Annotated in this window: 60 protein-coding genes and 5 tRNA genes (2 of these 65 only partly in view); 16 read left to right on the top strand and 49 right to left on the bottom strand. The window is 48.8% G+C overall.

Features of this window, described 5'->3' with window-relative positions:
- Window positions 1–320, bottom strand: partial view of an amidohydrolase gene (locus tag M3650_RS00560; protein WP_251571547.1) — the 5' portion only. Its footprint begins 868 nt before the window's first position; the window shows 320 of its 1,188 coding nt (coding positions 1–320); it begins with the start codon at window positions 318–320; its stop codon lies beyond the left edge, outside the window.
- A gap of 244 nt (window positions 321–564) precedes the next feature.
- On the opposite strand from M3650_RS00560, the gene M3650_RS00555 reads away from it, so the two are divergent.
- Window positions 565–906 carry a YugN family protein gene (locus M3650_RS00555; protein WP_019424844.1) on the top strand — a complete coding sequence of 114 codons (342 nt, stop codon included), beginning with the start codon at window positions 565–567 and terminating at the stop codon, window positions 904–906.
- A gap of 31 nt (window positions 907–937) precedes the next feature.
- Window positions 938–2,167 carry a putative lipid II flippase FtsW gene (ftsW, locus tag M3650_RS00550; protein WP_019424843.1) on the top strand — a complete coding sequence of 410 codons (1,230 nt, stop codon included), beginning with the start codon at window positions 938–940 and terminating at the stop codon, window positions 2,165–2,167.
- 29 nt (window positions 2,168–2,196) lie between these two features.
- On the opposite strand, the gene M3650_RS00545 is transcribed toward ftsW, so the two are convergent.
- Complete coding sequence (locus M3650_RS00545; RefSeq protein ID WP_019424842.1) at window positions 2,197–2,583, bottom strand: Asp23/Gls24 family envelope stress response protein; 387 nt, start codon at window positions 2,581–2,583, stop codon at window positions 2,197–2,199.
- Window positions 2,584–2,750: 167 nt separating this feature from the next.
- Here M3650_RS00545 and cax point away from each other — a divergent pair, with 167 nt between their 5' ends.
- Window positions 2,751–3,815, top strand: coding sequence for a calcium/proton exchanger (gene cax / locus M3650_RS00540; protein WP_026011402.1), 1,065 nt, complete (start codon window positions 2,751–2,753; stop codon window positions 3,813–3,815).
- A 128-nt stretch (window positions 3,816–3,943) separates the two neighbouring features.
- Here cax and M3650_RS00535 read toward each other — a convergent pair whose 3' ends face one another.
- The 5 genes from M3650_RS00535 to M3650_RS00515 all read right to left on the bottom strand — a co-directional run bounded on the left by M3650_RS00535 (window position 3,944) and on the right by M3650_RS00515 (window position 8,898).
- Window positions 3,944–4,231 (bottom strand): Fpa/YlaN family protein, encoded by a 288-nt coding sequence (locus M3650_RS00535; RefSeq protein ID WP_019424840.1) that lies wholly within the window; start codon window positions 4,229–4,231, stop codon window positions 3,944–3,946.
- A 157-nt stretch (window positions 4,232–4,388) separates the two neighbouring features.
- The gene (locus M3650_RS00530) at window positions 4,389–4,631 is read right to left on the bottom strand and encodes an HPr family phosphocarrier protein (RefSeq protein WP_019424839.1); all 243 of its coding nucleotides are present in this window, start codon (window positions 4,629–4,631) and stop codon (window positions 4,389–4,391) included.
- A 110-nt stretch (window positions 4,632–4,741) separates the two neighbouring features.
- Window positions 4,742–5,857: an aminopeptidase gene (locus tag M3650_RS00525; RefSeq protein WP_233695377.1), complete on the bottom strand. Its 1,116-nt coding sequence runs from the start codon at window positions 5,855–5,857 to the stop codon at window positions 4,742–4,744.
- 109 nt (window positions 5,858–5,966) lie between these two features.
- Window positions 5,967–6,791, bottom strand: coding sequence for a hypothetical protein (locus M3650_RS00520; protein WP_251571545.1), 825 nt, complete (start codon window positions 6,789–6,791; stop codon window positions 5,967–5,969).
- A 130-nt stretch (window positions 6,792–6,921) separates the two neighbouring features.
- On the bottom strand, window positions 6,922–8,898 hold the full coding sequence (locus tag M3650_RS00515; RefSeq protein WP_251571543.1) for a sensor domain-containing diguanylate cyclase: 1,977 nt from the start codon (window positions 8,896–8,898) through the stop codon (window positions 6,922–6,924).
- 381 nt (window positions 8,899–9,279) lie between these two features.
- Between M3650_RS00515 and rpsD the strand changes: the two genes are divergently transcribed.
- The 3 genes from rpsD (at window position 9,280) to M3650_RS00505 (ending at window position 14,137) form a co-directional block, all read left to right on the top strand.
- Window positions 9,280–9,879, top strand: a complete 600-nt coding sequence (gene rpsD / locus M3650_RS00510) for a 30S ribosomal protein S4 (protein WP_019424835.1) — start codon at window positions 9,280–9,282, stop codon at window positions 9,877–9,879.
- Window positions 9,880–10,641: 762 nt separating this feature from the next.
- Entirely contained in the window at window positions 10,642–10,770 is a 129-nt protein-coding gene (locus M3650_RS31730) for a hypothetical protein (RefSeq protein ID WP_285848209.1), read from the top strand.
- A 199-nt stretch (window positions 10,771–10,969) separates the two neighbouring features.
- Window positions 10,970–14,137 (top strand): transglycosylase domain-containing protein, encoded by a 3,168-nt coding sequence (locus M3650_RS00505; protein WP_251571541.1) that lies wholly within the window; start codon window positions 10,970–10,972, stop codon window positions 14,135–14,137.
- Window positions 14,138–14,241: 104 nt separating this feature from the next.
- On the opposite strand, the gene M3650_RS00500 is transcribed toward M3650_RS00505, so the two are convergent.
- The 6 genes from M3650_RS00500 to acsA all read right to left on the bottom strand — a co-directional run bounded on the left by M3650_RS00500 (window position 14,242) and on the right by acsA (window position 22,140).
- Window positions 14,242–15,081 (bottom strand): PRD domain-containing protein, encoded by an 840-nt coding sequence (locus tag M3650_RS00500; RefSeq protein WP_251571539.1) that lies wholly within the window; start codon window positions 15,079–15,081, stop codon window positions 14,242–14,244.
- Between the two features lie 60 nt (window positions 15,082–15,141).
- A complete protein-coding gene (locus M3650_RS00495; RefSeq protein ID WP_251571537.1) occupies window positions 15,142–16,572 on the bottom strand; it encodes a PTS transporter subunit EIIC in 1,431 nt (476 codons plus the stop codon).
- 279 nt (window positions 16,573–16,851) lie between these two features.
- Window positions 16,852–17,730, bottom strand: coding sequence for a carbohydrate ABC transporter permease (locus M3650_RS00490; protein WP_251571535.1), 879 nt, complete (start codon window positions 17,728–17,730; stop codon window positions 16,852–16,854).
- 7 nt (window positions 17,731–17,737) lie between these two features.
- Window positions 17,738–18,688: a carbohydrate ABC transporter permease gene (locus tag M3650_RS00485; RefSeq protein ID WP_251571533.1), complete on the bottom strand. Its 951-nt coding sequence runs from the start codon at window positions 18,686–18,688 to the stop codon at window positions 17,738–17,740.
- Window positions 18,689–18,785: 97 nt separating this feature from the next.
- Window positions 18,786–20,177 carry an extracellular solute-binding protein gene (locus M3650_RS00480; protein WP_251571531.1) on the bottom strand — a complete coding sequence of 464 codons (1,392 nt, stop codon included), beginning with the start codon at window positions 20,175–20,177 and terminating at the stop codon, window positions 18,786–18,788.
- A 238-nt stretch (window positions 20,178–20,415) separates the two neighbouring features.
- Window positions 20,416–22,140 (bottom strand): acetate--CoA ligase, encoded by a 1,725-nt coding sequence (gene acsA, locus M3650_RS00475; RefSeq protein ID WP_251571529.1) that lies wholly within the window; start codon window positions 22,138–22,140, stop codon window positions 20,416–20,418.
- A gap of 261 nt (window positions 22,141–22,401) precedes the next feature.
- Here acsA and M3650_RS00470 point away from each other — a divergent pair, with 261 nt between their 5' ends.
- Window positions 22,402–23,034 carry a GNAT family N-acetyltransferase gene (locus M3650_RS00470; protein WP_019424827.1) on the top strand — a complete coding sequence of 211 codons (633 nt, stop codon included), beginning with the start codon at window positions 22,402–22,404 and terminating at the stop codon, window positions 23,032–23,034.
- A gap of 107 nt (window positions 23,035–23,141) precedes the next feature.
- Window positions 23,142–24,329, top strand: coding sequence for an acetoin utilization protein AcuC (locus tag M3650_RS00465; protein WP_251571528.1), 1,188 nt, complete (start codon window positions 23,142–23,144; stop codon window positions 24,327–24,329).
- Between the two features lie 144 nt (window positions 24,330–24,473).
- Here M3650_RS00465 and M3650_RS00460 read toward each other — a convergent pair whose 3' ends face one another.
- The 4 genes from M3650_RS00460 to M3650_RS00445 all read right to left on the bottom strand — a co-directional run bounded on the left by M3650_RS00460 (window position 24,474) and on the right by M3650_RS00445 (window position 27,258).
- Window positions 24,474–25,181, bottom strand: a complete 708-nt coding sequence (locus M3650_RS00460) for a 5'-methylthioadenosine/adenosylhomocysteine nucleosidase (protein WP_483311719.1) — start codon at window positions 25,179–25,181, stop codon at window positions 24,474–24,476.
- 96 nt (window positions 25,182–25,277) lie between these two features.
- Window positions 25,278–26,288 (bottom strand): catabolite control protein A, encoded by a 1,011-nt coding sequence (ccpA, locus tag M3650_RS00455; RefSeq protein WP_019424824.1) that lies wholly within the window; start codon window positions 26,286–26,288, stop codon window positions 25,278–25,280.
- A gap of 122 nt (window positions 26,289–26,410) precedes the next feature.
- Window positions 26,411–26,746: a bacillithiol system redox-active protein YtxJ gene (ytxJ, locus tag M3650_RS00450; protein WP_251571524.1), complete on the bottom strand. Its 336-nt coding sequence runs from the start codon at window positions 26,744–26,746 to the stop codon at window positions 26,411–26,413.
- 80 nt (window positions 26,747–26,826) lie between these two features.
- Complete coding sequence (locus M3650_RS00445) at window positions 26,827–27,258, bottom strand: hypothetical protein (protein WP_251571522.1); 432 nt, start codon at window positions 27,256–27,258, stop codon at window positions 26,827–26,829.
- Window positions 27,259–27,708: 450 nt separating this feature from the next.
- On the opposite strand from M3650_RS00445, the gene M3650_RS00440 reads away from it, so the two are divergent.
- Entirely contained in the window at window positions 27,709–28,233 is a 525-nt protein-coding gene (locus M3650_RS00440; RefSeq protein WP_019424821.1) for a type 1 glutamine amidotransferase domain-containing protein, read from the top strand.
- A gap of 254 nt (window positions 28,234–28,487) precedes the next feature.
- Here the strand turns inward: M3650_RS00440 and ptsP are convergent, their stop codons facing one another.
- The 4 genes from ptsP to aroA form a co-directional block, all read right to left on the bottom strand.
- Window positions 28,488–30,209: a phosphoenolpyruvate--protein phosphotransferase gene (ptsP, locus tag M3650_RS00435; protein WP_251571521.1), complete on the bottom strand. Its 1,722-nt coding sequence runs from the start codon at window positions 30,207–30,209 to the stop codon at window positions 28,488–28,490.
- The gene (locus M3650_RS00430) at window positions 30,206–32,092 is read right to left on the bottom strand and encodes a glucose PTS transporter subunit IIA (RefSeq protein WP_251571519.1); all 1,887 of its coding nucleotides are present in this window, start codon (window positions 32,090–32,092) and stop codon (window positions 30,206–30,208) included. Before M3650_RS00430 ends, ptsP begins: the two co-directional genes overlap by 4 nt.
- 122 nt (window positions 32,093–32,214) lie before the next feature.
- Window positions 32,215–32,649 carry a CoA-binding protein gene (locus M3650_RS00425; protein WP_251571517.1) on the bottom strand — a complete coding sequence of 145 codons (435 nt, stop codon included), beginning with the start codon at window positions 32,647–32,649 and terminating at the stop codon, window positions 32,215–32,217.
- A gap of 30 nt (window positions 32,650–32,679) precedes the next feature.
- Window positions 32,680–33,984 carry a 3-phosphoshikimate 1-carboxyvinyltransferase gene (gene aroA, locus M3650_RS00420; protein ID WP_019419201.1) on the bottom strand — a complete coding sequence of 435 codons (1,305 nt, stop codon included), beginning with the start codon at window positions 33,982–33,984 and terminating at the stop codon, window positions 32,680–32,682.
- A gap of 121 nt (window positions 33,985–34,105) precedes the next feature.
- On the opposite strand from aroA, the gene M3650_RS00415 reads away from it, so the two are divergent.
- Window positions 34,106–34,414, top strand: a complete 309-nt coding sequence (locus M3650_RS00415) for a rhodanese-like domain-containing protein (protein ID WP_251571514.1) — start codon at window positions 34,106–34,108, stop codon at window positions 34,412–34,414.
- A gap of 27 nt (window positions 34,415–34,441) precedes the next feature.
- Here the strand turns inward: M3650_RS00415 and M3650_RS00410 are convergent, their stop codons facing one another.
- Complete coding sequence (locus M3650_RS00410; protein ID WP_233695363.1) at window positions 34,442–34,966, bottom strand: shikimate kinase; 525 nt, start codon at window positions 34,964–34,966, stop codon at window positions 34,442–34,444.
- 157 nt (window positions 34,967–35,123) lie between these two features.
- On the opposite strand from M3650_RS00410, the gene M3650_RS00405 reads away from it, so the two are divergent.
- Window positions 35,124–35,474 carry a methyltransferase gene (locus M3650_RS00405; RefSeq protein WP_233695362.1) on the top strand — a complete coding sequence of 117 codons (351 nt, stop codon included), beginning with the start codon at window positions 35,124–35,126 and terminating at the stop codon, window positions 35,472–35,474.
- A 22-nt stretch (window positions 35,475–35,496) separates the two neighbouring features.
- On the opposite strand, the gene gndA is transcribed toward M3650_RS00405, so the two are convergent.
- Together gndA and M3650_RS00395 are read right to left on the bottom strand one after the other, a co-directional pair.
- Window positions 35,497–36,909: an NADP-dependent phosphogluconate dehydrogenase gene (gene gndA, locus M3650_RS00400; protein WP_251571513.1), complete on the bottom strand. Its 1,413-nt coding sequence runs from the start codon at window positions 36,907–36,909 to the stop codon at window positions 35,497–35,499.
- A 148-nt stretch (window positions 36,910–37,057) separates the two neighbouring features.
- Window positions 37,058–37,654, bottom strand: a complete 597-nt coding sequence (locus M3650_RS00395) for a hypothetical protein (protein WP_019419196.1) — start codon at window positions 37,652–37,654, stop codon at window positions 37,058–37,060.
- A 218-nt stretch (window positions 37,655–37,872) separates the two neighbouring features.
- Between M3650_RS00395 and M3650_RS00390 the strand changes: the two genes are divergently transcribed.
- Entirely contained in the window at window positions 37,873–38,502 is a 630-nt protein-coding gene (locus M3650_RS00390) for a YktB family protein (protein WP_251571511.1), read from the top strand.
- 159 nt (window positions 38,503–38,661) lie between these two features.
- Here M3650_RS00390 and M3650_RS00385 read toward each other — a convergent pair whose 3' ends face one another.
- Window positions 38,662–39,840: an MFS transporter gene (locus M3650_RS00385; protein ID WP_251571509.1), complete on the bottom strand. Its 1,179-nt coding sequence runs from the start codon at window positions 39,838–39,840 to the stop codon at window positions 38,662–38,664.
- Window positions 39,841–40,052: 212 nt separating this feature from the next.
- On the opposite strand from M3650_RS00385, the gene M3650_RS00380 reads away from it, so the two are divergent.
- Complete coding sequence (locus M3650_RS00380; RefSeq protein WP_019419193.1) at window positions 40,053–41,531, top strand: aminotransferase class I/II-fold pyridoxal phosphate-dependent enzyme; 1,479 nt, start codon at window positions 40,053–40,055, stop codon at window positions 41,529–41,531.
- Window positions 41,532–41,597: 66 nt separating this feature from the next.
- Here M3650_RS00380 and M3650_RS32455 read toward each other — a convergent pair whose 3' ends face one another.
- The 5 genes from M3650_RS32455 to M3650_RS00365 form a co-directional block, all read right to left on the bottom strand.
- Entirely contained in the window at window positions 41,598–41,771 is a 174-nt protein-coding gene (locus M3650_RS32455; RefSeq protein ID WP_483311714.1) for an IS3 family transposase, read from the bottom strand.
- Window positions 41,772–41,778: 7 nt separating this feature from the next.
- Window positions 41,779–42,060, bottom strand: a complete 282-nt coding sequence (locus M3650_RS32450; protein ID WP_369011075.1) for a DDE-type integrase/transposase/recombinase — start codon at window positions 42,058–42,060, stop codon at window positions 41,779–41,781.
- Window positions 42,006–42,413, bottom strand: a complete 408-nt coding sequence (locus tag M3650_RS00375) for an IS3 family transposase (protein WP_251571507.1) — start codon at window positions 42,411–42,413, stop codon at window positions 42,006–42,008. Before M3650_RS00375 ends, M3650_RS32450 begins: the two co-directional genes overlap by 55 nt.
- 56 nt (window positions 42,414–42,469) lie before the next feature.
- Window positions 42,470–43,147, bottom strand: coding sequence for a transposase (locus tag M3650_RS00370; RefSeq protein WP_251571504.1), 678 nt, complete (start codon window positions 43,145–43,147; stop codon window positions 42,470–42,472).
- 166 nt (window positions 43,148–43,313) lie between these two features.
- Window positions 43,314–43,601 (bottom strand): DUF3055 domain-containing protein, encoded by a 288-nt coding sequence (locus M3650_RS00365; protein WP_019419192.1) that lies wholly within the window; start codon window positions 43,599–43,601, stop codon window positions 43,314–43,316.
- A 186-nt stretch (window positions 43,602–43,787) separates the two neighbouring features.
- Here M3650_RS00365 and M3650_RS00360 point away from each other — a divergent pair, with 186 nt between their 5' ends.
- The gene (locus M3650_RS00360; RefSeq protein ID WP_251571502.1) at window positions 43,788–44,204 is read left to right on the top strand and encodes a DUF1885 family protein; all 417 of its coding nucleotides are present in this window, start codon (window positions 43,788–43,790) and stop codon (window positions 44,202–44,204) included.
- A gap of 136 nt (window positions 44,205–44,340) precedes the next feature.
- On the opposite strand, the gene M3650_RS00355 is transcribed toward M3650_RS00360, so the two are convergent.
- From M3650_RS00355 to M3650_RS00340, 4 genes are all read right to left on the bottom strand, one after another.
- Complete coding sequence (locus M3650_RS00355) at window positions 44,341–44,649, bottom strand: DUF1292 domain-containing protein (protein ID WP_019419190.1); 309 nt, start codon at window positions 44,647–44,649, stop codon at window positions 44,341–44,343.
- A gap of 116 nt (window positions 44,650–44,765) precedes the next feature.
- The gene (locus M3650_RS00350) at window positions 44,766–45,353 is read right to left on the bottom strand and encodes a stalk domain-containing protein (RefSeq protein ID WP_251571500.1); all 588 of its coding nucleotides are present in this window, start codon (window positions 45,351–45,353) and stop codon (window positions 44,766–44,768) included.
- A 65-nt stretch (window positions 45,354–45,418) separates the two neighbouring features.
- On the bottom strand, window positions 45,419–46,195 hold the full coding sequence (locus M3650_RS00345; protein WP_251571498.1) for an N-acetylmuramoyl-L-alanine amidase: 777 nt from the start codon (window positions 46,193–46,195) through the stop codon (window positions 45,419–45,421).
- A 139-nt stretch (window positions 46,196–46,334) separates the two neighbouring features.
- A complete protein-coding gene (locus M3650_RS00340) occupies window positions 46,335–46,538 on the bottom strand; it encodes a hypothetical protein (RefSeq protein ID WP_251571496.1) in 204 nt (67 codons plus the stop codon).
- A gap of 163 nt (window positions 46,539–46,701) precedes the next feature.
- Between M3650_RS00340 and M3650_RS00335 the strand changes: the two genes are divergently transcribed.
- Window positions 46,702–47,448: an MBL fold metallo-hydrolase gene (locus tag M3650_RS00335; RefSeq protein WP_251571493.1), complete on the top strand. Its 747-nt coding sequence runs from the start codon at window positions 46,702–46,704 to the stop codon at window positions 47,446–47,448.
- Window positions 47,449–47,637: 189 nt separating this feature from the next.
- Here the strand turns inward: M3650_RS00335 and M3650_RS00330 are convergent, their stop codons facing one another.
- Together M3650_RS00330 and M3650_RS00325 are read right to left on the bottom strand one after the other, a co-directional pair.
- Window positions 47,638–47,868: a DUF3892 domain-containing protein gene (locus M3650_RS00330; protein WP_019419185.1), complete on the bottom strand. Its 231-nt coding sequence runs from the start codon at window positions 47,866–47,868 to the stop codon at window positions 47,638–47,640.
- A 173-nt stretch (window positions 47,869–48,041) separates the two neighbouring features.
- Complete coding sequence (locus M3650_RS00325; protein ID WP_019419184.1) at window positions 48,042–48,485, bottom strand: GNAT family N-acetyltransferase; 444 nt, start codon at window positions 48,483–48,485, stop codon at window positions 48,042–48,044.
- Between the two features lie 162 nt (window positions 48,486–48,647).
- Between M3650_RS00325 and M3650_RS00320 the strand changes: the two genes are divergently transcribed.
- The gene (locus M3650_RS00320; protein ID WP_019419183.1) at window positions 48,648–48,812 is read left to right on the top strand and encodes a hypothetical protein; all 165 of its coding nucleotides are present in this window, start codon (window positions 48,648–48,650) and stop codon (window positions 48,810–48,812) included.
- An 81-nt stretch (window positions 48,813–48,893) separates the two neighbouring features.
- Here the strand turns inward: M3650_RS00320 and M3650_RS00315 are convergent, their stop codons facing one another.
- The 13 genes from M3650_RS00315 to M3650_RS00255 form a co-directional block, all read right to left on the bottom strand.
- Window positions 48,894–49,085 carry a hypothetical protein gene (locus M3650_RS00315; RefSeq protein WP_251571491.1) on the bottom strand — a complete coding sequence of 64 codons (192 nt, stop codon included), beginning with the start codon at window positions 49,083–49,085 and terminating at the stop codon, window positions 48,894–48,896.
- A gap of 75 nt (window positions 49,086–49,160) precedes the next feature.
- Window positions 49,161–49,322, bottom strand: coding sequence for a hypothetical protein (locus M3650_RS00310; RefSeq protein ID WP_019419181.1), 162 nt, complete (start codon window positions 49,320–49,322; stop codon window positions 49,161–49,163).
- A 298-nt stretch (window positions 49,323–49,620) separates the two neighbouring features.
- A tRNA-Val gene (locus M3650_RS00305) sits at window positions 49,621–49,696 on the bottom strand.
- A 155-nt stretch (window positions 49,697–49,851) separates the two neighbouring features.
- Window positions 49,852–50,553, bottom strand: coding sequence for a uracil-DNA glycosylase (locus tag M3650_RS00300; protein ID WP_251571489.1), 702 nt, complete (start codon window positions 50,551–50,553; stop codon window positions 49,852–49,854).
- A gap of 98 nt (window positions 50,554–50,651) precedes the next feature.
- Window positions 50,652–50,740, bottom strand: a tRNA-Leu gene (locus M3650_RS00295).
- 441 nt (window positions 50,741–51,181) lie between these two features.
- A tRNA-Leu gene (locus M3650_RS00290) sits at window positions 51,182–51,267 on the bottom strand.
- 35 nt (window positions 51,268–51,302) lie between these two features.
- Window positions 51,303–51,379: transfer RNA gene (locus M3650_RS00285), tRNA-Ile, on the bottom strand.
- Window positions 51,380–51,408: 29 nt separating this feature from the next.
- Window positions 51,409–51,485, bottom strand: a tRNA-Met gene (locus M3650_RS00280).
- A gap of 108 nt (window positions 51,486–51,593) precedes the next feature.
- Complete coding sequence (locus tag M3650_RS00275; RefSeq protein ID WP_019420607.1) at window positions 51,594–51,758, bottom strand: hypothetical protein; 165 nt, start codon at window positions 51,756–51,758, stop codon at window positions 51,594–51,596.
- A 176-nt stretch (window positions 51,759–51,934) separates the two neighbouring features.
- Entirely contained in the window at window positions 51,935–53,422 is a 1,488-nt protein-coding gene (locus M3650_RS00270) for an ABC transporter substrate-binding protein (RefSeq protein WP_251571487.1), read from the bottom strand.
- Between the two features lie 4 nt (window positions 53,423–53,426).
- Window positions 53,427–54,314 carry an ABC transporter ATP-binding protein gene (locus M3650_RS00265; protein ID WP_019420609.1) on the bottom strand — a complete coding sequence of 296 codons (888 nt, stop codon included), beginning with the start codon at window positions 54,312–54,314 and terminating at the stop codon, window positions 53,427–53,429.
- Between the two features lie 3 nt (window positions 54,315–54,317).
- Complete coding sequence (locus M3650_RS00260) at window positions 54,318–57,191, bottom strand: ABC transporter permease (RefSeq protein ID WP_251571485.1); 2,874 nt, start codon at window positions 57,189–57,191, stop codon at window positions 54,318–54,320.
- A protein-coding gene (locus M3650_RS00255) for an efflux RND transporter periplasmic adaptor subunit (protein ID WP_251571483.1) crosses the window boundary here: on the bottom strand, window positions 57,191–57,541 show its final stretch. Its footprint extends 753 nt past the window's final position; the window shows 351 of its 1,104 coding nt (coding positions 754–1,104); its start codon lies beyond the right edge, outside the window; the stop codon is at window positions 57,191–57,193. The genes M3650_RS00260 and M3650_RS00255 overlap by 1 nt, the downstream gene beginning before the upstream one ends.

The following is a 57,541-nucleotide window of genomic DNA, read 5'->3' as shown; positions in this document are numbered from 1 at the left end:
CCACATGCATGCATCACGCCCGGTACCTTCGAGCGGTATGCGCAGTCCTTCTCGTCCTGCATATTCAGGGCATCCATATCCGCCCTCAGAGCGACGACCGGTCCTTCTCCGTTCTGAATGACGCCGACCACGCCTTGACCGCCGACACCCCTCTGGATATCTATGCCGAACGATATCAAATGGTCAGCCACGAACCGGGCTGTCTCCCGCTCCTCATAGGAAGCTTCCGGATATTGATGCAAATGACGCCGCCAAGCAATGGTCTGCTCATAGTTCGCTGTGAGCGCTTCCTTCCAATGAGATACGAACGTACGTGTCACACTCTCTCCCCCCAAACTAGCCATTCGGTGCATTGATTCATTTTATATATTGTACCATACGCCTGTGCGTTGCGACGACGCATTTTCGGTTTGCCAACATATGAGGCCAAATCATGCCGCGAGGGACAAGGGATGTCTTGCACAAGACTTGGAAACATACTATCATGATAAAGAGGATCATGAGGATCTGTTTGGAATACGAACTACTAAATGCTAGGCAATCATTTGAAGGAGGAAAAGGTGCATGATTATCGAAAATTCCGGCCTTATCGGGCTCGAATCTGACCTGGCTTATCTGGACGAAGTGACAGAAGATATTGGTTTTGTACGCTGGCAATGGGAATATTACCGTGCTACATATGACTTGAAATTTGAAGCCAACGGAGAAGAATACTTTCTGCGCATCAACACTCGTGTAAAGGAAGGCAAGCTGGAGAAGCCTGACACGATACTGGCGGTAGAAGCGGTTTACATGGGTCGTGCTTCCTTCCCGCACGGATTGGATTACGACACGCCGATTCCGCAGCCAATTCTCAATTCAGCTACGCAGAAGCTGAATGAATTGAAGCAAGCGCTTAGCGCGTAATGGTTCTCCATTGACTAGAACATATAGACCCATGAAACGAGAGAACCCGACTCCCATCAACAAAGGCACGCCTGATTTTCTATTGCTTGTGCTCACGTTGCTTCTCGTGGGGTTCGGTGTCGTCATGGTGGTTAGCGCGAGCTCGAGCTTAGCTGCCGTTTCAAAACTATACAACCATGATGCACTATACTTCGGCAAACGTCAGCTAATGTGGGCCGTTATCGGCATTATTGCAATGTTCATTGCGATGAATATCCGGTATACGGCCTACAAAAAATTGTTCATCCCTCTATTTATCGTTACAATCATTATGCTCATGCTCGTCCCTTATATCGGTAAAGATATTAACGGCGCAAGAAGCTGGTTCGGTATCGGTTCCATCGGCGTCCAGCCGACAGAGCTGGCCAAGATTGCGACGGTTCTGTATCTCGCTGCTTTGATTACAAAGAAAGGCGAGAAGTTCCGCGATTTCAAGAAAGGGCTGTTCCCCATCATGATTATCGTCGGCTTCGTCGTCGGACTTATTATGCTGCAGCCTGACATGGGGGGAGCGTTAATTTTGGCGGCCTGCGCAGGCGTCATCGTTATCGCTGGCGGAGCGAACCTGAAGCACATTATGAACTGTATGCTGGTTGGGCTGACCGGAGTGCTCGTCGTGCTCGGACTCAGCATGCTTTTTTCTCCAGACAAGCTGACTGGCGGCTACAAATTCGCCCGGATTCAATCGTGGCTTGACCCTTTTCACGATACGCAAGCAGCAAGCTACAATTTGCTGCACTCGTTGAAGGCAATTGCGCATGGCGGATGGACAGGGGCCGGCTTTGGACAGAGCATTCAGAAGCTGCTCTATCTTCCGTATCCGTACAATGACTTTATTTTCGCCATTATTGCAGAAGAATGGGGCTTTATCGGAACAAGCATCTTTCTTGTTGTCTATTTACTGTTTATTTGGCGGGGCATTCTTATCGCTGTCCGCTGCCCGGACATTTATGGCACGCTCGTAAGTGTCGGCATCGTCGGAATTATTGCGATTCAGGCATTCATTAATATCGGCGGGGTGACGCGCACGATTCCGATTACGGGAGTTACGCTGCCGCTTATCAGTTATGGCGGCTCCTCGTTATTTATTACATTGGGAAGCATCGGTATATTACTCAGTGTCTCGAGGGAGTACAACAGGGTGCATCCGCAAAAAAAATCCGCGTCCAAATCAACAACCCAATCACAGAAAAAAGACTACCGGCCGCTGCGGCCTGTGTAGTCTTTTTTCTGTCTACCAATCATGAGTGCTTATTTAATCCGTTGAATCTCTTCCAACTCTTCATCTTTAAATGCAACGCCTTCCACTTTCACGTTAATTTCAACGATGGAAAGACCTGTCATATTTTGAATCGCTTCACGAACGTTTAATTGCAGCTGACGGCATACTTCCTGAATCGGCATGCCATACATAACAATCACTCTTAAATCTACAGCGGCTTCTAGTTGCCCCACTTCTACAGTTATGCCCTTCTGCACATTCTTGCCGCTTAGGCGTTTGGCCCAACCTTCGGATAGCCCCCCTGACATGGCGGCAATTCCTGGAGTTTCCAGCGCAGCAAGACCTGCGATTGTGGCGACGACATCGTTAGAAATACGAATATTACCCTCTTGTGTGTTTAATTGTTCCTCTGTCATCGTCATCCTCCTTTCGATCTCCTCTTTATTGTAGCGGTCCCTGAACATGAAAGCAAACGTCGAACGCTTTTCAAGGTTCTTCCATTGTTTACAAATGAAAAGCAGTGGATATATTTATTATCGGGAAGTTTTCAAAAAAATTCAAGATCATGTTAGGAGTGATCGGTCTGGGTAACCGATTATTTTTCGTGCCTCTTATAGTAGCCTTCGCTTTAAGTGGGGCCGGGCACTATTTGCATTGGAACATGACACTGCAATTCGTCATATCCGCGATTGCGATCATTTTCGTGGCTGGATTTCTCGGACGCGCCACAGAGAGCGTCTCGCATTATGCTGGACAGCGCTTGGGCGGATTTCTGAACGCCACGTTCGGTAACGCGGCAGAGCTCATCATTGCGATTTTTCTTGTTCGCGATGGTTTATTCGATATGGTGAAGGCAAGTTTAACTGGAGCAATAATCGGAAATTTGCTGCTTGTGCTCGGGTTGAGCGTATTCGTGGGCGGACTGAAATTCAAAACGCAACGCTTCAATGCGGACTTAGCCGGGATGAATGGTTCTTTAATGCTGCTGGCCGTAATCGCGCTGTTCGTACCGGCGGCTTTCTTCACGACGCATTCCATCAACGCGGAAGGAACGAAGACGCTGAGCTTGGTCGTAGCAGGTATTCTCATCGTCGCCTATTTGCTCTGGTTGGTCTTCTCTATGATTACGCATAAAGACATGCTGTCCGACGAATCGGAACGAGCAGAAGAGCGGGAGGAAGAATCTCCTCTCTGGTCCAAGAAGCTGTCGATTATATTTCTTGTCATTTCCACAGTCATGGTCGCACTTGTCAGCGAATGGCTTGTAGAAACGCTTGATACGTTCACCTCACAATTCGGCTTGTCCGAGCTGTTCGTCGGGGCCTTCGTCATCGCTATTGTGGGCAATGCAGCGGAGCACAGTGCAGCGGTCATGTTAGCGATGAAGAACAAAATCGGGGCCGCTGTGGAAATTGCTATCGGCAGCAGCTTGCAAATTGCGCTCTTTGTGGCGCCAGTGCTCGTCTTCATCAGTTCTCTATTCGGCAATACGATGGATATCGTCTTCACAACTATCGAGATGGTCGCCATCGGGGTAGCGGTATTTATCGCCAAGTCCATTTCCCAAGACGGGAGAACGAATTGGTATGAGGGCTTGCTCCTGCTTGTCGTATATATTATTTTGGGTGTATCCTTCTACTTGGTATAAGTGCGTGATCAAAAAGCGGACTTTTTGAACAACCTCTATTAAGTGGATACAATAAAAAAAAGCTTGGGGCTCATTGTCCCAAGCTTTCTTGTCCTGTTCATACTCGCATTTTTCCGTTCACTGTGCTATTACTCGGCCTTGTTCAAAGCTTCATATAGGATTGCTAGGTTGCGCTCTAATTTGCTGACAAGCTGCTTGCCTACGTTCTCCTGTATAAGGCCAGCCCGAACGGCAAAGTCCACTTGCCGAGAAAAACCATACATCTGCGTGTCCAGCACTTCCTCATAGAGAGGGCAGTAACGCGTCGCCAAGTTCTCCATCTGAACTTGAATGAGCTTCTCTATTTGATGCGCCTCATCTTCAAGCAAAGCGAGCGCTTTGTCATTAATCTGTTGTACCACATTCGACGAAGACATGCCTGATTTCCCCCCTATGACTTGAAGTCACGATTGTTCTATTTCTAATATTAGACGATCATGACTTGTAACACAAGATGCTCGGCAAACTTCTGTGATCATTCGCACAACTTGGATATACAAAAGAGCCGGAACGGAGTCGTTCCGGCTCTACTTGTTATTCAGCTACTACTGTAACGTTTAATCCATGTTTAGCGAATACTTCAGCCATTGCCGCCTTCGCTTCATCGACATCAGGGCCGTGTACGTGAAGCTCATACGCTTGGTTGCCTACGAGGGTCGTAAACAGACCAAGAATGCTCTTTACATCAATGTATTTGTTGTCGGCTTGCAACACAATCGAAGATCTGAATTTGTTGGCTGTTTGCGAGATTTCCACAATTGCTGAGTTATTGGACATCGAAATCCCTCCGTCATCGAATGAATCTTGTCAATACTACCATTCCATCATACCGTGAATGAGATGCTGGGCGCAAGATATAATCCGCTTAAAACGCCAGCAAATTTAGACTACTTCAAATGTTCGGGATTCAAGCACTCCAGCTCCGAAGTGACAAACCGCCCGTCTTTGCGCACGAGCACGTCATCAAAGTACATTTCGCCTCCGCCATACTCCGGTCGCTGAATAAGCACCAGATCCCAGTGGATGGACGAACGATTGCCATTGTCCGCCGTTTCATACGCTTGTCCTGGAGTGAAATGAATACTGCCAGCAATCTTTTCATCGAACAAAATATCTTTCATCGGGTGCAAAATGTAAGGATTGACGCCAACCGCAAATTCCCCGATGTGACGCGCGCCTTCATCTGAATCCAGAATATCGTTCAGACGCTTCGTATCGTTGCTCGTCGCTTCCACAACTTTGCCGTTTTCAAAGCGGAACTGCACATTTTCAAACGTAAAGCCATTATAAATGGACGGCGTATTGTAGGATAACGTCCCATTAATCGAATCACGAACCGGAGCGGTATATACTTCTCCATCCGGTATGTTGCATTGACCGGAGCACTTGATCGAACCGATGCCTTTAATGGAGAACGTCAGATCCGTGCCCGGACCAACCAAGCGCACTTTGTCTGTACGATCCATCAACGTCTTCAGCGCATCCATCGCCTTGTCCATCTTTGAGTAGTCCAAGTTGCACACATCAAAATAGAAATCTTCAAACGCTTCCGTTGACGTGTTGGCTAATTGGGCCATCGATGCGTTCGGATAACGCAGCACGACCCACTTCGTGCGCTTCACACGCTCTTCCATATGTACGGGATGGGAATAGATGGCTTCGTATAGTTTCATTTTATCTTTAGGCACGTCTGCCAGCTCGTTCGCGTTTTCTCCTGCACGGATTCCAATATACCCCTGCATATTTTGCATACGCAGCAAATCGTACTCTGCCCATGTTTCCATCTGCTCTTTCGTAGCGTTCATCAGCATGGACCGGAGCACAGCACGATCTGTCAACTGCACGAACGGACGGCCGCCGCGCTTCGCAATCTCATCTACTACTAATTTAACCAGTTCTCGTTCCGAGCCAATCATCTCAACCAATACGTTTTCTCCCGGTTGCACATCAATAGAATATCCAACCAAGTTTTTTGCCAGCTGTTCCAATCGCGGGTCTTTCATGTTACGTTCCTCCTCGGTCGGTATAAAATAAAACGAACCTTTCTCATTGTAACATGATGGTACAGGGAAGTCAGCGCATTCGCGAGTACTCGTTATCGCCATATACCATTTACCGATAGCTGAACCGGGACTTCACATGAATTGTCTCTTTCCTCGGCTGTTCTTGTTCCGTATAAAAAGCGGTAATCCATCCCTCCATATAAGCAGGCAATGATTGGCGCCGCTCCACCCATATCATATATTTCGCTTGCACCTTCGCTGCTTTCAGCCGTTTTTGCAGTTCTTGCCGCCCTTCATGTGCGATAGTCGTCAGCTTCGCCTCAAGTTGTTGCCGCTCACGCTGACTGAGCGATGTCTTCACTTGATTGAGTTGCACATTAGGAATAACTAAGCGGTTGAAGTCTTCTTCAATTTGGGCGGAATAAATGCGTTTGGCGTCTTCGTCGGAAAGTATTACTTCCAGCGGGATCAGCTCCTTTGCTTGCATGCCCAGAGCTTCAGGCACCTTCGATGCACCGCTTTCCAGAGATGCTCCCTGTGCTGTCACATGAGCTTGTGACAGACGTTCGACCTTCTTCTGCGAAGTCATTCTCAGCTCATCCAGCTGCTTTAGCGGGTTCCATCGTTTCTCTGTCGTCGTGTGTTCCACTTGCGGACTGAGACGCATGTAAATCCCTTTATGCTGCCGAACTTCTCCTTCATAGCGGAACTGCTTCGTGACGATCATGTCTTCTCCAACCCGAAGTTCAGCTTCTCCGTCAAAGCGAAGCTGGTCTTGACCAGCCATCCCGCTTAACGCTCTGTCCAGCAGCACATTCGGTGGCGTCTTTGAGGGCGGGAGACATCCCGTACCCGATGTCACCAACAGAATGGAAGCTAGCGTCAAAATCGTTGCTCGCTTCGTTCTTTCAAATCGAGGAAATCTGTGTAGCATGTGCCTCCACCCTTCATCATTCGTAAAGCTACATTTCTATTGCGCTCTAAACAATTCACGATGTTATGCCGAAATAAGAAAGAGATGGGTCATGACCCATCTCTACTATCGTCTCACACACGATTTGGCTTTATGCATATGAATTGCTGATGCGAATCTGGTTACGCCCGCTGTTCTTCGCTTGATAGAGGGCCATATCGGCACGATAGAACAGCGATTCGACACTGATTTTCTCGTCCTGCCAATTCCACTCCGCAATGCCGCAAGACACGGTAACCTGCGGATTGGTCTCATTTGCGACACGCGAACGAATCCGTTCAGCAACACGTATCGTCTGGCTGACATTGAGCTGAGGCAAATAGATGGCGATTTCTTCTCCGCCCCATCGTGCAGCGATATCCGTTTCACGAATGGAGGTGCGGATAATTTGACTGACTTGATTTAATATTTTATCACCGATTTGGTGTCCATACGTATCATTGATTTGCTTGAAATAATCGATATCTACAATAATGAGCGAACCGCAAAAATCGTTCTTTTGTTGCCGGTCAATTTGTTTGTCCAAATAATGGCGCGCATACAGACCTGTCAGTTGGTCCTTATTCGCCAAATGCTTTACGCGCGCGTGCAGCGTTGCATTGGCGATTGCAAGCCCGATGTGCGTAGCAAGCATTTGCAGCAATTTCAAATTATCATAGGTGAAAAATTGCGGTCGCTTGTCCGCCAGCACAACAATGCCTACCATTTCACCGCTGCCGAACAGAGGGGCGGCAATAACGGAATGGAGGCCAAGCTTCTCAAAAAAATGCATACGTGTCGGCGATTGATCTCTACTGTCGGACACGATAACGGAATCCCGCATCGAATACATATATCCAAATAATCCTTCATCTGACGGGAAATGCGAACCGTCAAATTCGTCCAAGTTGCACGACACAACCTCAAAACGCTTCTTATCATCATTCAACTGCAGCAGCACGCAAAATTCCGCCTTGAATACCCGCAGCAATTCGTGGGTCGCATCATGGAATACATCACGCAAGCGCAAGCTCTGGTTAATTCGTTTGGTCAAATCATTAATAAAACGCAATTCCTGTATCACTTCGTTCGATTGTTCATGCAGCCGCGCGTTCTCAAAGGCAGTGCCTGCCGTTTCGACGATGAGCTGAATCAACTGAATGTCTGACGGATCGGGTGACACCATTGGAAAACTTATCTTAAGCACTCCGTATGAGCCTTGCTTGCCGCACAGGGCGAATGCCACTTCTGTACGTTCGCCTGTATCGGAACGGCGGTAACATAGTTCCCCCTTCATAAAGGCTTCCATGACAATCGGGTCGCTCCACGGCTTGAATAACAGCGTCTTCACTTTCGGATTCACGCTGCTATGATCCTGTGATAAATACACTTCAATGCCAGCTTCCGGCACAAGAAGCTCTACGCTCTTCATAATTTGCGATAAGACCGCATCCACATCGATACGATCATGCATGTGGCGAATAACATGATAAAAGACATCGCGTCGTTTGGATTCGCGCTCCACTGCACGCTGTGTGTAGATAAGTTCTTCAATAAACATATATTCAAATCTGCGATAGAATTGAGCTCGCAGTGTGTGCACCCATACTTCTAACAACGCTTCGGGACTATCGACAGAAGGCTTGTCCAGCCGGCACACAGCGACCGCAAAGCAGTCTTGTCCCAATCGTAACTTCAATGGGCAAGCGGCATAGCGACTGCTGTCTGTTCCTACATACATGACGGTTCGCTTCTCGCGCAGGGAACACTCCGCGGCTTGGCGCGCGTCGTCATGATGCTGCAATTCGCAATCGCCGGCAATCCACTTACTGGTATAGTCGTAAAGCGCTATATCACCCTGAGCAACGAGCGAATGCGTGGGCAGATCTTCACGCCAGTCTTCGTATGCAGTCTGCAGCAGCGATTCGATATACGGGAAATCATGTACGGTGATATCGCGCTGCAGCAACCAGCCGTCTAACTCTGGGTGTCGATCACGACGCTCGCAATCGAGTTCGAAAGGATCGTTCGAGTCTTTGACGGTAGTTTCTGATTCAATTTGCTGGTGGTGGAGTTGACGTTCCGTCATCCTCTTCTCCTTCTATAGAAAGGTTAGTCTCCAACTATCATACAATATTTTTCAATTAAAATGTACTAAATCAACATAACCTTCGAAACTTTTTTAGGTCATAAGAACTATGTCGAACGATGCACCCTTTTGCTGAAGATATTTGTCGAACGATTGATTTTTGAAGCATGGGCAATTCAAACTTGACATATAGCTGCTTCTTCTTATAATATTATGTGATGTATATGGGAGAAGCTGTTGTGTCACCCTCACGAATTTCATCGCCGGCCGAGCTGCGGCTGAAACCTCGTGTCGGAGCTGCACTTTTTTGCAGCGTTGCATGAAATTCGGCGCAAAGAGACCCCACAATCTAAATTCGATTGAGAAGGAGTCAACTTTAATATGGCACGTTACACAGGTCCTAAATTTAAATTAAGCCGTCGTCTCGGAATCTCTCTGAGTGGCACAGGCAAAGAATTGAAACGCGCGTATCCTCCAGGACAACATGGTCCAGGACAACGCAAGAAATTGAGCGGTTACGGTGTTCAATTGCAAGAAAAGCAGAAGCTCCGCCACATGTACGGCTTGGGCGAGAAGCAATTCCGCAACTTGTTCAACCGCGCAACCAAATTGCCGGGAATCCCGGGTGAGAACTTCATGTTCTTGCTTGAGAGCCGTTTGGACAACTTGGTATACCGTCTTGGTTTCTCTAACTCCCGTGCAGGAGCTCGCCAATTGGTAGCTCACGGTCACGTAACGGTGAACGGCAAGAAGGTCGATATCGCGTCCTACCTCGTATCTACTGGTGACGTTATCGGCTTGCGCGAAAGAAGCCGTGGTTTGAAAGTGATTAAAGAGGCGATCGAAGGCCGCCATCACTTGCCGAACTACTTGGAATTCAATGAAGCTGCTGTAGAAGGCAAATATGTACGTTTGCCTGAACGCGGTGAATTGTCCCAAGACATCGATGAAAAACAAATCGTCGAGTTGTACAGCCGATAAGATTATCGCGTGCAAGACGACAATCGCCATCCTTTGCAGGGTGGCGATTTTTTTGCGTTATAGCTAGTACACAATGGCATAATTATCTGCTCAGTTATATCATTCTTGGTCCCCCACATCAATACGTGTATCTCGTTAGACCTATGAGGGCAAGTTGCTGAAGTTCGCACCTGGGTTGCTTCACGATGAGAAAACCTCTATATGAGGCTTTCTGAAGATGAGCGACCGCGTGTATAGGTGGATTTTATCGCCAAAAGGAATGTTTGCTTCGCTTTAACGCTTCACGGAATTTTAATATTCCTTATTGGTCAAAGGGTGCTTTTACGAACAACCTTTCATAGGGTTTTAATCCTGTCATCGCGCACAAGAGTCACCGTCACTCTATCCTGCCCGAAGAAGGGGTGTCCTTTCGCATCTTCTACCTACCCTCCCCGTCATTCAGATAGTAACTTCCACCGCGGTGTGACCTTTCACATCTTCTATCCACTCTCCCCATCATTCAGATGTCAAACTTCAAACTCTGTGTAACCTTTCTCATCTTCTACCCACTCCCCCCATCATTCAGATGACACCTCCCACTGCGGTTGTGCACAGCCTCAGAGATTGAGCCAGAGGAGGGAGCCAAGAAGGGCACACTATCATGAACATGTGCATCCTTATTCTGACCAAGAGGGAGGGTGACGCGAAGGAACAATGACGAGATAGCTTGCCTCGATTCAGCGGTTAAAACAAAATGAACGCCTTCAAATACGGGTAGGTAGCTTGACTGTGGAGTTCGCGTTCTCTCATATAGAGACCGATCCGAATGCAGTGAATCCATTCTGCACGGAAGTGCGGCTTCATTCCATGACCATGCTAGTGGTTGGTGTGCTCTGGTGCCGGCACATGTGAGCTCGTAATCATCTTTTTACTCCTGCGCTCATCAATTTGCAAGGCTGAATCGGGCCGGAATACGACCTGAAGCATAGGTCATTAGACCTTGTCGCACCGCCTGTTTAACGCCTACAATCCGCTAACAAAAGTGACATCTACCCAATCAATTTTTATGGTATAATGGAAAGCGCTGCAATTATTAAGGAGGAAAAAATGCATGGTTGAGGAGAAATTGACGGAGAATGACGAGCAACCGACGAGGAAAAGGTCGATTGGTCGTCGAATTTGGTCCGTTATAAAGTGGCTCATGCTGTTCGGCCTGCTATGCGGCTTGTTCGTTGGTGGTGCAGGCGCCGGTTACGTCACGTCCTTAGTCAAGGATGAACCGATTCGCCCGCGCGAATTGATTGAGCAGAAAATTCAGGAAAATGCCGTTACGGGCTTTGTCTATTTCAATGATGGCACTCAAATTGGACAACTGCGCACCGAGGAAGACCGACGACCCGTCTCCTTGAATGAAATACCGCAATCCGTCATCGATGCTTTAATCGCAACCGAAGATAATCGCTTCTTCGAACATATGGGCATTGATATTAGAGGTCTATCTCGTGCTGTAATGCAAAAGGTCCTGAGACGACCTGTACAAACAGGAGGCAGTACGCTCACACAGCAATTGGCAAGACGAGTATTTCTTAATTTAGACCGTACCGATAGCCGTAAAGCCAAAGAAATCCTATTATCTTTGCGCATGGAACGCGTCCTGTCTAAGGAAGAAATAATTACAGCCTACTTAAACAAAGTACCGTTTGGAAACGGTTCGACAGGGTATAATCTGTATGGAATTAAAGCAGCAGCCAAAGGAATTTTTAACATTGATAAATTGGATCAACTCAATATTGCACAGTCCGCCTATTTAGCCGGGCTTCCGCAGCTTCCTTCCGCTTATTCCGCGTTCAACGGGAAGGGCGAACCGAACGAGAAAGGGTTAACCCGTGCTATAGAACGCCAGAAATTAGTACTCAAGCGCATGCTGGAGGAACACAAAATTACGCAGCAGCAATATAACGAAGCCGTGGCGTTCGACATTCGCGCCTCGATTGCGAAACCCAAAGAGAAAGCTTATGCTACATACCCTTATCTGATGCTGGAAGCAGAGCGCGCTGCGGCCGAAGTTCTCTTGCTTCAACAAAATCCTGGACTTACCAAAGCGGATCTGCGCAAGCGCGAGAACAACGAGCTGTTGCAGAATGCGCGTGAGCAGCTGCTTCGTGGCGGATATTTGGTCTACACCACGATCGACAAAGACATATACAGCTCAATGAAGCGCGTCTCGAACAATAAGGACAACTTCTCCCCTACTAGCGATACGAAGGGCGAAGAGCAGGTGGCCGCGCTTATGCTCGATCACCGGACCGGGGCCATTCTTGGCATGATTGAAGGCCGTGATTTCTATCTTGAGCAGATGAACTTTGCCACGCAGATGCTGCGTCAGCCGGGTTCTACCATGAAGCCGCTCGCCGCATACTTACCGGCGATTGAAGAAGGCAAGGTGCAGCCTGCCTCAATACTGGACGATGCGCCGATGGTGCTGAAGGACGGCTCGAAGGGCTACCACATCCCGGGTAACGCCACCGGCCGCTATCAAGGGCTAGTGACCGCACGTGATGCGCTAAGCCAATCGCTGAACTTGCCGGCGCTCAATATTTACATTGAGAAGCTCGGCGTGAAGAAGGCGCTTGACTTCGTGCAGAAGCTCGGTATTACAACTATTCAGCCGGAAGACTATTATGCACAGACAGGCGTAATCGGCGGTCTGCGCTATGGGGTTACGGTCGAGGAAATTACCAATGCATTCGGAGTCATCGCGAATGAAGGTGTTTTTAATGACGCTTATTTGATTTCAAAAATTATGGACTCCAAAGGGAATATCGTGTATCAGCACAAGGCAGAGCCCCAAACGGTCGTCTCGAAGCAGAGCGCCTACCTGATGACGGATATGATGAAGTCAGTCATCTCCGGCCCAAGAGGTACGGCCCGACGCGTCAAATCTGAGTTCAATCAATATGGTTCGGTCGAAGTCGCGGCCAAGACCGGTTCGACGCAGAACTATGCGGACACGTGGTTTGTCGGATATACGCCTGACGTCACGATGGGCGTCTGGGTCGGATATGATCAGCCGATTCACGTCTTGAACCGCAGTGCCTATTCACGGTCAACCGAGATCTGGTCAAAAGTGATGAACGAAGTGACGAAGGCAAAACCTGAATTGTTGAAGACAAAGGAATTCAAGCGTCCGGACGGCATCGTAAGCATGACGGTATCCGGATACAGCGGCAAGCTGCCAGACGAATTAACACGTCAAGCCGGCCGCTATGTGACCGATATTTTCAACCGCAAATATATACCGACAGAAAAAGAAGATGTGCTCGTACGGGCGAAATACATCACCTATGATGGTGTGAATTACATTCCGCAGGAGAACACACCAGATGATATGACGCGTGAGAAGGTCGTTATTAAGCGCGAGAAGCCGATTCAAGAGCTTATCGAGGAGTTGAAGAAGGCGCTCGGCCACTTATCTTCCAGCAGCCGTCGTCGCTCATTATCAAGCTATTTGCCGGAAGATGCCACTTCGGATGCGCCAGCGAAGGTTGACCCGCGCAAAGACGATGGGAAAGCACCTACGGCTCCGGGGAATCTTAATGTGGAAGCACCCGGGGATGGGACGGTGCGCATCAGCTTCTCCCCAAGCGGCAGTTCTGACGTCGTCGGTTATAGGCTGTATCGCTCGTTAAACGGCGAAGCGTTCCAGCGCGCTGAAGGAACGGTGCTGACAGGCGATGAGACGCGGTTCAAAAATTACGTATCTTCAGGCAAGCAATACGGGTTCTACGTGACCGCTGTTGATGTCGGCGGCCATGAGTCCACACCGTCAGCGACTGTTCAATGGGGAGACGGCGTGCCTATCGAGCCGAACAATCCTCCCGAACAGACCGGTCAGGGAGAGGGTGTGCCTGATACTACCGATCCGACGCAGACCGATGACGGAGAGACGTCTGACAACAGCGGATCGACAGACAATAGCAGCGATTCCACCGGTACCGAAGAACCATCGGTAGCAGCCGGACCTCCGGGCACACCGGGTGGACTCCAATCCTCGTTGACGGATATGGGGGTAAAGCTTTCTTGGAAAGCTTCCTCCAACAATCCAAGCGAGTATCGTGTTTATTTCAGTTCGAGCAGCAGCGGCACCTTTGAGCATATCGGTTCTTCTCCAACACCAGGGTTCGAACTGATTACAATGACGCCTGAAGGCTGGTATCGAGTATCCGCAGTGAACGGTGCTGGAGAATCCGAACCAACCGCTTCTGTCAAAGTTCAGTAACGGAAGATTGATTCCCTTACACAGTGCAAGAGGACAGGGTGCAATTTGCAGCCCTGTCCTCTTTTTTATTGAGGTTGTTCAAAAACCCCCTTTTGATCTCGCACTTATATAACAAAATTCTGACGTTGAACCAATCGTTCCAGATGCATTGTCAGAAATCCGATCTCCTCCGCAGGCACGGGCTTCTTCAGTCCGTCCGCAATCGCTCCAGCCAGCATGATTGCTTGTTCGTACGCATCTTCATATTCCTCGCGAATCTGAACCAGCAGTGAATTATTCAAGGTCTTTCCTGCCTTCACTCTGTCAATCAACCCCTTTACATGTCCGATAAACAGTATGGTAGAAAGGGATTCATCAAAACGGATGCCTATCTTTTTGCCTTCTTCCAGCACCTTAGAAATAATCTTGATTTCAGAAACGGCATGTCCGCCCTTCTCGCTCCGTCTTGCCCCGTGAAAATGCATCGCGAGAAAGGCTATCTCATCAGGCGGCAGCTCGACGTCAAGCTGCTCGTTCAAATAATCAATCGCATGCTCCGCAACGCGATATTCATCCCGGTATAAATGCTGAATTTCAAACATGAACGGATTGCGAATGAAGAGACCGCGCTTCGTGCGCTCAATCGCCAAATTAATATGGTCCACTAACGCAGAATGAATCGTTTCGGAGAAATCGCCCTCCAAATGCCCTTGAGCAAAGGCGATCACTTCCTCTACGACTCCGATAATCTTGAAATCAACAGCATTCAATATATGCTCATAGTGTTCCAGAACTGCAGAGGTTTGCAACAAAAATTCCTGTTTGATGTCAGCCTCATTGACGGGCATGCCCGGTTTTCTCTGGAATCCGATCCCCTTGCCAAAAGCGATGGAGTTCTTACCCGTTGACAGCTTGGTCATGACAACGTTATGAGATAGGATATGAACAATTTTGCGTTCAATCATTTAATTCCCCCTCCATCTAATCCAAGAAACGTCCACCCCACTCTATGCCAATCCTATGCACTACCCATTGATATATGCGGCTACGCCAAGTCTTTGCTCTATTTTTTCACGCAAAATATCGGAATCGGTTCCCATAATAATATGAACATGTCCTTTCGCTACCCGCATGAATCCAAATGCTCCCAACATCAATAGTCCCGCTTCGTCCACTTTCGCATCGTCCCACAGCTGCAGCCTCAGTCTCGTAATACAAGCATCCACTGAACGAATGTTGCTCATCCCACCGACACAACCGATAATTTGCTCGAGCTTGCTCTCCAGCTCATCAGACAGCAGTCCTGTCGGCTGAACCGCTTCATGCAGCGCTGTCTCGCGTCTTCCCGGCGTCTGTAGATGAAATACTTTAATGGCAAGGGAAGCCACGGTATAATACAGCCAGAAGTAAATGAGCCCCAACAAGAGGAGCAGCCACATATGGCGACCATTCGTCCACGTGATGACCATATCGATAAACCCGGCCGAAAATCCGAAGCCTGCCCGAATATCAAGCCAGGCTGTCAGCATCATTGCAACCCCAGTGAACACTGCATGGATGGCATACAACAAAGGAACGGTCAGCATGAAGGCAAATTCCAGCGGCTCGGTAATGCCCGTCAAAAAACTCGTTAACGATGCGGTGAGCATAATCGATGCGATGCGCTTGCGTTCCTCTCGATGTGCCGCGTGAACGATGGCCATAGCGTAGCCTGGAAGTCCGAACATCATGACAGGGAAGAAGCCTGCCATAAAGAGACCGGCCGTCGGGTCGCCCGCGTGGAATCTCCACATATCGCCACGGATGATGCTGCCTGCTGTATTCGTGAATTCGCCAAGTTGAAACCATGCGATATTGTTCAAAATATGGTGCAGTCCCGTTGGGATGAGCAAGCGGTTCAATATGCCGTAAATCCCCGCCCCCCATTCACTGGACGTCATCGCCCCCGTGCCCACTTCCCGGATTAATTGCTGCACTGAAGGCCAGATGAAGCCCACTCCGACCCCGACGACGACCATGATGAGCGAAGTAATGATCGGGACAAACCTTTTTCCGCCGAAAAATCCTAAGACCTCCGGCAGTTTAATCTGATGAAATCGTTGATACAGCCATGCGGCAAGTCCGCCGCAAAGCATGCCCCCAAGCACGCCAGTATCGAGCTCTACAGCGGCCCCTGTCTCGAAATGCTTCAGCACATTTGTAAATACGAAATAGCCTACCGCCGCCGCCAACGCAGCCACACCTTGACCAGAAGTCAATCCAATCGCCACGCCGATGGCAAAAAAAATGGGCAAGTTCCCAAAAATGGCATCGCCCCCTAACTTACAGACGCTGGCAACCGCCGCAAGCCAAGGGGTCTCAAATTGAAATTCTCCGATTCGAACCAAGATCGACGCCGCGGGAAGTACTGCAATCGGTATCATGAGTGAACGCCCGATCTGCTGCATATAAGACATCAATCGCATGCTCCGCACCTACTTTAAGAGGTTGTTCAATGAGTCCCCTTTTGAGCGCGAAGTATACCAAGATGTGATTCAACATCGAATCTTGCATTCACTCTCGAATAGCATATGCTTCCGAAGTATGTTTCCTTTGGAAACATTTCAGATGCTCATGTAGTTTCGCCTACACTCCGCTTCTCCTTCTTCGAGTGATGCTTCCGATGTAGTTTTCTTATGAAAACTTGTACTTTTCGGCGCTGAAAAGGGGCCCTTTGATCTCACGCTTCAGTTACCTTATTTCACGGCTCCCGCAATCATGCCGCTCGTAATCTGTCTTTGGAAAATCGCATATAGAATAAGAACCGGCACGATGGACAACAGCAGTCCTGCAAACAAGGCTCCCCACTCCGTGCGGTATTGCATTTCGGCCTGCATGACCGCAATACCGACAGGAATGGTATACTTGCCAGGATCGTTCACAAGCACTGTACCGATAATATATTCGTTCCAAATGTTCAATACGTTCATCATGCCAACCGAAATAATCCCCGGCTTAGCGAGTGGAAGCATGATGCGAAAGAACACGCCGTAATGGGAGCTTCCATCGATCGAAGCCGCTTCATCCAATTCTTTGGGCAGCGATTTGAAAAATCCGACGAGCACAAATATGCCGAAAGGTAAATTAATCGCTGTATAAATGAGACTAAGACCAAACAACGAATTATCTAACCCTAGATCCGATAACAGGAAAAACAATGGAATCAATCCTAATATAAGTGGAATCATCATGCTGGCTAAGTAGAGGTTATATAGGGCAAGGCTGCCGCGAAACGGAAAACGCGCAATGATGTAAGAGGTCGTCGATGCCAACAATAACGCCAGCACCGTACTCACAGTCGTCACCAGGAGAGAATTCATAAAGTACGTTTCTAAATTGTAATTGTTCCAGACGTTCGCGAAGTTGTCCCAGCGAAACGGCCAGTCCGGCAGGCTCCACGGTGCTTTGAGCATAAATTGTTGATTGCTCTTCAACGAGCCGAGGACGGTCCATATAAGCGGATATATGACGCAGATGCTCCACACCACCATCAATGCGTAAAGCAACCAACGGATGACTGGGTTGTTGCGCTTATGCTGCCACGCAGATTGCAAATCGATCTCTCCCTTCTGCATAAGAGTATTAGGCCAGCTCCACCACATCTCTGCGCATGAGGCGCTGCAAAGCCAAAGTCGTAATTAATGACAAGATAAGAATAAGGACGCCGATAGCGGAAGCATAGCCGAAATGGTATTGACGGAATCCCATCTGATATAAATAGGAGCCCATTACCTGTGTCGAATTATCCGGTCCCCCTTCCGTCATCATCCATACGATCACGAAGGAGCCGTTCAGCGTCGTCATGACGACCCACAAGATCGAGACTTTAATCTGCTCCCATGCAAGCGGCATCGTAATCCGACAAAATTGCTGCCACTCTTGCGCGCCATCGATGCTCGCCGCCTCGTACAAATCTTTTGGAATGTTCAATATTGCTGCGATGACGAGAATCATAACAAATCCAATTCCTGCCCAAATCGAGGGCGGCAAAAGCATCCATATTGCAAGCTTTGTATCGCCGAGCCATGGCGTCTGCACGTTCTCGTTCGTAAATAAGGATAGAAATGAATTCAAAAATCCGATGCTCGGATTGTAAATGTAATTCCACAGCACCCCGATGACAACTACGGATAATATGTTCGGAATAAAAAAGACAGACCGGAAAAATACGGTTCCACGCAGCCGAAACCTCGTCAATATGACGGCGAACAATACACCAAGTCCAACAATGCCGATCACTTTCCAAAACACGAGGAAGTAGTCATTTACAATCGCTGTGCCGATAATCGGATCATTCAGCATCTCTTTATAATTGTCGAATCCGATGAAGTTTTTCGTCTCCGAGCCGCCGGACCAATCGGTAAAGCTGAAGTAGAGCCCATGAAAGATCGGATATATCATAAATAAGCAAAAAAACAGCAGCGTCGGTACGGTGAACACGAACATGAACATGTTTCGTTTCTTCTTCCAAGTGAAACCGCGGGGCGCTTCCGGCTTAACCGTCACGCCTGGAACAGGTGGCGCACTGTTCACGTGTGTCTCCCTCCATTTCACATTGTATTGGGAAGGATGCATGCGGCGAATGGCCACACACATCCGTTTCTTTGCGCACTACGCCTCATCTTTACCGTTATTTCCGCACCTTCGCTGCCGCTTTCTCCATTCGATCCATCCATTCTTCTGGCGTAATGCTGCCGGTCATAAGCGCGAGCGTAGAATCTTGCTTCACCTTGTCGACATCCGCATTCAGCTGCACGTAAGGCGCTACGATCGTATTGTCAGAACCATAAAATTTCATCGCTGACTTCACGAGGGCGCTTGCATTGGAATTGTCGAGATCTGCCTTCAGATTGCCGAGAGCTCCGGTCTGTTCCGCCCATGTAATAGCTGACTGCTTCGTGAACAAAAATTCCAGGAAGGCTTTCGCCGCCGCAGGATTTTTCGCTTTCTTCGCAATGCCGACCGTTGCTGTAAACGGTATCGCAATATGTTTGCCGCCTGCTGGCTGTGTAATCGAAGGTATGAAACCGAATTCAAAACCTTGCGGCACATCTTTCTGCATTTCATTTTCTAACCAGAGACCGTTCGGTATAAATGCATTCTTATGCTGGAGGAATAGCATCTGCGAGTCGATGTGATTGATCGGTGCTGAGGCTGGATCAATGATGCCCGCATCCCTCATTTGCACCATTTGCGCCAACGCTTTCTTTACGGGGTCACTCTTGAAGATACCTTCTTTTAATGCTGCCATATCGAGTAAAATCGACGTATCGTCATTGTTGTTCACGACAAACGCCGAATCCAGAATGCCACCGTGGAAATAGTACGGATATTTCCCTGTGTAGATGAGCGGCGCATTCACTTTGCCGGAATCTCTAATCTTCTTCGACTCGCTCAAGAAGCTGTCGAAATCTTTCGGCTCGGTCCACCCATTATCGGCAAATAGCTTTTTGTCGTAGAACACACCCCAAGAACCAAACACGAATGGAAGTGTGTAAATTTTACCGTCGTATTCAATCGGCTTCAACAGAAGCTCATCCTTGATGATATTGTCATCCGCGTTTTTGGCATCCTTATAATAATCGGTTAAATCCATCAATTGATCGTCAAGCACCATTTGCGTCGCATTCGATCCCGCACCATCAATGTATACGAAATCAGGAGGGTTGCCTTGAATCCAGCGTGGTTTCATCTGATCATTGATTTTAGAACCAGCCGATTCCTTAATTTTCACGTTCGGGTATTTCTTTTGGAATTCCGCCAAAATCATCTTCCAGCCTTGATCGCCGTAGCCGCCTACAAAATATTGGATTTCAAAATCGCCCGACACTTCATCATTGCCTTGATCGGTATTCTCCTGCTTCGACTCCTCTTTCTGCACGGTCTCCGTGCCGCTGCCGTTGCTGCTCGCCGTTTCATTCGTCTTGCTGCCGGAATTGCAACCTGCTGCCATCATCATGGCCAGCACGCATATGATGAGCAGCCTCAGGGAGTTGCCCCAAGTGGGACGCTTTGCGTTCATATCGATTACCCCTCTCCAAATTGGAAGTAAAGCAAGCGAAAACAGCGGAACGACAAAAAGGGCATACGTTAAGAAGGCAGTCACATAGCGACTGAACTTCCATAACGAATGCCCTTGCGGTAACATGTTATGTCCATTCTTCTGTACTTGTCGTTTCGCGTTGCAAATTCGCTTCGCTACTGGGATAATATCCCACAATTATGGATTTGTCAACACTTTATAGAACGAGTGCGGAACATTAATCTTCAATCGTAGACAGGTCTCCGGTCGGCAAGCTCAGCTCCCATGCCTTCAGCACACGGCGCATGATCTTACCAGAACGTGTCTTTGGCAATTTGTCCTTGAACTCGATTTCCCGCGGTGCGGAATGAGCGGACAGCCCTTGCTTGACGAATTGGGCAATCTCCGCTTTGAGCTCGTCGGAAGGCGTATACCCTTCGCGCAAGGAAATGAATGCCTTGATGATCTCCCCGCGAATCGGATCCGGCTTGCCGATGACACCGGCTTCCGCCACAGCTGGGTGCTCCACCAGCTTGCTCTCGACATCGAATGGACCGACTCGTTCTCCAGACGTGTTGATGACGTCATCGACACGGCCCTGGAACCAAAAGTAGCCTTCTTCATCCATATACGCGGAATCCCCGGAGATGTACCAGCCGGAGAAGCGGAAATATTCTTCGTACTTGGCAGGGTTGTTCCATACTTTGCGCATCATCGCCGGCCATGGCGTGCGAATCGCCAGGTTGCCCATGCGATATGGCGGCAGCACGTTGCCTCGATCGTCGAGAATAGCCGCTTCGATCCCCGGCACAGGACGCCCCATCGAGCCCGGCTTGATAGGCATGGCAGGATAATTGCATATCATATGCGCGCCCGTTTCCGTCATCCACCACGTGTCGTGAATGCGATGGTTGTATGCTTTCATCCCCCAGCGCACCACTTCCGGATTCAGTGGCTCGCCTACGGACAACACATGGCGCAGGCTGGACAAGTCGAAGTTCGCGATGACGTCGTTGCCAGCGCTCATCAGCATGCGGAAAGCGGTAGGCGCGCTGTACCACACCGTCACTTTATATTTTTCAATCGTGCCGTACCAGTCCTGAGGACTGAAGCGCCCGCCGCGAACGACGTTAGTGACGCCGTTCAGCCATGGGGAGAAGATGCCGTAGGCCGTGCCTGTGACCCAACCTGGATCGCCCGTACACCAGTAGATGTCATCCTCCTTGAGATCCAACACGATCTTCCCTGAATAAGCTTGTTGAATCATCGCATTCTGGACATGATAGACACCCTTCGGCTTGCCAGTCGAACCGGATGTATAATGCATAATAAGGCCGTCTTCCCGCTCCAGCCATTCGATGTCCGCTTCTTCCGCTGCATCGGCCATCTCAGCATGGAAATCAATCAGTCCGTCGCCGGTCTGCACATCGTTGCCGACCACGATGACATGTTTCAATTGGGGCAGTTCCTCGTGCTTCACACGTTGAAGCAGCGTTGACGTCGTGACGATCGCTACCGCGCCGCTGTCCTCCAGCCGATCTTTGACGGCAGTCTCCATAAATGCCTCGAATAATGGCCCTACAACCGCCCCCACCTTCAATACGCCCATAAAGCTAAAATACAGCTCTGGCGTGCGCGGCATAAAGATAAAGACGCGGTCACCCTTCTGGATGCCGTGTTTACGCAATACATTCGCGAATTGATTCGTCTTGCGGCGCATGTCATCGTATGTGTATGATTCATCCCGCTCCGCATCGCTGTAATGAAGCGCCACCTTGTCTCCGCGTCCATTCGCAGCATGGCGATCGATCGCTTCATATGCCATGTTTACTTTTCCCGTGTCATACCAAGAGAATTGCTTCTCCACGTCTTCCCAATTAAAATTTCCTGCCCAATTTTCATAGCTCTGCATATTCGGGTTACTTGCTGATGCAGCAATGATTTCTCCTTGCACGTTACTCATAGTCGTTTCATCCTCCTATTTCTTTCCCTTCTTTATTGGTCGCTTCAGCTATCAGACGATTTCAGACGATGCAATAAAACCGCTTTCAGAAAGCTGTAATTCCAAGGACGATGATGTCGTTCGTGCTGTCAAGGGGAGATTCCATGAATTTTATGGCAAAATTATTATATCACATGCAAACCTTTTCGCCTATTCTTTTCCTTTTCAAAGCACCCTTTTTTTGCTATAACGATAGGATAGAGACGAAAGGAGCTGCTAGGTGTGGAACATCGAAAATGTTATCACGCGCAAATCATTCCTCATGAGGAACGCATCGTTGTGGTTGAAGGACCTATTCAGCCTGAGGCGCTGCGCACCTTAAGCATGCATGCCGATTTGAACGCGTTCCGAAGGCCTAAAGAACAGCATCAGGCGCTCATCGAAATTGCGGAACTGCCAGAAGGGCGCATCATTATTGCACGTGACGGACAGACGATCGTAGGCTATGTCACGTTTCATTATCCCGATGAGCTGGAACGTTGGTCCGAAGGAAATATGGAAGATTTAATCGAGCTCGGCGCCATCGAAGTGGCAAATGACTATCGTTCTCTAGGATTAGGCAAAAAGCTCATCATCACCGCATTTGAAGATGATCAATTGGAAAGCTATATCGTATTTACGACCGAATATTATTGGCATTGGGATATGGAAGGTACGGGGTTGAGCGTATGGGACTACCGAAAAATGATGGAAAAGCTGATGCAGTCGGTCGAGATGATATGGTATGCGACTGACGATCCCGAGATTTGTGCCCACCCTGCCAACTGTTTGATGGTACGTATCGGAAAGGACGTGCCGCTCGATTCAAAGGAACAGTTCGATCGCGTCCGTTTTAGACAACGGTTCATGTATTAGAGGTTGTTCAAAAATCCCCCTTTTGATCACGCACTACTAATTGCGTTGCATGCGTTTTTGCGCTTAGAACTGCCTCTATTAGTTTGTATGAGAGGGATGGATATCAGATGTCAGGAAATGCTCTATACTTCATGCACAATGATTCCCTCCGCTATCGCTTTCACGCCGATCATCCATTCGATCAGCAGCGGGTCGTGATGACGAACGACCTTCTCTATCATGCCGGAGCTTTGCACGAAGCGCAAATTATCCGGCCCAAGGGAACCCTTGCTGAGTGGGAGCGATGGCTGGGATTAATTCACCGTGATGATTATATTGAAACGGTGAGGCGGCTCAGTGACCCTCGTCCCCATCTGGAGTGGACGTCACGGGCAGATAAATACGGTCTGCATACAGAAGATACCCCCTACTTCCCCGGAATGCATGACGCCGCTTGCGCCATTGTAGGAGGTTCTATCGCGGCATGTGATGCAGTTATGTCGGGACAAGCCGCACACGCCCTTCATTTGGGCGGAGGGCTTCACCATGCGTTTGGGGAGAAAGGCGCAGGTTTCTGCGTCTACAACGACGCCTCCGTTGCCATAGCCTGGCTGCGCAAGCATTACGGCGCGCGCATCCTATATATCGATACGGATGCTCACCATGGAGACGGTGTGCAATGGTCGTTCTATACGGACCCGGATGTCTTTACTTACTCTATTCACGAAACGGGAAAATATTTATTTCCCGGGACCGGCTTCGTGCATGAGCGCGGGGCGGGAGAGGGATTCGGCGCCTGCGTCAATGTTCCGTTGGAACCGTATACAGAGGACGAATCGTGGCTGCAATGCTTCAGGGAGACCATTCAACAGGTTGCCCGCTCGTTCAAGCCCGATATGATCGTCAGTCAGCACGGCTGCGACGCGCATGCGCTGGATCCGCTGTCACACATGCACTGCAGCATGCGGATTTACGCGGAGATGCCGCGACTCATCCATCAGCTGGCGCACGAGCATTGTGACGGAAGATGGGTCGCTCTTGGCGGCGGCGGCTACGAAATATGGCAAGTCGTTCCGCGCGCATGGAGCCTGCTCTGGTTAGAAATGAACGAAGACCCGCTGCGGCTGCTGTTAGAGAATGAACCACTGCACCAATTGCCTGTCCCGTGGGTCACCCATTGGTCACAGAAATCTCCTGTGCCCTTGCCGGGGACATGGCTTGATGACGTCGAGAGCTGGGTCCCAATGCCTAGACGGAACTTCATTGAGGAGCGCAATGCTCATGTGAAGAATCTGGCGCTGGAATATGTGCGCTAGAACTGACTCGAGAATGAAGTCCTTCAACTACCGGCGGGATTGAAATAGGCCGTTGACATACGCTTGCTCCATCCTTCTCTACGAGGAAGGCTATGAGATGCGCAATATCAACGGCCTGCTAGTTGTAAAGTTCAATTGCTCGTGTTACACGACGATTTCCTTGACCATGCTTTCCACAATTCGATAAGAATGCTCAGAAGCCTCAACCGTAAATTCTGCAAAATTCACATGCGCTGAGCCGTCTGCTTTATCTGACATAGAGCGAATGACGACAAACGGAACTTGGTTAATAAAGCATGCTTGCGCTACAGCCGCGCCTTCCATTTCCGTGCACGCGGCACCTTCGAACGTCTCGTACAGCTCCCGCACCTTATCCCGGCTCGCGATAAATTGATCGCCCGACAAAATCAAGCCCGTCCGGTAGCGGCCTGGGAAATGCTCCTCACATACGCGTTCAGCCAACTGCATCAGCTTCGGGTCAGCCGCAAATTGCGACGTCTCCTGGAACGGTATGACACCTGGCGCAAACCCCAGCGCCGTCACATCCATATCATGATGCATGCACGCCGTTGAAATGACGATATCCCCGATGTTCAGCTCTGGATGAACCGCACCGGCTACTCCGGTGAACAGCACCGTCTTCGTGTGAAAGCGGTCGATGAGAACTTGTGTCGTAATGGCTGCATTAACCTTCCCTACTCCGGACTTGCAAATGACGACGCGCTTGCCAAATAGACTGCCTTGAAAATAACGCAGCCCTGCCACTTGAATTTCCTCAATCGGTTGCGCGGCTTTCAGCAGCAATTCAATTTCTTCGTCCATGGCGCCGATAATGCCAATCGCAGCTTCCATTGCCATACCCATTCCTCCTCTTATGTCTCGATAAATACATGCTCACACAAAAAGCCCCATCGTCCTGGGGCTTCTGTCCTGCAACTAGGCAGTGTGCTATTCGTTCACTTGGCTTACCGACAGACGAAGAATCGTCTCGTGCGGCAAGATGACGCGTGAATTGTCTACATTCTCTTTCTTCATCAACTTCGTTAATAAACGCATGGCTACGGCACCAATATCATACATTGGCTGTGCAACTGTAGTCAGTTGCGGACGTACCATGGAGGCCATACGAATATTATCGACACTAATGACGGAGAAATCATCCGGCACCTTCAGGTTGGCATCTTGAATACAGTGGATTGCACCGATAGCCATCTCATCTGTTGCCGCAAAAATGGCAGTCGGGCGCTTCTTCAAGCCAAGGAAATACTTCATCGCTTCGACACCGGATTCATAACGATAGTTACCGATTCGAACCAAGTCTTCCTTATACTCAATTCCTGCACCTTCCAGTGCTTTCTTGTACCCTTGGAACCGGGCAAATCCGTTGGCCGGATCTTGAAGCGTGCCGCTAATCATCGCAATATCACGATGGCCATGGCGAATAAGTGTATTCACCGCGTCAAAAGCCGCCGCCTCATGATCGATATCGACTGACGGAATAATACCATTCTCATCTGTCGTTGCACAAAGCACAATTGGCACGGATGCGGTGCGGAAGGCCTGAATGTGGTCTTCCGTGACAACGCCGCCCATAAATAAGAGCCCGTCCACTTGTTTCTCCAAGAGCGTATTGATAACACGTATTTCCTTATCCTTCTTCTTATCCGCGTTGCACAAAATGATATTGTAATGATACATATTCGCAATATCTTCAATACCGCGCGCGACTTCAGCAAAGATGGAATTGGAAATATCAGGAATGACGACCCCAACGGTCGTCGTCTTCTTGCTCGCAAGTCCGCGTGCGACCGCATTCGGGCGATAACCTAAACGTTCAATCGCTTCGTACACTTTTTTACGCGTTTGCGGCTTCACGTTCGGATTGTTGTTCACAACCCGGGAAACGGTGGCCATTGAGACGCCCGCTTCTCTCGCTACATCATAAATAGTTACCGTCACGATCCTTCTCTCCAATTACCGAAAATTTAATGCGAACATACATATTACATTCAATGATACGATATTTTCAGAAAATTCGCAATGTCACGGCCAAAACCGCCTTGATTTACCATAACTTACCTTTACATTGTCAAAACAGACTCCAACTTGTCGTATCGGATCGCATTATGTGAATCGTGCCAAGCGACTTCGCCATTCTTTAGTACAAGCACTTGAGGGGACTCATGCTTGATGCCGAGCTTCTCTGCACAAGCTAGGGACACATCACGGTTCTCCACGACGAGTATACGCCCGAACCCTACGCCCTTATTTCCATAGTCCTCCTCCACCTTCGCCATTTCTTCATCCGCCTGCGCGCTTATCGGACAGCGCGTGCTGTGCTTGAATAAGACTACGATTTGCTGTGAAGACAAATCGATGGCTTCCTGCAAATGTTCCAAGGAACTGACAGCTTTCATGCTTACCTCCTCCTGCTAACAATTTATCCGCTTACTTGAAAACAGCCAATCTGTATTCAAACTGATATCTATGGAACCTCTTAACTTATTTTAACCCTATATGGCTGTAAACTAAAACATGTAACTTGTTTTAATCTGCGCTGAAGGTCCATCATCCAGATCGTATCGTTGCATGTCTTCGCGATCAGATACAGATCAAGCAGTTGGTTGACGCGTTCATCCATTCGGCGTTCGAACACCGGCACCATATCGTCGCAACCGTCTTCTTCCACACATTCTGCCAGGACGCTGGATAATTCATGAACTTCATCAAATGACACCACGAGCGGTCCGTTCTGGGTGATATGCGAGTTGGCAGCGATTAGGCTCATACGATTTCGAATGAGTTCTGCAATCTCTTTCTTAACGAGCGACAGCAGTTCAGAACGTTCACAACTCGTACAAGTAAATACAGGAACACGGTGAATATGCACCGAACGCGCGTGTACAACGGTTCGTAGCGTTAAATCCATATAATGACCACAGGTACAACGTTTATACATACGGTCCACCCCTAATTTTTCATGTTTTTGATGATGTTAATGAAGTTCGAACCCTAATGCTATAGCCTATTACACGTTATGGTTAACGTATATTTCGACTTTGTCCTTCATTCTCCTTCTATGCAAAAAGATGTATTTTTTTACACAACTAGAAACCAACTGGAACAACAAAACATTTTCAACAATGATATAAATCACATTATTCTGATCGCTTTTAAATAAACATGTTAATTTTCATGACATTATGGTTAAATAGAAAGTAGAACGAACAACCCTTACACGAGCAATGCAACCTATTGAAACCATCGTAGGTCATATATCGGAAAGACTCAATACACATCATTTGGGAAATAGGAACGGCTTATTGCGAAGTTGGGTAATAAGCTGCTCTGTACAAGATACGAAGGAGGGACAACATTCATGCGTTTAAGCGGAAAGCGAATCATCTCTTTTGTGGATGAAGAATTTGAAGATTTAGAATTGTGGTATCCGATATACCGCGCCCGTGAAGAAGGTGCTGAAGTGCATCTGGTCGGAGACGAGCCTGGTAAGACTTACATCGGGAAATATGGCGTGCCAGCAACTTCTAATTACGCATTTAAAGATGTCGATGCCAGCACCTACGACGGTCTGCTCGTTCCAGGAGGCTGGGCACCCGATAAGCTGCGCCGCTATGAGGATGCACTGAACATCGTCAGACAGATGAACGAGGCTGATAAGCCGATCGGACAGATTTGTCATGCAGGCTGGGTTCTTATCTCTGCTAAAATTTTGCAAGGCCGTACGGTAACGTCGACTCCCGGCATTCGGGACGATATGGAAAATGCAGGCGCAACGTGGCTCGATCAAGAGGTCGTTATCGACGGCAACTTGGTATCTGCGCGCAGACCGCCGGATCTGGCAGCCTACGGCAAAGCGTTTTGTGATAAGATGGCAGAGAAATAGACTCATAATAACAGGCCGAACCGGTGTCAGTACCGGAGGTTGAAAATGAAACAAGTACGGGTGAAGGGTATGCGCTGGAGAGACCTGGCGATCGCCTTTGAATCCGAGTCATCCCCGCATAGTCTCATCTCAATGACTTGGATTCAACAGCGACGGAAGCGGATACCCCCACCATGATTGTTTCCTGTTCACTTGATTTTTGGTTTTTCAACAAACTCAAGGCATGACCCTTATAGCGGGTCATGCCTTTTTAGTTATGATTGCGGCTCCAGAAGTGCATCTAATTCTGCTTTGGAACCAGCCTTATATATTTTATCGGTCACGCTTCTGCTGTTCTCTTGCGATGCCCGTCGAATCGCCGCTTTGACACGCGGGATGGAGCGCGAAGACATGCTCAGCTTATTAACACCGAGCGCAATCCACAACGGCACCGCACGCGGGTCGCCTGCCATCTCTCCACATACGCCGACTATGATATTACACTTTTTCGCGGCTTCAATCGTATGGCGGACGAGACGCAGCACCGCAGGATGGAACGGATCGTACATATGAGCAATCTGTTCATTCATCCGGTCGACCGCAAGCGTATATTGCACTAAATCGTTCGTGCCAATGCTGAAGAAGTCTACTTCCTCTGCCAACCGGTCGGCAATCATAGCCGCTGCAGGAACTTCGACCATGATTCCAATCGGCAGCTCCTCATCGAATGGCAATGCTTCGGAACGCAGCTCCTGCTTGGCTTCTTCTAAGATGCCCTTCGCCGCCCGCACCTCTTCAACGGACGAAATCATCGGGAACATGACGCTCACTTCACCGAATGCGCTGGCGCGTAATATGGCGCGCAGCTGCGTCTTAAACAAGTCCCTCCGATCCAGACAGATGCGAATAGCGCGGTAGCCTAAGAATGGATTGTCTTCTTCAGGCAGATCCAAGTATTCCATCGGTTTGTCCCCGCCTATATCAAGAGTGCGGATAATGACCGAACTATCCTTGAAATGCTCAGCGACATCTCGATAAACGGTGAGCTGTTCTGCCTCAGATGGCGGATAGGAGCGATCCATGTACATGAATTCGGTACGGAATAATCCTACGCCTTCTGCTCCGTTCTGCTCTGCGATTTCAAGTTCCCTCGTCGAGCTGATATTCGCGGCGAGATGTATCTCGTAACCGTCGTTCGTTACGGCCGGTAGCGACACGATCTTCTTCAACTCGTCGGCTTCTTGCGCATAGAAGTCACGGCGCGCCTCATACCAGGACAGGATATCTTCCGCCGGCTCGATATGTACGATACCGTGTTCACCGTCGACGATAATGAAATCTCCCGTTTGAATCGGCTTTACGATTTTACCTTCCAACCCAAGTACGAGCGGAATACCCAACGCACGTGCCATAATAGCAGAGTGGGATGTTTTCCCGCCCATCAGCATGACGATGCCAAGCACATTTTTTGGATTCAAATGCACAAGCTGCGACGGAGACAACTCCTTCGCCACAAGGATATAAGGCTGCGTATCCGTCGGCAGCGTAATCTCAGGGGCGCCGAGCAGATGCTTCAAAAGGCGATTGCCGACGTCTTTAATGTCGAGCGCCCGCTCTTTCATATATTCATCATCAAGCAGATCGAACATCGTGACAAAATGATCGATTGCTTCTTTCACCGCCACTTCGGCCGCTTTATATTGACGTTGAATGATGCCTTGAATTTCGTTCATGAAGATGGGATCTTCCAAAATGGCCAGATGTGCATCAAAGATAGTCGATTCTTCACTGCCAACCATTTCGCGAATCTCACTCTTGATGAACTCGATTTCGTCCCTTGAAGAGCGGATACCTTCGTATAGCCGTTCGAATTCACGCGCCAAATCGGTCGGGTCCATCTTCTCCTCCGGCACATCCCACTCCCATGACGGCAGCACAAACGCCTTACCGATTGCAATTCCGTTCGATGCGCCGATTCCCTGCACTTTTTGCGTCATCGGTGTACACCTCCAAGCGCATGTTCGTGCAAGACGACAGACATGACAGACGTCTGGCCTTTCTTCACTGGAGCATAGGGCGCCATGCTCCATGAGGCGACTTTATCCGAATTCGTAATGACCATCGGTGTCGCAAGCGACTTGCAGCGCTTTTTCACTTCATTAAAATCAAACTTAATGAGCAGCTGTCCCGGTTTCACTTCATCACCTTCCTGTACTACCGCTTGAAAACCGGCGCCATTCAATGATGACGTCTCAATTCCGATATGAAGCAGCACTTCTAACCCTTCGGGCGTCTCAATACCTAAAGCATGCATTGTCGGATACACGTGACGGATGAAGCCTCTCACCGGAGATACGAGTTCTCCCCTATCAGGGTAAAAGGCTACCCCTTTCCCGACCAGCTTCTTCGCGAAGATGGTATCCGGCACTTCTTCGATAGGGATCATGCGGCCTTGCACCGGAGCAACAAACCACACTTGCTTCGGGTCACGTTGCAGACGCTTCACCATCTCCTCTTTGATGAGCTCGGAATACGTTCCGAAGACGACCTGCAAATGCCCGCCTCCAAGTCGGATGACGCCGGCTGCACCCATCATGCGGAGCGCATGCCGATCCACGAGCTTGTCATTCTGTACTCGAAGACGCAGCCTAGTAATGCATGCCTGTGTATCGACAATATTATCTTTACCGCCCAATGCTTGAATGATAAGAGGAACGCGATGAAGCAAGTCGCTCGCCATATCATCGAGCAGCGACACTTCCACACGCCCCGGGGTCGGGATTTGAAATTTCTGTATCGCAAAACGAAATATGACATAATAAATCAACCCAAACGCAACCCCTATCGGGATAATCCAAAGCGCTTTAGTCGATTGGTGAAAATTCACGACATAATCAATGGCGCCTGCCGAAAAAGAGAAGCCGTGTCGAATTCCCAATTCGGCGGTCAACCACATCGCAGCCCCGGACAATAACGCATGCACGATAAATAAATACGGTGCCGCAAATAAAAAAGCAAATTCAATCGGTTCCGTTATTCCCGTCAGCAGCGATACGAACGCAGCCGTGAAGTAGGTCTTGCGCACCTTCGGCCGCAAATCCTCGCGCGATTCATGCACAATAGCCAAGGCGACCGCAGGCAATGCAAACATCATAATCGGATACAAGCCTGCCATGTACACGCCCGCTGTCGGATCTCCCGCAAAAAAACGTGGCAAATCACCGGTAAAGGTCATCCCTTCAGCATCGGTGAACGAGCCGACTTGAAACCAATACACGTTATTCAATAAATGGTGAAGTCCAAAAGCGACCAGCACCCGGTGCAGGACACCGTATATAAATATGCCAAACCCGCCCATTGCCAATATTTCTTGCCCAAGAAAAGATACCCCTTGATGCATGAACGGCGCAAGTACAATCATCACCCATGAGAGAAAAATGGAGCTTAGCGTCGTAAGCAAGACAGCAAATCGGGGACCGCCGAAAAATTGCAAATATTCTGGAAACTGGACATTTTTAAATCGCTCATGGATCATCCCTGCCAGCACGCCGAACAGTATACCGTTCAAAATGGTAGGCTCAAATGCAGCATGCCAATGGGTCAGGAGCTGCTTAAAAATAAACATCCCCAGCATCGAGGACATGGCGGCAACGCCCGCATTGTTCGATAACCCAAGCGCTACCCCTGCCGCAAAAAGGTAAGGAAGCACGTAAAAAATCGTTTTTCCGGTCAACTCAAACAGTGTAGCGGCATCGTGCATCCCAGTACCCTGCAGCATGTGACCGATGGCAACAGCTAACGCTGCTGCGGGTAATGCGATTAGCGGCTGCATCAAAGCCCGCGAGAGTTGCTGCAACAGCCCTAACTGATTCAAGGACATCCTCTCCTTCTACCATGAATGGTAAGGGCATATCGTTCCTTTGTCAAAGGAAAACACACGAAAAGCCGGGGCTCTCTGTCCTCATTATAGCGAGAACTCCCGGCATTATCTCTTTTAGCGCATCACGAAGTTGCTTTGCCGTGCGGCAGTAAAATGGAATCCAATACTTTGATGCACAGGTCCATAACTACGTCCAACCCGTCCTCCGATGCAATGCGCGCAGCTTCTTCGTTCACGATGCCCTGCTGCAGCCAGATGGCCTTCGCCTTAACTTCAACGGCGTCGCGTGCAATGTCAGCACAATATTCGCTGCGGCGAAACACATTCACAATGTCGATTGGTTCCGGCACATCCTGAAGCGTAGAATAGCATGTCTCTCCCAGGATGCGTCCCGCCTTCGGATTGACCGGGATGATGCGATATCCTTTCTTCTGCATCGCTTCGGCTACCATATAAGAGACTCGCGTCGGATCATCGGACAAGCCGACCACCGCAATGTTAGTGCTCTTTTGCAGCAATTGCTTGATGTCTTCTTGTGACGGTTGCTCATAACTCATATTTCCTCGCTCCTTCCGTGACGTTGCTTTTTATGCTTCCACCCATTCCACTTGAGCGCCCAGCGCCTGAAGATGATCGAAATATTGAGGGTACGACTTCGCTACATGATGAGCATCCTTAATGCGGATAGATTGCTGTGCGCGCAAGCCAACCACCGTTAATGCCATAATAACACGATGATCGTAATGAGCGTTAATTTCCACTCCGCCTTCTACACCTTCCGGACGGCCGTGAACGATAATTTCCGCCTGCCGTTCTTCGACTTGAGCGCCGGCTTTGCGCAGCTCTGTCAAATAATCAGTAATGCGATCGCATTCCTTGTACCGCAAATTTTCTACGTTGTAGAAACGTGAAGTTCCATCTGCAAATACGGCAGCGGCTACCATGGCGAGCACCGCGTCGGTTGCCGCATCGCCATCGAATTCAACCGGCTGTAAGCGGCCTTCGCCCTTGATGCGGACGATGGAATCCGTATGCTCAAGTGGTACGCCCATCATGCGCAGCACATCGACGATCGCCCGTTCCCCTTGCTTGCTGTCTTCCGTCAGCCCGCGCACAGTGATATCGGACGGGATGACCGACGCCGCAGCCAGCACGGCTGCTGAACCTGGATAATCACCTTGGACGACATATGTCTTCGCTTCATAGTGTTGATTGCCTGGAACGCGATAATACATCATATCTTCGCGTGCCTCGATATGAATGCCGGCTTGAGCAAGCACTTCCAGCGTCTGACCGATGACGACCTTGGACTTCAAATCATCCGTTACTTCAATGATGCTGTCTTGTGCCAACAGCGGTGTCAGGAACAGGAGGGCGCTTAAATATTGTGAGCTGACATTGCCAGACACCTTGATGTGCCCGCCTTTCGGCTCCCCGCCCCGAATCGTAATCGGAAGCTTTCCTTCCCGATGTTCCACACGCACATCCATCTGTTCCAACGCTGTAATGAGATCGTCATGCGGCCGCTTCCCTAGCGAATCTGGATACGTGTTGACGAAGTTCACTTCTGGAAGCAGGGCCGCAATGCCCATCAGAAAGCGCAGCACAGCGCCAGCATTGCCGACGTTCAGCTCATGATTCAGATTCGCAAGCGCAGGCGTCTTGCCGAAGCCTGTAATGACGATCTTCTCTTCATCCTCTTCAAGCACGGCTCCCAGATCGCGCAGGCAGCGGCGCATTGCATCGCTGTCCTCGCTATGGGCTGGATAGTAAATGGTGCTCTTTCCATCCGCCAATGCGGCTGCAAGCAAGTAACGTGTCGTATAGTTTTTAGAAGATAATGCTTGGATTTCACCTTGCAGCTTTAGTGTGGGCTTAACGATAACGTCCATACGCTTTCACTCCTTTACTATTACAAGTATAATAAGTACTATCTGCTATTGATTACAACTTGAATTTCAATCCAAGAGGTTGCTCATCTCTCATTTTATAGAAAGGATGTACAAAAATTATATGAATTCCATTGTTCAACTTGATGTATTTACATTAAAAGATCGCCTGCAACGCGGCGAAGCGTTAAATATGATTGATGTGCGGGAGGATGAGGAAGTTGCTCACGGCATGATTCCCGGCGCCATACATATTCCAATGAATCAGATTCCTGACAGGCTGCACGAAATCGAACAGAACGGCGAAATTATCTTTATTTGCCGCAGCGGCTACCGCAGTGAACGCGTGTGTGAGTACTTGCAGCAAATCGGCGTGCAAGGCGTTGTCAATATGGAAGGCGGTATGCTTGCTTGGTCCCAACTGAACGATTAATCCCCAAGCAGCCAACCGCATCCTGTACTAGTATGCCTTTTCATTGACGAGATGGGCTTCGATACGCTCGTTAATTTGCTCCACCGTCAAGTGATCGGTCGGAACGATTAAATGGGCGAAATCATACAACCCCTGACGCTCTAGCATCAGCTTGCGTACACGGCTGGCAGCATCTCCTTGCAGCAGCGGACGGTTGCGGTCCTGTGAGACACGTTGCACTATGGTCTCTTCTGCCGCTGTAAGCTGGATGACTGCGCCATGTTCCCGCATTAGCTTGCGGTTCGCTTCGTCCAACACGACGCCGCCGCCAGTAGCGATGACAAGAAGCCGTGTCCGATCACGCAACAAGCGTGCGAGAATGCGGCTTTCTTGTTCTCGAAAGAACGCTTCCCCATCTTGCGCGAATATGTCGGGTATCGTTCGTCCCACCTGCTTTACAATTTCGGCATCCAAATCGACGAATGCATAATTCAGATTCCGGGCCAGCTGTTCTCCGACTGTTGATTTTCCTGTTCCCATGAAGCCGATTAATAGTATATGTCGGGTTGTCATTCAGGCCCTCCCTCGTCTTTCTTTGTCCGCAGACGGTAAACTTCCCATATGATACCATACGTTTCTTTCATTCGACAATGCTGACATGTATAAAAATAACGTTTTCAACGTAAAGATGAACTATAGTAGAGATTTGGTTGTTTAGGAGTGAATTGGCATGTCAACCTCCCCCGCCCCGGATTCGCATCCCGTTCCAGCAGCTCAGCGAGCAGCAGCAGCGCGAATGGCGCGTATTATGGACCCGAACCATCCCTTATGCAGGGAGGATATTGTGTGGGTGCTTAACGTAGTGAAGCAGAAGCTTACCGATCAGGATGAAGCATGGTCCAAGCTTGAGCCTGAGCGAGTCATCCGCAACTTTCGTTATTTCGCCGAAGTATCGCTGCTGTTAATTCGGAACAGCAGCTATGGTCAAGAGTCTGACCGCATTCGGCAATATTTGGCCGAAGCCGTGCATGGTCTGTGGGATAAAGATGCACTAGAAAAAAATAACGCCGAGCCCCTCTAGGGTTCGGCGTTATTGCTGTTCATTACTCCGACATCCAGTTAAAGTGGAACGAGCCTTCTTTATCTACACGTTTGAACGTATGCGCGCCGAAGTAGTCACGCTGCGCTTGCAGCAGATTCGCCGGCAGACGCTCGGTACGATAGCTGTCGAAGTACGACAGTGCGCTCGAAAAGCCAGGAACAGGTACGCCGTATGCAACAGCTGTACTGATAACTTGACGCCATGCGTCTTGATACGATTCCACAATATTTTTAAAGTATGGGTCCAACAATAGATTCTTCAATTCGGAATCACGGTCGTACGCATCCTTAATATTTTGCAAGAAACGAGAACGGATAATGCAGCCGCCGCGGAAAATCATCGCGATTTCGCCATAGCGCAGGTTCCAGCCGGATTCTTCCGACGCCGCACGCATTTGAGCAAAGCCTTGCGCGTACGATACGATCTTGCTCGCGTAGAGCGCTTTGCGGATGCTCTCGATAAATGCAGCTTTATCACCGTCAAACGGCTTCGCTGCTGGACCTTGCAGCACTTTGCTCGCCGCTACGCGTTCGTCTTTCAGCGCGGACAGGAAGCGGGAAAATACGGATTCCGTAATCATGGACAATGGAACACCCAAGTCGAGCGCGCTTTGGCTCGTCCATTTTCCTGTTCCTTTTTGACCAGCTGCGTCAAGAATGACGTCTACCATCGGCTTGCCTGTCTCCTTATCATACTTGGAGAAGATGTCTGCCGTAATTTCAATCAGATAGCTGTCCAGCTCCCCTTTGTTCCATTCACTGAAGATCGAGTGCAGTTCTTCGGCATTAACGCCAAGCACAGTCGTAAGCAGGTGATACGCCTCACAAATGAGCTGCATGTCGCCGTACTCAATTCCGTTGTGAACCATCTTCACGTAGTGGCCGGCACCATCTGGACCAATGTACGTGCAGCAAGGATCGCCGTTTACTTTAGCGGAAATGCTTGTCAGAATTGGCTCTACCAAGCGATATGCACTCTCTTGTCCACCAGGCATAATGGCAGGACCTTTCAAAGCGCCCTCTTCGCCGCCAGACACGCCGGCCCCTATGAAACGAATGCCTTTATCTTCTAAATATTTGCTGCGACGTCGAGTATCGGGAAAATGCGCGTTCCCGCCGTCGATAATAATATCGCCTTCATCCAGATACGGAAGCAATTGTTCAATTGTAGCATCTGTAGCTTGTCCGGCTTGAACCATAATTAACATTTTGCGCGGTGCTTCTAAAGATTGCACAAATTGTTCAATGGAATATGTAGCCGTCAGTTGCTTGCCTTGGGCTTCTTCAATAAGCGCGTCCGTCTTCTCGCGAGAACGGTTATATACCGAGACTGTGAACCCGCGGCTTTCAATATTGAGAGCCAAGTTCTTGCCCATGACCGCAAGTCCAATGACACCAATTTGATTCTTCGTCATATGGTTCTTCCATCCTTTATCCTGAAATTTTTATATAGTTTGCATTACGCTTATTGTACCGCACAGCAAAAAACCCTGCAACCATCTCGCAAACAGCATTTCATCCAGCATGCGGCGGATGGGAGGGTGAAAAACAAGGGTCATCGCTTTACCATTCAAGCTGAAGCATTTCGGTCCGCATGACATTCAGCCTCTCTTTGCAGCACTTCGTCTTGACCGAATCTTCGCCTACAATCGCTTCATGCAGTTCAGCCAATGTATAATCCACTTCCATTCGCAGTACCTCCATGCGCTCCTCGGCCCGCATAGACATAAATGTTTCCATCATCTGTTCTGTCGTTACGGCCGGCCGTTTTTGGTACAGTACCCGCTGTTCCGGACCGCATATTTCCACTAAACGGATGCGTTCGCCAAACATAATATTTTCTACAAAAATATGTCTGTCTTTAAAACGTTTGACCACCGCATGCCCGCGTGAATCGCCGATCATCTTCTCCATGAACTCGGATAGCTTCTCGTCTCGTATCGTGTAATCGCCTACAATTTTATAGCGGTGATGGATGCGTTGAAAGCGCAGTTTGACCAGCTTCCGTCCGGTTCGGATCGAAACAATAAACAACGATTCATTCTCGCTCCAGTACAAGGAATAGCCCTCTTGTATAAGATCTCGGATGAGGTTCTGGATTTGCCGGCGGTCAAAACGTAGCTCCAAGTTGCAGTATTCTACCTCGTCGCTGCGATTCACGGCAATCCCTCCTTACCTTATCGTATACTCCATCTTATGATTCGGTAACTTGGATTATTGACTCGATTTCTAACAAAGAGGCTTTTTGTATGTAAAATATAATAATTATAAACTGATAAACGTTCTCATTATAATGTGGTATAATAAAATATGTTCCACAAATGTCATGATTCTAATGTAATATACGATACCGGCAAATAGAGAAAGGAAGAATGTGCATGACTTTTACCGGATTTACTTCCTCTGATTTCGCAACGTTTACTATTGATGGCTTGGATGCCCGCATGGAAGCGATACGCGACCGAATTCAACCTAAATTCCGAGCCATTGGCGAGCAGCTTGTCGGCGATGCCGCCGTGTTAAGCGGCCAAGAAATGTACTTACATATTGCGAAGCATGCGCGCCGCACCGTGAATCCGCCGCAGGACTCCTGGTTGGCCATTGGACCGAACAAACGCGGCTACAAATCGCTGCCCCACTTTCAGGTCGGACTGTTCGACGATCATGTCTTTATTTGGCTCGCTTTTATATATGAGGTTGCCAACAAGCAAAATATTGCGCAATCCATGCTCAAACAGATTGATCGCATCGCAACAACCGTGCCACAGGATTATGCTATTTCTTTGGATCATATGAAAAAGGATGCGGTCCGATTCGGAGATTTGGATACGGAAGAGCTGGAGGCCAAATTGTGCCGCTTCCGGGACGTTAAAGCTGCTGAGTGGTTGGTGGGGCGTCATATTGCTGCGAGCGATCCGATACTGGCCAACGGCACAGCGTTCATGATTCTAGCAAGGGAAACGATGGAAACACTTATGCCATTGTACAAGCTCGCCGCCGAAGCGTAAGTGTAATACCTCTATTACAAAGCTCTCATTCACCACGAAGCCGGGATTGCTTCATCCATGCAGGAAACGAGCGATTGAGACTAACTAATCAAACAAAACGGTGATTCACCGCTCTTACAGCAGCAGAATCACCGTTTGTTCATGAGAGGCGTACCTCGTTCATGCGGAAGTATTAGCCGTCGATTGCGGTCGATCCAGTGTTGAGAAGCGAACGAGCAATCCGATAGCGACGAGGCACAGCAACCCACCGATTATATACGGCATGCTAGGAATCCAGTTGAATACCGCTATCGCCAATATCGGACCAGCGATCCGTCCGAAGCTATCCATCGAGGAGTTCAGTCCCGACGCAATGCCTTGACTCACCGTCGTCTTCTGCGTAATCAAGGAAATGACGCATGGACGGATAAGCGCGTTGCCGATTCCGAAGACGCATAGGTATATCGTTGCATCTACGATATTGGATGACAAGAGCAGCAGGAAGAATCCTAGCGACGACACAATCAGCCCGACAGCGATCGTCTTCTTCTCTCTGCCTTTCTTTATGTACCGCCTGACGATCCCGCCTTGAACGAGAGCTCCGGCCAGACCGCAGAAGAAGAACATGAACCCGATCTGCGTTGCTGTAATGTCAGGAATCCGCTGCGCCTCAAAGTACAACAGCGTCGATTCCAGTCCAGCCAGCGTGAACGTGACGAAGAACGAGAGCACATATAAATATTTCATGCGTCCCGTAAATGCGGTCCAGCGTGACGGCGATGCCTCATTACGGCTTGTCCGCTTCTCTTGTGGCAACGACTCCTTCAATCTTCCAAAGCCGAGCACGCATGTGATCAAAGTCAATGCAGAAGCTGCGAAGAATGGCGTATTATGCCCATAGGCGCTTAATATCCCGCCAAAGGCCGGACCGAACGTAAAGCCTAGACCGATCGACATTCCGACGAGTGCCATTCCTTTCGTTCGCTGCTCGTTCGTCGTAATATCCGCCACATAGGCTACAATAACCGCCGTAACAGCACCAGAAAACAATCCGCCGAGTATGCGCGACACATACATAAGCCACAGCTGGCCATCCGCCAAACCGAATAACAAATAGCTTATACTGAAGCCGAGTGTACCGATGAGAATAATCGGACGTCGACCCACTTTTTCAGACCATGCCCCCCAAATTGGCGACACGATGAATGAGATAAGCGAATAAAGCGACAGCATTAACCCCAAGTGAAATTCATTGGCCCCAGCATCCGTAATCATTAGCGGAAGCACCGGAATGACAATGCCGAACCCGATAAATACCATCATCAGCATGAGCATGACGACGGTCATTTTCTTTTTCATCACACTTCCCTCCATTTATGTACATCCTATCACAGATGATAATGAATCGGAAATGAATAAAATTCGAACGAATGGTCCAAGAAGTATGTATAAAAATCGTTAGAAAAACTGCTTGCATTCCGAGGCGTTTTTGTTACACTTAACCTTGTTTGCTTGAGACGCAACATGCGCATCTAAGCTCTATTCCCAGCATGAAAGGTTGTGATACGGCGATGAACCATCATCGGACGCCTCTATTTACCGCACTGACGGAACATGCCTCTAAAAATCCGGTGCAATTTCACATTCCAGGCCATAAAAAAGGCGTTGGCACCGATGAGGAATTCCGAAATTTTATTGGTGATCAAGCGCTTTCCATAGACTTGATTAACATTGCGCCACTAGATGATTTACATCAGCCATCGAGCGTCATCGCCGAAGCTCAAGCCTTAGCGGCCGATGCCTTCGATGCGGATTATACTTATTTCAGCGTTCAGGGCACAAGCGGAGCGATTATGACGATGATTATGTCGGTATGCTCCCCGGGAGACAAAATTATTGTCCCGCGCAATATCCATAAGTCGATTATGTCGGCCATTATTTTTGCCGGAGCGAAGCCGGTGTTCGTCTCTCCTGCCCGTGATGCCAATCTCGGCATCGATCACGGCATTACGACCCGTTCGGTACGCCGTGCGCTGGAGAAGCATCCCGATACAAAAGCGGTGCTTGTCATTAATCCGACCTATTTCGGTCTTTGCGCTAACCTGAAAGAAATCGTTGAGCTCGCCCATTTACATGAGATTCCAGTCCTAGTTGACGAAGCTCACGGCGTGCTTATTCATTTCCATGAAAAACTGCCGATGTCCGCAATGGAAGCCGGAGCGGATATGGCTGCGACGAGCGTGCATAAGCTGGGCGGTTCCATGACCCAAAGCTCGGTGCTTAATGTCAATGTGAAAAATGGGCTGATTAACCCGCAGCGGGTGCAGACGATTTTCAGCATGCTGACAACGACATCGACGTCGTATATTTTGCTCGCATCGCTTGACACGTCCCGTCGCAACATGGCACTGCATGGGCATGACATGGCTGAACGCGCAATTACACTCGCCGAACACGCCCGCACACAAATTAACGAGATGCCGGGATTATACTGCTTTGGTGAAGAGATCCTCGGCGGAGAAGCGACGTACAGCTACGATCCGACCAAGCTGACCATACATGTGCGTCATTTGGGCATTACAGGCTATGAGACGGAGAATTGGCTACGCGACCATTACAATCTCGAAGTTGAGCTAAGCGATATGTATAACATCCTTTGCTTGGTTACACCAGGAGATACAGATGATACCATTGCAATATTGCTGCAGGCCTTGCGTGAATTGTCGGCTCTTCATTTTGAACGAAATGAAGTGAAAGAGCTCGTCGTGAAAATCCCGGAAATTCCGCAGCTTTCCCTCATTCCCCGCGATGCGTTCTACGCGGATACGGAAATCGTGCCATTCAAGCAATCGGCGGGCAGAATCATTGCGGAATTCATCTACGTCTATCCGCCGGGAATTCCGATTCTTCTGCCAGGTGAAGTCATCTCACAGGAGAATATCGATTACATCCGCGATCACGTCGACATCGGTCTGCCTGTGAAAGGGCCTGAAGACCGATATATTGAATTCGTGAAGGTCATCAAAGAGGAAAAAGCGATATATGAATAGAACGAAAGGCTGTCCCAAAAGTGAACTGCACCCCGTCAAGTAGACAGTACAAAAAATAAAAATCAATTAAGCGGCCTTGGTCCTGAATTCCATCGGACTGAGGCCGTTTAGTTTTGCTTGTAACCGTTCGTAATTGTAAAAGTGGATGTAGGCCTGGATGTCTTTTTCGAGCTCCTCAAAGGTATGGTAGGTGTGTAAATAATACTTCTCGCATTTTAGGGTTCCCCAGAAAGATTCCATTGGACCGTTATCGATGCATCATCCAACACGGGACATGAGTCATTTTGTTGTCGTCCAAAAGCTTCTTGAAGTCCAGAGAGGTATATTGGAAACCCCGGTCGCTATGAAGCATGGGCTTGCTTCCTTGTGCTTCTTGCAAGGCCCGTTTCAATGTCTGAAATACAAGAGGATTGTTATTGGAACACCCGAATACATAGGAGACGATGGATTTATCATGAAGGTCGAGAATAGCGCTTAAATACGCTTTTGGCCATTGCCGTACTTGAATTCCGTCACATCCGTAACCCACTTTTCATTTGGCGCATCTGCAGTGAATTTGCGGTTCAGCACGTTCTCAGCTACCTGCTGTGGAGTGGATCTCGCATCTCTCTTTTTCTTCCTCCGGATGACGGATTGAATTCCTTGTATCTTCATCAGCCGGTACACGCGCTTTTGGTTAATCGTTTTTCCCGTTTGGCGGCGCATGTGCAACGTTAATTGACGGTATCCAAAGGTACGCTCGACTTTCTCATAAATGGACATCATGACATGCGTCAGCTCTGCATTTTCCTGCTCATGGGAACTGGGCTTGCGATTTAGCCACTTGTAATAGCTTGAACGTGAAATGCCTGCAATTTCACACAGAAGCTGAACGCTGAACAACGCTTCTTCCTGGAGCGCTTGAATAGCAAGATAGACATTCTCTTGACGGTATTGGCTTAGCTTCGCCTCCTTTGGAATTCCTGTAACTTTTTTAGAAATGCATTCTCCGCTCGAAGCCGCTCGTTTTCATATTCCATCTTTTTCATCTCGAGTTTTTGGCGATCGGCCTCTGTTAATTCCTCCGGCGCTTTCTTTCTTCCCCGTCCATCCTTTAACGCATCCTGACCGCCATCTTCAAACTTCTTCACCCATTGGTAGACTTGCTGGTAGGAGACCTGAAAATGGTCCGCTGTCTTATGGTAGTCATGCTGATGAGCAAGACAGTATTGCACAATATCGATCCGTTCCTGCCAAGTCGTCGAACGCCCCTTCGTCATCGCTTTCGCTCCTCCTGAATAAGCTTTTAAGCTGCTATGACGATTATACTCCTTAATCCAGTTGGAAAGCTGCGTTCTACTTGCAATCTTGTATTTATCGATGATCTGATATTGAGACAATCCACCCTCTATGTAATCCTTCACCGCTTGGAGCTTAAGCTCAGCACTATAACTTCGATTATGGTTTCGTTTTTCTAACCCCTCATAACCATACACCTTGTAACGACGACGCCATTTCGCCAAAGTCGTGTTGCTGATACCGTATTTCTTGGCTGCAGCCTTAACACCAATTTCGCCACTTGCGATTTCATCAAGGATAATGAGTTTCTCTGACGCATCATATTTTTTATTAGGCATAAAAAAGCTCCCCATACACAGGTTTTATTATTTCACCTGTCTACCGTAAGGGGAGCATATCAATGAAGGAGCAGCCTTTCTATCTCACTAACGAGTCATGATTTCTAACAGCGCGTGCTGAATTAACTCTCGGGATCTTCGTGATCAAAGGAGAAATCGAAAACCTCTAATACTGGTCCTGCGCTTTCAGGGAAGGTATGCGGGCACGAAGCAGTTGGGACGCTTCGACTGCTGCTTCAAGATGCCCCAATTGAAACTTATCTTTCAGAAGCTCGGGTCGCAAATCATCGGCGCACAATAAAGTTGAACGTCCTGTCTGCATGCAAACGACAAGTGTTTTACCGATAAAGTGATTCGAATAAATGAGTGCAAAGTCATACCGGCCTTCTTCTGTAGCCCATCCGACAAAACTCACGTTTGCTTGTTCCGTTTCTTCGTACAATTGGTCAAACATCGCATCCCCTCCTTGAATTATCCTTTTCCAAGCACACCAACCATTTAATGGGCTGATTTCATTACTATATCATGAAATATCCTCTTCCTACAATCCGTCGCATACGCAAAATCATGTAAATATTGCCATGAACTATAGGCGATGATATGATAAATGAGATCCGATGATTCATGGGAGGTGTAAGAAATGAGTCAAAGCGCAACGATTACGTTCGTCGACGGTTCGGCCGTGTCGTCCGCTACTTTAGATGAGCTGAAGGAGCAGTTGCTTCATTATCGTCATCAAGCGAGTCTGACCGGCGAACAGTTAAGTTGGGATTATGCCGATGCCGCATTTCCCTACACGATTGAAGCCAAGCCCGGACAGGAACAGCTGTGGTTCTATTTGAAGGGAACGTCTCCTCTGTATCGACATATTGTATTTGGCGTAGGGACAACGAAGGAAGATACACCCCGTCACTTTGTCCAGGTCGTGTTGCCTGACGATGCCACACATGGAGACAAAGGAAAGGGCAATGAGCTGTGCAAATATTTAGCGAAGACATGGAAAGCTGAACTCAAGCTGTTCAACGGTCGCATTATGTACTATAATCCTAGAAAATAGCCTTCATTTGCAAACGAATACATACTAAAGCAGCCGTGAATAGGCATTAGGCAGGCGAAATATAAATAAGCTCCGAGGGATGCCTCGGAGCTGTAAGGTTCTGACTGTTATAATCCCTCAGGAGACGGGGCGAGTCTTATTCCGGTTGCGCAGCGACAAGCTCTTCGTATGCTTGCTGCACGCGCTCCCACTCTTCATCATCTTCAATCGGATTAAGCACCATATCTTCATCTTCTTCGTCTACGCGCACGATGATGCCGTCTGCTTCCGGATTGTTGCGTTCAAGCAACAACGCGTACAGTTGCTCACCTACATTGAACGTTTCAACGAGAGCCATATCGATTTCGTTGCCTTCGTCATCTACCAAAGTAACGACCATTTCTTGATGTTCGTGGTCATGATCGTGGTCGTGTCCACATCCGCAGTCATGGTTATGTTCGCTCATGCGTGAATCTCCTTTGTATTCAGGTAGTGGTCATACTACCGTATCGTACCACTTTATGAGGACAAGGTCAACGAAAGGGACCGCTGCATATGTATAGAGAAACGAAGGGATTTAGATTAAATCGCCGCTACCGTCTTTTGAGACAATAGCGTAAATTCACCATTCTTCTGTCTCAAATAGCACGAGATCGTGTAGTCCCCTTTTGCTTTGAAATCATATTTGAATTCCGAAGTGCGAAACCAGAAATTATCCTCGTCTGTCTTGACTTCGTCTTCTTGGATTTGCGTCGTATTCCCTTTCGGATCGGTGATGGTCAGTTTAATCTTGTCAACGGATGTTTTGAGGCTGTCCACTTGAGCCAGTGCGGTAAAGGAAGTCTTACCTGTCTCCACCTTGCCGAAAGGCGTGTTATCTTTGAACAACAGCAAGTCGACATTCGGTTTCTCGATGACGACCTTCTTGTTGGCTTCATCCCAAGTAACAAATGCCAGCAGCGCATCGGAAATCTGGCGTACGGATAAATACGCTCGTCCCTCTAACATAACCCCCCCTTCTTGAGCGGTGTTGCCATTCAATATGACCTGAATCTTCTCAGCCGATGCTGCGGCTTGTAGAGAAGTAGACGGGTCTGATTGTGCTGACGCATAAGCTCCGCCCAAGATGCTCCCGAGAAGAACAAATGCAGCAATTCTCCTGCAATTCATCGCGTAACCTCCAACTGTTTAGTTGTTAAGTTATACTCTTTTTTAGCAGGAGAGTTGCGCTCGCACTATAATAATCCTTTACGGTCTAGTACGGTTAACATCCGATAAAGATCTAGCGAGGACGGTGTCGGCGTGTTCACTAAGCCTTGGGCTACAGCCTTGTCCACACTCGCTTTAGCCCAGGCGGGAACCTCTTGCAATTGATGCTGCGATTCGAGCCCAGCCAGTCTGCCTTTCAAGTCTGTAACTAAGGTTTGCAACTGCTTCAATTGCTCCTCCATACTATCCGCCCCTCCTTGCCCCTTGTCCGGCAGTGACAAAGCGGCATACAGATGCTTCCATGGAAATTTAGATCCTGGGCAGCTCGCTTTGCGGACTGGATCGATTTGAAAATGACCGAGCACATGCTCGCGATCGAATGGAATCGTGTAACCCCAATGATCGGCAACATAGGCTTGAATATAGCGATGCAGGGCAACGCTCGCATCAAATTGCTGCTCCGTTAATTCCCCATCCAGCCCTTCATGCTCGATCGATACGGCATACAGATTTGGATTGATTCCTTTGCTTCGCACGATGGCTGCGGGCGCTGTCGCGATGCGATCTGCGGTAATGCCTTGCGCCCAGGCCATACGTTCCAACTTTACATATTGATGAATGATTCCTTGCTTTGATACGCCAAAATGAGCCGACGATACTTTATTGTCCGGGCTCGTGAACCATGAATCCATGCTAGACATGCTTCCTGCTGATATATGATTGACGATGATAAGGGGAGCTTGTCCTTTCCGGTCACTCGAATTCGTATATTCATTGCCTTTCCACACAACATCAACCGCCATCGTTACACACCTCTCCCTCTCGAATGCATTCGCCAAACGGCGGCATGTGAAACGACAGAGAGGTGGCGAAAGCTACGCTGAACCGGGAAATGATTGATATCCTCGTTCATTTCCCGGTGTCGTCATGATGGAAACCATTCTATGTGCTAACCTTCATTCGCGTTAACACACATGGAATTCCATTGCCCACGGCTCCCGGCTCGGACACCCGATTCAAATAATTCACACCTCTCGCGCAAGGGGTCGGACAGACAGCACAACGGTCAGATGTGACGATTCGCATCATATACTGGGTACGACCGCCTGCCGGATCCTTCTTTTTCTTTGCGTTTCCTTTCGCCAATCCTTCCACCTACTTTTGACCGTTTCGCACGAAACGCCACAGCTGGCTTAACGTTTCACGTCATATCGTATGAAGACTGGAAGAGCTTTGCTTGTGTATGTGCCCAGCAGCGTGATACAGTTAGGTCATAATTTAACCGATGCCATGGATTAGGAGGATGGAGATGAAGCTTAAGATACAAATGATTGGAACCGGCAGCGCATTTGCAAAGCATTACTTTAACAATAACGCGCTCCTTTACACGGAACAGAGCACCCTACTCATCGATTGCGGTATTACTGCACCCATGGCGCTGCATAAGCTTGGAAAATCCTTCGTTGATATCGACGGTGTGCTCATTACTCACATTCATGCCGATCATGTGGGAGGCTTGGAAGAGTTTGCATTTCAAATGAAGTTTATTCACGGACGAAAACCTAAATTGTATATTGCTTCTCCGTTAGTTCAGCCATTGTGGAACAACACGCTTAAAGGCGGGTTAACTCAGGAAGGCATCTCGTGTCTGGAGGATGTATTTGAGGTACATGCGCTTGAGCCGAACCACACCTATTCTTTAGCTGCGGGCATGGAGATACAGCTCATCGAAACTCCACACATCGCCGGCAAGCGAAGCTTCTCGCTGTTAGTTAACCATTCCTTCTTCTACAGCGCTGATATGCGATTTCAACCTGACCTGCTGCATACATTAATTGAGCAGCAGGGAGTCACCCTTATCTTCCATGACTGCCAGTTGACCGGCAAAGGGGAAGTTCATACGACACTCGCGGAGCTGTTGACGTTGCCGGAATGGATACAAAGAAAAATTTATTTAATGCATTATGGCGATGAGCGCTCGCAGTATGAGGGACATACGGGACCGATGCCTTTTGTGGAGCAGCATAAGATCATCACCATTCGGGAGCAACTCTGACGATTATGAGAAAACCTTTATCGAGGCCATTCGAAGTTGAGCGACCGCGTTTAGAGGTTGGTTTTATCACCATAAGGAAGGATTGATTTCGCTTTATCGCTTCACAGAACTTAATCATTCCTTAATGATAACAAAACACCGGTGAGGTCTGTCGTATAACGACAGCATCCTCACCGGTGTTTTTTGAATTTAGAACATAGGCAAGTTATCTAAGTTATTCGTTGGATCGCCATCCGCATCACCGCGAATATACATCCCGCCGTCTTTACCTTTGAAGACGTTCACTCCGGCAATATGACCTGACTGAACGGCATGCATCGCCTCATCGTAAGCCATAACTCTGCCCGTGTCGGTCTTAAATGCAGTCAGGTCCCCATCCCCATTTTTCTGCACGGCAACAAAAGTTTCACGCGATTCCATGACATAACCTCCTAAAGGGTAAATTACAGGTTCTGCTTTACGTTAGGGCATCAAGGATGCCAATCAAACAGAACTCTATGTTACTCTTCCCGGAAGGTGATCATTTTAAAGCATCTATCAGAGACTATTCACCCGTTAGCGCGAGTTCAAAAAGTGGATTTTTGAACTCGCGCTTACAGCTTTTTCTCCATGCGGACATGTAAAATTCCTGCGTCATAGAATGGCTCTTCCGATATCGTACGATAGCCGAGCATTTGATAGAACCCTTCCGCTTGGCACTGTCCATCTAAAATACTGGCTGTCGCACCCATGGAACGAGCCAACTGCTCTAGAGCAAGCATAAGCGAACGCCCAATACCATGACCGCGATACGGCTTCCGAACAGCAATCCGCTGCATTTTAGCGGTCGATTCATCCAGCCATTTAATCCGGCCGGTCGCAGCAATCTCACCGTCAACCTGTAGCAATATATGATTCGCCTTCGCGTCAAGTGTATCTAAATCATCAATTTCATCTTCCATTGGAACCTGTTGCTCATCAACGAATACTTCTTTGCGGATCTCCAGACATTGCTGCAATTGCTCGTCTGTCTTAACTTCAATCACTTCTGCTGCCATGTAACGCACCATCCTTAATCCTTAATCATTATTCGCTCAACAAACATAAAAAGTGTGATTAAAATGAATCTATATTATACAGAAAAATCGTTTTCATGTATAGTTATTCATATGCAGTTATAAATAACGCTTCAGTATTAAATAGTTAGGGAGGGATAAACCGTGGATCCGGTTGTAGCTACCATTGTCGCCGTCGTAATTATGGTAATCGGAATGGTCTTCTTATTGCTCTACGTCACCAGACAAGCCTATTCACGCAAATGGGAAGATGAACAGAACTTTCTTAATGCCCATGAAGAAGATGAGCACACAGGTAGTGCATCATAACAGGAATTGAAAAAAGCCTTGTTACTGCAGACGACCTAACGTCAGAAATTCAGAACAAGGCCTTACCAATTATAGTCGGATTTAAGGTGCATACACTTCCGACGGCACCGGAGCTTGATATACGTCGCTCTGTATACTAGGAAGAACGGGTTTAGGCAAGTCCGGGGACTCATATCGGGGCGCACCGTTTGCAAGCGCAACACAGCCTGAAACCACGACAGCGACAATGGCCACTGCAACCATATAAATGATGGGATGCCACGGTTTGTTCATCTGACCGACCTCCGCTTCAACCACTCATAGGATGACTACAATGCCATTGTCACCGTTTTCAAGAAAAATTAAACATTACTCTTCTTCCTGCTTTGCTTCAGAACTCAGCTCTCGCTTCCACACAAACTGCTCATCATACCGGATGCTGTCTTTGCTGACCATATGAATAAGCGCCCAGATGACGAGAATCGTAATGCCGAACAGTCCGATCAACCATGCGAATAATATGCCGCCCATCATTCTCCCTCCGCTCGTCACAATGTTCATCTCATCCGAACAACCCGTATAAGGCAGCTGCCAGATGATACATATGTATGAACAATTAGTGAATTTTAGACGAAGGGACTCGCATCAGGGTTATGTCCGCTGTCCGAACAGCCTGCCGATCAGAGACAACCCAGCGGTGAGTGCAGGATAGCCAACAAACAAAAGTACAATCAGCCCTGTCATCTCCTCTCCCTTTTAGATACCTGTATGACAATATGCAAAAAAACCCTTGAATTTGGTTAATTCAAGGGTTCTAATAGATGTAGTATGGTGTTCTGAGACGGGCTCGAACCGCCGACCCCCACCCTGTCAAGATGGTGCTCTCCCGACTGAGCTATCAGAACAGGTCGTAAGCAATTAATAATATATCAATTTTTCTAGTCTGAGTCAATCCCTAATTTGGAAATTGATATCTAAGATTCAATATAAAGACCCTATCTCCAGTTCGTCTCAAATCGATGGAAACAGGGTCTTACTCAAGCCGTAATCGCGATAAATATTAAAATGATTGCTGACGTATCGCTTCCATCGCAGGAAGCTGCCACTCAATTTCAGGTTCGCCGAACTGCTGCAAATACGTGTTTACTTTCGAGAACGGCTTGCTGCCGAAAAATCCGCGGTGCGCGGAGAGCGGGCTTGGATGCGGCCCTTTGACGATCCCGTGCCGATTCGCATCAATCATACTGAGCTTCGCCTGTGCGTGTGAACCCCACAGCACGAAGACCACGGGACGTTCACGTTCATTCAAAAGCTGAATGACGCGATCAGTGAACATTTCCCAACCTTTGCCACGGTGGGAAGCTGCTTGACCTTGATAGACAGTCAGCGCCGTGTTCAGCATCATGACGCCTTGTTTGGCCCATGGGGCTAAATAGCCATGGTCTGGCATTGTCGTTCCAACGTCAGCAGCGCTCTCTTTCAACATATTTTGCAGCGAAGGCGGAATCTTCACACCGGGTTGAACAGAGAAGCTCAGCCCATGGGCTTGCCCGGGCCCATGGTACGGGTCTTGTCCGACAATGACGACCTTCGTATCCTCATAAGACGTATATTGCAAGGCAGAAAAAATGTGTTCAAATGGAGGATACACGACATTTTGCTCATACTCCTGCTTCAACCATCCCCACAGCTGCTTAAAATAAGGCTTTCTTACCTCATCATGGAGCAGCTCCGCCCAATCATTATGTACCAGTACACTCACAATAATCTTCCTCTCTTTGACTATAAATAGAATAAGTCAAAAACTCCTTCACTCGCTGTTCGGAAACAGACCGTTGAAGGAGTCTCATTGTCTACTAATGGTGCCGAGAACCGGGATCGAACCGGTACGGTAGTCACCTACCGCAGGATTTTAAGTCCTGTGCGTCTGCCAATTCCGCCACCCCGGCGTAAATGTATGTATTAGCATCAATCAATATATCATCTTTCTTCACTAATCGTCAACCGTAGCATCCGATAAAAACTTCGCCATTATGTGGAATCAACACTGCAGGCCGCCGCTGAGACGCTTCGTTAAGCTATCTAGGCGGGGGGCTCTTTCTTCTCCCTTTTTTTAAAAATGTAGAGAACAATTCGAAGAATAGCCATAATATCTATTTATAAGGCTCTTTTCTAAAATGTTGTTGCTTTACTATACAAATCAATAATAGCTTAGGAAGGATAATTTGCAACAATGCTGCAAACTACAGGAAACCGCGTTTAGTGATAACGATAACTTAAATATTGCTTAATGATAAGAAAAAAAGCCCTAACGTGGATTCTACCACGTAGGACATTTTATAAATTTCGAATTAATAACACTTTTCTAAAAAGCACCATAAGTATTGATATGCCGAGGACCGGGATCGAACCGGTACGGTAGTCACCTACCGCAGGATTTTAAGTCCTGTGCGTCTGCCAATTCCGCCACCCCGGCGTATTAAGCTATGAATCTTTGAAAACAACGGATTCTGGTGGGCCCTGAGGGACTCGAACCCACGACCAATCGGTTATGAGCCGACCGCTCTGACCAACTGAGCTAAGGGCCCGTACGCCGTTGTTTATGAAAATTGTAAGTTGGTTGCGGGGGCAGGATTTGAACCTACGACCTTCGGGTTATGAGCCCGACGAGCTACCGGACTGCTCCACCCCGCGACATTATTTAAAGTGTTGTTTCAGCAGCGACAAGTACTACTATACAACATCGATATATGAACAGTCAAGGGAAATTACAAAAAAACTTACGAAATTCGGCTTCCATATTCAGGGGACGAAACGAACGCCATACTTGCCTTTACGTGAACGAAATACTTCAATCTCTTGGAGTGTATCGTACCCATATATCCAAGCATCGTGTTCTAATCGCTCCAGCAAACAGCGTGCTTGAAATTTCGTATCGTACAGCTTGCCCCAATATACCCAGTGCACTGGATGGTCCTCCTTTCGTGTACGTCGATTGTCATTTCTAGAGGTCATTCAAAAAGTCACCTTTTGAACACGCATTTTCTACTATTCCCAAGAACAGCAAAAAAGAATCGGCAAGCCCGCTATTCGCGATACTCACCGATTCTTCACTTGGTATTACTTGCTTGCAGCGGCCGTCATTAATCGCCGTATACGTTGCCTTGAACGGGGTCTTTCGAGTTCTTTTTAAGCTGCTGCAATATTTGATTGCCTTCGGTCTCCCATTCTTTCAATGCATCAGCAGATGTTTTTTTGCCGCTGACTACGTCTTTGAACAAGGTCTGTCCAGGCTCCTGCACCTGCCATGCATTCGGCATCTGAATGAACAATTCGTTCGGATCCGCACTTGTCGGAGGTACTGGTTTGACCGTATAGAAGGCTGCAATGTTGAAGTTAGCGCCATCCTTCGGTGTAATGAATTTCTTGCGGGCAACCATCTCCCAGCTGCTGCGAGAGCGAATCTTTGCCCAATCTTCGCTGTTTACAAATTTGATGAAGTCCCAAGCATCATCCGGATTAGGCGATTTTTGGTTAATGGAGAATATGTTGTTCAATGATACGCCGCCGGCAACTCCTGGCGCTTCTGGATGAGAAGGCACCGTCACGACATCCCAATCGAATTTTTTGAAGCCTTTGATTTTTTCCGCATTTTTCATCGCATCTGCCAAATCAGAATTGATATAGGAGTACTCACCAATGACCATCCCTACGTTTCCAGACAAGAAGCTGTCGTGGCTATACGGATTGTATTCCTCACCGCCTCCAGACATGTCCATGTCTTGATTGTCGCCAGGAATAACTTTCTCGCTCACTAATTTCGCAAATGTGGACATCACCGTTTCCCACTTCGGCGAATTGACCGTCATCTTCTCGCCTTTTTCATCGATTACCCGCAGGTTCAACGGTGGATTGTAGATTTGGATAATGTCCCAGAACGGCTCGCCGCCTCTGTAGCGGTTAAATGAGAATCCATATTGTCGATCCGCGCCTTCCCCTTTGGACACGCGGCGTGCCAAGGTGAACATATCTTCCCATGTCATATTGTCAGTCGGCAGATTGACGCCTGCTTCTTGGAACATGGTCTTGTTATAGAATAATGCCTGAGAATAAAAAGTCGGTGCCAAACCGTACAGGTTGTTGTCACCCATCGCCTTGATGCCGTCAATAACGGTCGGAACATAATCGCTTGTATCGAATTTGTCTTGCTGAATGAGCGGGTCCAGCTGCTTCAGCATACCGTCCTGCACAAGATTGCGGAACTGACTGGCATCCGTTACGACGATGTCGACTGGATTGGCGGATGTCATGATCTTCTTCAATGCTTCGGCACGGTCAGGCTCTTTTCTAGACCCATCCGCAGGATTGTCATAACGCTGTTCACTTGCATCTATAGCTGGAACAATCTCAATGCGAATGCCTTTGTTCGCATATTCGTATACGTCAGTATATTGCTGGCGGAAGTAGGTGTCGTCACCGCCGTACCCACCATACAGAACCCCGATGCGCAGAACGCGCTCTTGACCAGGTTCCACGTCATTTTTGTTGCTGCACGCAGCCAGTAGCGGGAAAATCATGGTTAACGTCAACGTAACCATCAACAACTTGCGTACCCATTTCTTTCGATTCATCAGGTTACCCCTCCAACTCTTTCGGTGTGCGGATAATAATCTTGTCTCCGTCTAATTCCATAGAAGCCTTGTCTTGGATGTGGAGAGCATCCAAATACTCTTTTGGCACCTGCAAGCGGCCGACACGATCAACGACGACATATGCTTCATGCAGCTCCTGCAGCCCCTGCCCAGCAATCTGTTCATCCTCACCTCCATCCGAATTCAAATTCGGATTGCGTTTAATGAACTCTGTGCTGGTCAAGCCATCTCGAATCGCAACGACACGGTCCACCTTTCCCGCCAACGATAGATCATGCGTTACGATTACGACGGTTACCCCAAGCTCTGAGCTCATTCGCCGGAATATGTTCATAATCATGTCTGACGTCTGCGTATCCACGGAGCCCGTCGGTTCGTCGGCCAGCAGCAACTGCGGCCGGTTCGAGAGCGAGATCGCGATGGCGACCCGCTGCTGCTCCCCTCCGGACAGCTGGTGCAGCTTGTTGTTCATGCGATGCCCGAGCCCCACCCATTCCAGCAGCTCTTTTGCATATTTGCGATCCAGCTTCCCCGACAACATCATCGGCACTTCTACATTTTCCAGCGCGGTCAAATACGGAAGCAGGTTGCGGGCATTGTTCTGCCAGATGAACCCGACCGTATCGCGCTTGTACTCGACTAACTGCTCTTCGGTAATCTTGAGCAGATCCCACTTCCCTACCCGGACTGCTCCGGCGGACGGACGATCCAATCCGCCAAGGATGTTGAGCAAGGTTGATTTCCCGCTCCCGCTGTTCCCAATGATGGCCATCAGCTCGCCTTGCTTCACCGATAAGTTCAAGCCTTGCAGGGCCACTACTTCAATATCTTCGGTCTTATAAATTTTAACGAGGCCTTCACAATGTATCACGGATTAACGCTCCTCTCCCATCTTCACGGCTTGATGGACGCGCAGGCGGCGAATATGCATCAACAAGAGTGTCGCCCCGGTCACTATCATGACACCGACCACGATATACAGCTGGAGGGTATCCTTCGCCTCAAAGACGATGCGGAACGGTGGAACTTGCTTCTTCGCACCTTCCGCAGATTGCAGGAACGGCAGGAACAAGCGGCTAGCCAGCTTCCCTAAGACGATACCGAGCACAATCGACAGTCCGGCCGTGAACAATTGCTCCAACAGCAGCATCCCTGTAAGCTGCTTGCGTGATAGTCCCATCGCGCGCAGTATGCCGAATTGAACGACACGCCTTGACAGGTTGAAGAACCAGTACAACAAGTAGCCGATTAAAGAAATGGCTACAGAGACCAAGAATCCCATACTGAGTATGCCGAACACCCCGCCGCGCGTCGGATGCTTGCTCTGTGTCGCGAGCTCGCTGCGCACGTCCTGATAGTCATAGATCTCGATGCCTTCCTTCTGCAGCCCGGTTACGACCGGCGTCAGCGGCGCTTTATCCTGCATCTTGATCCAGACTTCATACGGGAAGATCGGAACCTGATCATAAATATAGTCCATATTCGCAATAAAGAACGGCGCCTCATCCGGGTACAGACTTGGCCAGTACGGCAGGATCGCCACGATGACGAATTCGACCATCTGCTCCCGTATCGAAGCGGAGATGACATCCCCTTGCTTCAGTTGATATTTCTTCGCGACATTGGTCGGTATGATGACGCCTGATTCGTAATATTTGCCGAGAGCATCCAAGTACCGATAAGGATGCGCCGGAAAGAGATCGTTGCGGAACCAAGCGACCTTAGAGAAGTCGACATTATCAATCCCCATAATCGTGCCCGAGCCGATAGAACGTCCGGACACGATCATATTGCCTTTCTCCTTCAATACACGCGTGGCAGTTTCGACGCCAGGCATCCGTTTGAATGGCTCGAACGGCGGTTCGTTATAAATATCGCGACCTGGCTTCGGCCGTTGATTGCCGCCTCCCGGACCCGGTCCCGGCTTGCCGCCACCGCCGTTATTATTGTTGTTATTATTGTTGTTAGCGCTGCGGTCCACTTCCTGCGTGCTGCCCCATACGGCTTTAATGATGACATCAGCGCCGTGTTTGTATAACGTCCGTTCGGTTGAATTCGTGTCAATCGTACGCGCTGCCGAAGCGTTATATACGCCTAGGCCGAGCGTCAGTATGAGCAAAATCATGAGCGGATAGTACGATTTGGCAGAACGTGACAACTGCGTCAAGGTCAAATACAGCGGCACTGGAAGCAGCTTCCCGCCAATCCATTGGACAAGCCGCAAAATGAGCGGGAACAGCCGCAAGAAGAACAGGCCGGCTGCAAATATCGCAAGCGCCGGAACGAAGAATAGAAACGGCTGCACTTGCAGTTGATCGGAACTCATCCCCGTCTTGAAAGACAGCAGCTGCTGTTGATTCAACATGTAATAGCCATATCCCGCGATTGCAAGCAGCAGCACGTCAAGGAACCAGCGCTGCCATACAGGACGGCGATCCGAACGGGCCATCTTCTGCTTCAAATTAACGATGGATGAACGCGCGAATATAATGGCCGGAATGATGCTTGCCATCAATGCGATGACGACTGCTACCACTCCGAACAAGACAGCGTCGGTCGTGAAGCCGACCGGAATCGATTTCCGGTTGACGAACTCCAAGAACCCGTTCGCTGAGCCGATCGATTTGGCCATAAACCAACCGAATAACGGCCCTATGGCTAAAGCGACCGCTCCAAGAAGCAATCCTTCCAGCAAGTACAACCTTATAATCTGCCGTGTGCTGGCGCCACGGCTGCGCAGAACGGCAATATCGCTTTGCTGCTTCTCCAACGCTTGGCTCGCATTCATCGCAATATAATAGAACACCATCGCAATCATCGGCGCGGCCAACGTCAACAACATCATTTGCAGTTGTATGCTTTGACTGCGGAACTCATTCAACACTTTTGCAAAAGACAGCTCCAACTGGGTTCCCTTCAGCTTCTGATACAGCTCGATGCCGAGACGATCCAGCGTGCGCTCAAGCGGATTCAATTGACTCGTCTGAATCTGGCGCAAATCAAAGGCGTAATACCAGCTCGATAGCTGCAGCGGAGCACCCTTCTGTTCCAACAGCACTTGATTGAACGTATTTGGAGTAACATAGAGAGAGTTCATCATGCCTTCCAATCCTTGATGCCAATAAGCGCTTGTCAGTTCTTTCGGCTGGAACGTGCCGACGATCTTCAATGTGAGCGTCTGACGGACTTCCCCGCGTACCGAGTATTCCAGTTCATCGCCGATGTGAAGGTCGTTACGGTACATCGCTTCCTCAAGCATAACGACCTGCAGCACACCGTTCGCCTCTCCATCCTCATACGGCTTGCCGAGCGACCATTCGACTTGTTCATCCAAGCCGGTCAACGAACTGAGCGTCATCGTGCGGACGCGGCTTGCATCCACCTTCGTCGGATCGACCGGGGACACCTCTGTCGCTTTCAAGCTGCGGGTATTGACGAATACCTCTGTCGGGAACCCGATCTCGGCCGTCACGTCATCTCGAATGTAACGATCCACTTCCTTGAGCGCATTAAGGTCGGTCTTCCCTCCGCCTGAAGCTTGATAACGCATGAGCAAGGAACCTGCTGGCAAGCCTCCACCGTTCTCCTGCAGCGTTTTCGTGACAACACGCTTCAACGCTCCGTCCGAGTACATCGGAATGCTGACCGTAAAAGACACGGCAACGATAAGACCCACTAGCGTGCTGAGCGTAAGCCAGCGGGTATTCCACATTTTGCGGAACAGAAAACGCATCATAGGCATGCCCATTATCTACCCACTACTTTCTGTCCCGGCTCAAGCCCGGATTTAATCTCGACCTCTGTCGGTTTTTGCGCTCCCACCTCGACATCGACTTCCCGTTTGCCTTTCTCGTCTATGACCTGCACGTAAGTGCGCGAACCAATCGTACGCAGGGCAGCCAGCGGGATGACGGTGACGTCTTTTCTTCGTTCGACAATGACCGTAACGCTAAGCGGCGTTCCGCGCATGACGCTAGCCGGCAGCTTATCCAGCAGTTCGACGGTCATATATTTGTCCAGCCGATCTTGATCCGGTTCATTGCCTTGCCTGCCATTATTGTTGTTGTCATTTGTCGGCATCGGGAGAGCCTTTACTTT

The organism is Paenibacillus sp. MER TA 81-3, assembly GCF_023713585.1.
In the GTDB taxonomy this organism is placed as follows: Bacteria; Bacillota; Bacilli; order Paenibacillales; family Paenibacillaceae; genus Paenibacillus_B; species Paenibacillus_B profundus.
The sequence above is the reverse complement of the archived record's forward strand: the minus strand, read 5'-3'. Positions and strand labels throughout refer to the sequence as shown.

Bases quoted from the DNA above. Each gene is read 5' to 3' on its own strand.
- M3650_RS00345 (WP_251571498.1), bottom strand. From the start codon at position 46,195: ATGGCGGTTGATGTTGTGTGGAAAGGCAATGAATATACGAATTCGAGT.
- M3650_RS00520 (WP_251571545.1), bottom strand. From the start codon at position 6,791: ATGCTACACAGATTTCCTCGATTTGAAAGAACGAAGCGAGCAACGATT.
- ftsW (WP_019424843.1), top strand. From the start codon at position 938: ATGAAACGAGAGAACCCGACTCCCATCAACAAAGGCACGCCTGATTTT.
- M3650_RS00365 (WP_019419192.1), bottom strand. From the start codon at position 43,601: ATGTTTGACCAATTGTACGAAGAAACGGAACAAGCAAACGTGAGTTTT.
- M3650_RS00430 (WP_251571519.1), bottom strand. From the start codon at position 32,092: ATGTCCTTGAATCAGTTAGGGCTGTTGCAGCAACTCTCGCGGGCTTTG.
- M3650_RS00525 (WP_233695377.1), bottom strand. From the start codon at position 5,857: ATGAAAGACCCGCGATTGGAACAGCTGGCAAAAAACTTGGTTGGATAT.
- M3650_RS00310 (WP_019419181.1), bottom strand. From the start codon at position 49,322: ATGGGCGGCATATTATTCGCATGGTTGATCGGACTGTTCGGCATTACG.
- M3650_RS00490 (WP_251571535.1), bottom strand. From the start codon at position 17,730: ATGCAGAAGGGAGAGATCGATTTGCAATCTGCGTGGCAGCATAAGCGC.
- ptsP (WP_251571521.1), bottom strand. From the start codon at position 30,209: ATGACGCAAAAAGTGCAGGGAATCGGCGCATCGAACGGAATTGCAATC.
- M3650_RS00350 (WP_251571500.1), bottom strand. From the start codon at position 45,353: ATGAATTGCAGGAGAATTGCTGCATTTGTTCTTCTCGGGAGCATCTTG.
- M3650_RS00325 (WP_019419184.1), bottom strand. From the start codon at position 48,485: ATGGCAGCAGAAGTGATTGAAGTTAAGACAGACGAGCAATTGCAGCAA.
- ytxJ (WP_251571524.1), bottom strand. From the start codon at position 26,746: ATGAAAGCTGTCAGTTCCTTGGAACATTTGCAGGAAGCCATCGATTTG.
- M3650_RS00465 (WP_251571528.1), top strand. From the start codon at position 23,142: ATGTCAGGAAATGCTCTATACTTCATGCACAATGATTCCCTCCGCTAT.
- M3650_RS00460 (WP_483311719.1), bottom strand. From the start codon at position 25,181: ATGGAAGCTGCGATTGGCATTATCGGCGCCATGGACGAAGAAATTGAA.
- M3650_RS00535 (WP_019424840.1), bottom strand. From the start codon at position 4,231: ATGTCTTCGTCGAATGTGGTACAACAGATTAATGACAAAGCGCTCGCT.
- M3650_RS00530 (WP_019424839.1), bottom strand. From the start codon at position 4,631: ATGTCCAATAACTCAGCAATTGTGGAAATCTCGCAAACAGCCAACAAA.
- M3650_RS00405 (WP_233695362.1), top strand. From the start codon at position 35,124: ATGTCAACCTCCCCCGCCCCGGATTCGCATCCCGTTCCAGCAGCTCAG.
- M3650_RS00425 (WP_251571517.1), bottom strand. From the start codon at position 32,649: ATGAGTTATGAGCAACCGTCACAAGAAGACATCAAGCAATTGCTGCAA.
- M3650_RS00555 (WP_019424844.1), top strand. From the start codon at position 565: ATGATTATCGAAAATTCCGGCCTTATCGGGCTCGAATCTGACCTGGCT.
- M3650_RS00445 (WP_251571522.1), bottom strand. From the start codon at position 27,258: ATGGATTTAACGCTACGAACCGTTGTACACGCGCGTTCGGTGCATATT.
- M3650_RS00480 (WP_251571531.1), bottom strand. From the start codon at position 20,177: ATGAACGCAAAGCGTCCCACTTGGGGCAACTCCCTGAGGCTGCTCATC.
- M3650_RS00390 (WP_251571511.1), top strand. From the start codon at position 37,873: ATGACTTTTACCGGATTTACTTCCTCTGATTTCGCAACGTTTACTATT.
- rpsD (WP_019424835.1), top strand. From the start codon at position 9,280: ATGGCACGTTACACAGGTCCTAAATTTAAATTAAGCCGTCGTCTCGGA.
- M3650_RS00440 (WP_019424821.1), top strand. From the start codon at position 27,709: ATGCGTTTAAGCGGAAAGCGAATCATCTCTTTTGTGGATGAAGAATTT.
- aroA (WP_019419201.1), bottom strand. From the start codon at position 33,984: ATGGACGTTATCGTTAAGCCCACACTAAAGCTGCAAGGTGAAATCCAA.
- M3650_RS00380 (WP_019419193.1), top strand. From the start codon at position 40,053: ATGAACCATCATCGGACGCCTCTATTTACCGCACTGACGGAACATGCC.
- acsA (WP_251571529.1), bottom strand. From the start codon at position 22,140: ATGAGTAACGTGCAAGGAGAAATCATTGCTGCATCAGCAAGTAACCCG.
- M3650_RS32455 (WP_483311714.1), bottom strand. From the start codon at position 41,771: ATGGAATCTTTCTGGGGAACCCTAAAATGCGAGAAGTATTATTTACAC.
- M3650_RS00330 (WP_019419185.1), bottom strand. From the start codon at position 47,868: ATGGAATCGCGTGAAACTTTTGTTGCCGTGCAGAAAAATGGGGATGGG.
- M3650_RS00315 (WP_251571491.1), bottom strand. From the start codon at position 49,085: ATGAACAAACCGTGGCATCCCATCATTTATATGGTTGCAGTGGCCATT.
- M3650_RS00545 (WP_019424842.1), bottom strand. From the start codon at position 2,583: ATGACAGAGGAACAATTAAACACACAAGAGGGTAATATTCGTATTTCT.
- gndA (WP_251571513.1), bottom strand. From the start codon at position 36,909: ATGACGAAGAATCAAATTGGTGTCATTGGACTTGCGGTCATGGGCAAG.
- M3650_RS00270 (WP_251571487.1), bottom strand. From the start codon at position 53,422: ATGAATCGAAAGAAATGGGTACGCAAGTTGTTGATGGTTACGTTGACG.
- M3650_RS00335 (WP_251571493.1), top strand. From the start codon at position 46,702: ATGAAGCTTAAGATACAAATGATTGGAACCGGCAGCGCATTTGCAAAG.
- M3650_RS00385 (WP_251571509.1), bottom strand. From the start codon at position 39,840: ATGAAAAAGAAAATGACCGTCGTCATGCTCATGCTGATGATGGTATTT.
- M3650_RS00515 (WP_251571543.1), bottom strand. From the start codon at position 8,898: ATGACGGAACGTCAACTCCACCACCAGCAAATTGAATCAGAAACTACC.
- M3650_RS00415 (WP_251571514.1), top strand. From the start codon at position 34,106: ATGAATTCCATTGTTCAACTTGATGTATTTACATTAAAAGATCGCCTG.
- M3650_RS00495 (WP_251571537.1), bottom strand. From the start codon at position 16,572: ATGTCTTATATGCAGCAGATCGGGCGTTCACTCATGATACCGATTGCA.
- M3650_RS00360 (WP_251571502.1), top strand. From the start codon at position 43,788: ATGAGTCAAAGCGCAACGATTACGTTCGTCGACGGTTCGGCCGTGTCG.
- M3650_RS00505 (WP_251571541.1), top strand. From the start codon at position 10,970: ATGGTTGAGGAGAAATTGACGGAGAATGACGAGCAACCGACGAGGAAA.
- M3650_RS00355 (WP_019419190.1), bottom strand. From the start codon at position 44,649: ATGAGCGAACATAACCATGACTGCGGATGTGGACACGACCACGATCAT.
- M3650_RS00260 (WP_251571485.1), bottom strand. From the start codon at position 57,191: ATGGGCATGCCTATGATGCGTTTTCTGTTCCGCAAAATGTGGAATACC.
- M3650_RS00370 (WP_251571504.1), bottom strand. From the start codon at position 43,147: ATGCCTAATAAAAAATATGATGCGTCAGAGAAACTCATTATCCTTGAT.
- M3650_RS00410 (WP_233695363.1), bottom strand. From the start codon at position 34,966: ATGACAACCCGACATATACTATTAATCGGCTTCATGGGAACAGGAAAA.
- M3650_RS00500 (WP_251571539.1), bottom strand. From the start codon at position 15,081: ATGATTGAACGCAAAATTGTTCATATCCTATCTCATAACGTTGTCATG.